The following is a 57671-nucleotide window of genomic DNA, read 5'->3' as shown; positions in this document are numbered from 1 at the left end:
GCTAAATATTGATATCGTTTTTGTTGATAGAGTGTAATCGACCTTCTAGTGATATCTTCCCATTATACAGTTCTGACTTTATTTTATATAAGGCTCCAATAAGTTCATCCTTATTTTTAGAGTACTTTATTTGATTATAAACATATTGAGAATATTCTCTAGTATGTCCAGTTTTATGTAAAGTCCCTTTAAATATGCTATTCTTATCAGTCGGTAAAAAAATTCCATTCACCGGACTATTTATATCAATGCTAAATTTTTTAAGAATAGCTCTTGATTGCTTTGCTAAAGGATCGGTTCCTTCAACTATATGATGAGCTGCTTTTCCTCCGAAAGCATTAACTATATTACTAACTTCAGGACTCATACTCTTTATCATATTTTTTTCAAGGATAGTTCCACTCGCTGATTCTCCGAGTATTAAATCTTTAGAGGAAAGATTTTTTAAATTATCTATAGTGGGAAACTGCATATATGGAGATATTGATTTCCTTCGTTCAATCAATATTTTAGCATTGATTTCTTGGCTATATTTTAAAGCATTTTCACCTAAATTATTAAATTCAGGAATCCATTTATTTGGTGAAATTTCTATTGTCTTTAGAGAAGCTCCTCCTGATGGATAGAATCCTGCCTTTTTAATCGTTTTTTTTAATAACTCTTTACCAACCATTTTCTCAGAAGATTCTGATAATACCTGTTTTGTAGTCCGCTTGCCAATATATTCGGAGCCCTCTTTTACTATTTCTTTTGCTCCTTTTTGACAACTAGTATTTGATAAAATCAAAAGTGATAGAATTATCTTTAATATTTTCATTTTAATTATTTGAGAAAAAATAGATACACAATATAAGCTACAACATTAATACTATTAGCAACAGAAATCAAAATTGTATCTTTTCCATTAGCTTCCTTTATTCTCACATAAATGAAATATATAAATGAGATAAAAATAGTAGCGATCGTTATCTTATTGAGAATATTTTGATCAACAAAAAAATAAAATAACATATTAACGACTATAGGGATTCCCATATTTAAAAATACACTATTCCAATCTTCTTTCTTTTTGTGACCCATACTCATTCAATATAATTGTTTAATATTTCCAACACATATAAATTTTGTGTGTTCATATAATCTGAATAATTGTTATAAATAATATTTTCCATTATAAGATTATCATCTAAGCTCTTATAATCAAAAAAATAAAAGCAGATAATAAATACAATAATGGATATAGGTATTGTTACAATTTTGGGAGCCTTATTTTTATCTGTCCTTCTCAGCCCCCTTAAAAGATTCATAAAAAAGAATATTAATAAAGAGAAAACACCTGATACTATTATATCAGCAGTAAATGAAGCTATTTCTTTTTTATTTCTAGCTTTAAATCTTTCCACAAAGATAGGATCATCTATAAGAATTTGATTATAGTTATCCAACTTAATTAAATCATTTTTCATTAGAGGTAGCGTGTCTTCCAAGATTTGATGCTGAAGGGATAGCATTTCACTCCATGCTTCAATTCTTGAATTAATTATATTTTCTACTTCCTTTATCTGAATATTGTTATTTATTGAATTTTCAAAGTTCAATAATACTTCTTTATCTGTCGAAGTAAAATGAAACCAAATATTTTGTGGAATATTCAATAAAGAATATTTTTGGGAGAAAGAACTTTCAACCCCTTTGATTATATATTCACTCGTTATATTATAAATTGTATTTTGAAATTGCTCATTTAATATTCTCTCTTGATCCTGTAGCTCATTTACATTAATACTATAAGTTGATTTTTTCCCTAATCTATAGATTATATCTGACTTTTGTTCTGAAATATGTTTTTTCCCTGTATTGTAATTACTAGAAAACACATTAAGAACTTCATTTAATGTTTTCGTTAATTCAGGAGATACGGACTCATTCTTTATTTTCTCTTCAATCAAAGATCTGGAAGACAATCCAGTATATGCTGAGATTTCATCTAAAGATGTATAGTTCATTACTAACTTTTCAAGACAGCTATTATAATCTAGCTGATCATGTTCAGTATTACAACAACTCGTGTAAAAAACAGTAAAAAGTAATAATTTGTATATTTTACAGATCATTTCATTTTTTTCTGCAAAATTACTGATAAGAATTGACAAACTATGACAGATTTTTTTTATTACATTAATATATTATGAGTCTGATAATATATCTCCATTTATCTCCCAATACAATTTCTATTACTTTTGTTTAGACGACCTCTCTATAATAGCACCAATAATAAATATATAACTTGGATAGGGTGTTTATTTTAGAGAACACGATAATTACTAATCTTTGTATGTCTAAAATTGTAAAATATTATTTATATGAAAAAAAAGAAAATTCCTTCAAAAAAGGAATCTGTATTATTCGCTTTTCGGGAAATCGTCGAAAATAAAAAGATGAGTAGTCGATATCACACGGTTGCGAACTATGTGAGCTTTATCAATAAATTAAGTCTGTATCTTGGAGAACAAAGAGAATCCTTTTCTCTGTATGAGTTAAATAAAGAGTGGGTTGGAGGATATATTGAATGGTTACATGAAAGACATCCGGATAAACCCCAAACTGTAGATTTCTATTTTAGAGGACTCCGCTCCTTATTTAACGCTACAATTAAGACCAAAGAATATGCCGATCTTAATATTATAAATCCATTTATTGGATTGTATGTGAAGAAAGGATTAACGCCTAAAAGAGCACTTTCCGTAAAAATGTTGTCGAAACTGCTAAATCCGGAATTAGGTTCATCTCTAACCGATAGTCAAAGAGAATCCTTAGATATATTATTAGTGAGTCTATATTGCCGGGGGATGGTCTTTCATGACATATATAACCTCAGCTGGGATATGATTAACGATTTCTGGCAAATTGAATACCGCCGAAGTAAAACCGGACAGTCTATTCGTTTGACTGTTCCAAAAGAGGCACAAGAAATTATGTTACGATATAAAAAAAACAATAATTTGTATATCTTTCCTTTTCTTAGAGAAAAAAATAATAAAACTGTATTATGTGAGAAATCGGCATTAAGACGAATCAATCGGCATGCTTTAATTATTGGTCAAATGCTTCATCTCCCGGGTAAATTAACTACTTATGTTATGCGGCATAGTTGGGCCACATTAATGCTGGAAGCCGGAAAATCGGTTGAGATTATTAGCCAATGCATGGGGCATACATCAATAAGAACAACACAAATATATTTATCGTCTATTTCAACGACAAAAGTAGATCGGGAAGTAAATGATATGTTGAATCGTTTTGTTCGATTGGGTAAGAAAAGAAAAGGAAAATATCAAAAAGACTTTTGCACTTCGGTAGTCCCATAAGACTCTTTCTTTGTGGGAAAGAGTTTTCCAACTGTGTCTTAAATATTTGCAGCAAAGATAATTATATTTTTTTAAGATTCAATAATTATTGTCGATATTTATTAAATATCAATTATTTCTATATTGGATTGTAGTATATGAAACTATATTTTGATCATAGCTTACATTTTTCCACACTCAATTTTGCCTGACAATAAGGTAATAAAATAATATAACACATTCTTAGACAAATTTATAAGTTTTATATTCTCTGAATGTAAAACTTCACTATAAACAGAATACACAATTAAGATTAAGAAGTCTCTTTCCCACAAAGAAAGAGACTTCTTGCTGTAAAACACTTTAACAATTGAACTTAAAGATGAATTTCAGCAATCAATTAAACAAGGTCTACATAGTCTACATAGTCATCTTAATCTTTATATATATCTATTAGCAAATCAAGAGGTTGTAATAAAAAATAAGTAAACTATTTATCAAACGATAGGACATGAGTTTCTTTCGTCTGAAGCATAAAAGAGCAAAAGACATGTAAAAAAATTAAATATTGTAGATCTATAAACTAGATCTAGTTTTTTATAAAATAACACGAAGAATAATAAAGGTAGCAGCAGTGTCTAAATTAAAATATTTGATATGAAAAGCAAAAAGCAATATTTTATTACATTATTAATTTATAGAAAAACTATTATGAAAAAGAGTTTTATTAACATTTGTGTTATAATTCTACTTTCGGTAATGTTCAGTTGCGAAAATTCATTAGAGATGATACTTCCGCAAGGGCCGAAAGGAGATAAAGGAGATCCAGGTAAGTCTGCATTCGAACTTTGGTTGGAATATTATGGAAAAGATCCGGGAACTTCCATTGAAGAATTCTTTAATTCTTTAAGAGGTAAAGATGGAAAAGACGGAGATGTGCCTATTATCGGTACTAATGGTAACTGGTGGATCAGTGGTGTAGATACTGGCATTCCGGCACAGGGTAAAGACGGTAAGAATGGCATTACACCTGAGATTGGGGATAATGGAAATTGGTATATCGGAGGAGAAGATACCGGGGTCCCTGCCAGAGGAAAAGATGGTTTCTCTCCTTATATTAAAGATGGTTTCTGGTGGATTGGAGAAATCAATACTCTTGTCCCGGCAACAGGAAAAGATGGAAAAGACGGTAATACACCTACTGTAGAAATTGGCCCGGGTCCGAATTTCTATTGGATTGTTAATGGAACTACGACGAATATTTCAGCAAAAGGCGTTGATGGGAGAGACGGAACTGATGGTAAAGATGGGTATACTCCAGTTATTGGAGACAATGGTAATTGGTGGATCGATGGTAAAGATACAGGTAAGCCATCTGTCGTAATACCTGTTGTCGGAGACAATGGTAATTGGTGGATCGATGGTAAAGATACAGGTAAACCTTCACGTGGAGATAAAGGTGATAATGGAGACAATGGTGTAGATGGAAAATCAGCCTATGAATTATGGAAAGAAGCTGTTGATAAATGTGACGGAACAGTCAAAAACAAAGATGGCTCGAATTACGACTGTTCTAAAAACTCGTGGGAAGACTTCCTTATCTGGCTACAAGGTGGCGATGTCTCTGTATTACACAAATACTGGACAACACTCCCTGGTAATGAAGGTAAAACTATTCAACAGTTTATAGACGAATTATTCGATTGTCATTGTGATGGAATTACAGTAAGTGTAATAGCACAAGACGAATGTGTAGAATTAAACGCTGACGGAACACTCAAAAAAGCTTATAATGCCAAACTAAGTGTAGGTGGAAAGAAAGGAACTTCTGTTGTGGTGACAGGAACCGGTGTGAATCTGACTGGAAACATAACAGACGATCAAACACCAGTTACATGGAATATTCCACGTAGTGATGCAAGCATCCAATTAACTATTGTTTGTACCGAAAGTGGTAATGCTGTGACAAAGAATGCATTTATCCCTGCTCTGAAATATGTAAAGCTAGACGGTGCAGCAACTGTAACACAGGTACCAGATGAACAAAAAGACATGGTTGTAATAAGCTTTTTGTCAGCTCCTGAAGAATTGATTATTGATGGAGAATCGGTTTATACTAAGACAGGAGGCATAAAAAGTGGTTCGGGATGGGCTGTTGCCAATGAAAAAGTATTTGCTCGATCTTATGAAAGAGGGGCGACAGCACAACAACCTACTGTTGTAGCGAAAGGTGCTAACGGAGAATGTAGTACTATAACCGGAGCGTTTACAATTCCTACATTGGCTCCGGTTACTATTGGGACTCCACAACTTGCCATAGTGGACAATTGTGATTTAAGCCTGTCTGTTACAGGATCATCCGGCATGACAGTAAAGGCTTCTTATGGGTCATCTCCAGTTACAACTATTGAATTAACAGAAAGTCCATCTGGAACATACAAGGCAATCGTTCCGAGAGCATATACTGCTTATAATATAAGCGTAGTATCTGAAAAAGCAGGTGCCGGTACGGTAACGAAAACAATAACTGTAAACGGAAGTAATTTGTTAGAGGTTCTAACCCCACTTCAACTTAATACAGTATCGGGATATAATGACAATGCTGCTATTGCAACAATAAAGAGAGAGTTAAAGAATAATACATCTGCTCCACTCAAAGTTACTATTACCAGGGGTAATAATAATACATCAGGTTCACTAAGACGTACGCCTCCTGAGTTCCCGTACGAGGTTACAATACCTGCTAGTGCTTCGGTAACGATGGATTTTCAAAGAGATTATACTATAGCATATGGTAGCGGCTCTTATGTATTGACGTTTACAACTGAAAACGAATGTGGATTGACAAAAACAACAACATTGTCTGTTTCCAATCAAACCAACTATACCTCAAAATTCACAAAACCTGATGGTTTCGGCGGAGACGGTCAGCCTGGAGGTCCGGGATGGGATTATGATACAGATGGGGATCCGAATGTGACATTTATTGTAGATGTGTATGATGCTATACCGAATTCTTATGTTGAGTTCCAGTTATATAAAGGGGTAGGGTATTCCGCAATCTTCCGAGTGGAAGCAAATGCGAATGGACGCATTTCTCAAACTATAACGATGAAAGCATCAGAATTAGAAGCTGCTCTTAATAACGGCTATGGGTTCTTTAAATTCTTTAGTGACAGCGGATATACAGCACCATACAATATTGGAGCAACTAAAGAAAAGATACCTTTTGCATTTTAATAAACTATGAAAAAAAGAGTAATATGAAAAAAAATTATTTAATATATATTCTTTTGTTCGGTTTATTGTCTCCCTTATGTCCTGCTGTAGCGCAGGACATAAGTTCCGGAGTTATAAACCCAGAAGAAAAGACAAAGAAAGCTTGGGAAGTAGGTGTAGGTGCATCAATATTCAATTTTAGTCGTATTGATTTTACCAATTTCCAAAAAGCAACGGATAACTACAAGTTAGGCATGCATTTGCGTCATAGTATTATAGGGCCTCATCTATACATAGCTCGTGAACTGAATACACATTTCTATCTGGATGTACAAGGAAATCTTAGTTTCACAGAACAATATGTGGATGGCAAGGATAAGTTGAAAACAGCTTTCATGGTAGGCCCTGGTTTACAATGGCGTTTAGGTGAGTATTTTGGCTCTAAATATGTAGATCCGTTTTTCCGCGTAGGGGTAAATTATATGAAGAAAAATTTCGATATGAAATATACCGGATCGGAAGGTACGTTACCTGAAGAAATGTCGTGGGTACTCGAAAACCTATATAACAAAGATGGTATCGATCGTAACGAAATGTTTCCGGTTGCATTTGGGGTAGGTTTAAATGCATGGTTGAACGATCGTTTTGGTATTGCATTACAAGGTGACTGGTTAATGATGCCTCACAAAAATGTAGCGAATTCTACTCAGGGTACAGTGCGTTTGATGTGGCGCCTTGGTGGAAAATCCAAGAAAGCTCAACCATTAGTACAATATGTAGATGTTGAGAAAATTATCCAGTCTCCTCCTCAGATTATTGAGAAAATTGTGGAAATACCTGCTACAGTAGTAGAAACACCATCTACTGAACTTTGTGAGTTATTCAACAATATTTACTTCGAGTTTGACAAATCAGATATTCGTCCGGAGAGTAATGAAACGTTGGATAAAATAGCTAATATCCTCAATAATAATACTGCTAAAAAATACTTGATAACAGGATATACTGATGCAAGAGGTAGCGCTGAATATAATATCGGCTTATCTAGAAGACGTGCAGCATCTGTTATAAAAGCTTTGGAAGACAGAGGTGTTCCTACCGATATACTAAAATCGCGTGGTGTGGGTAAGAAGATATCTTACGCTCCTGTTAGCGAATCGCATATCGTGCGTGAAGGAGACCGCAAGGTTACTGTAGAGATAATAACTAATATCGACTATTGGAACTTTATGCCAAAAAGAGATTACTAAGTATTTTGTCTTAAAACATTGTTAATAGCTACAAAACAAATATAAGTAGAAGTAGCTTGCTAGCATTCTTTTTCTATTGTAAAATAGAAAAATGGCGAAAATAAAAAATGCTACCGATCAGATATCGGAAGCAGTGTAGTTTTGTAAAAGTTTTTGTTAAACCGTGTGAGATGCGATATTTCGCGCGGTTTTTTAAAGAAAAAACAGTTAAGTAAAATTAAAATATGCTACCGATTGAGATCGGCAGTTATGTAGTTTTGTAAAGTTTGTGTTAAGGATGATCCGCGTGAGATGTGATATTTCGCGCGGTTTATAAATTATACCGATAAAATGAACATAAGGTGTAATGAATAATTTCTAACCATATGTTTGTAATATATGATCTTAGAGTAAAGTTTTTAAGAGAATGGAATAAGAAGAAATAATGAAAAAATAACTTAAATGATTAAAAGGTTTTTCAAAAGATATGATTGGGTAAAAATTGCAGGCATATTTTGACAATAATAAGTATAGATATCCTTATTATTCTATTTATTTCTTCTTTGTTTTCTACCTGCACAGGAAATTGAATGTACAGATAAGTAAAGGATATATAAAGGAGTATACAATATAAAAATTAAACATATCTAATACATGGAACGATACGCTAAGCGGATAATAAGAAACTTACAGAACCAGATAATTAAAGGGACTTATAACCCTAAAGAAGGTTTAGTTTACGGATTAAGTGATTCCCCTTTTGGGGATATTTATTGTATATATCGACTGGAGAAAGATATACTGACATGTTTTACACTTTTCGAACCTGAAGTACCCGACAAAGCAGAGAGAGAGGTCCTAGCCTATCTCGAAGGATTAAATAAAGAACCCGGAGGTGGATGTTTTTATATAGACAATATTTTATCCCGGATTATTTTTGCTGTGGATTATGAGATCTCCAGGGAAACTGATACTCCTTCATTTGACAGTTTCTGCACGTTGGGCTTCTATCGCTTTAAGAAGGACAGACAGATATTATACTGGATGCTGACAGGAAAAATGGCCAAGAATCCGGATGTAAAATTGCGTAGATACTAATATATATAGCTGAGAGAAAAAATATAGATAATATCAGGAATTGATCATGGACTTTTTCTCAACGGATACGATCTTATCGATTCTATTTCTATCGGACGTTATCAGTCTGCAAATATTTAAGACTTTTCTTTTTCTAAAAATAAAAACATGAAAATAAGCGAATTAATAACAGATTTACAGAAACAGCAGGATTTATGCGGAGACCATGAAATTAAAGTCCGGACCCATCACTCCGGAGTAAGATATAGTATTGATTATATAACGTATTGGACAAAAGAAAAGGAATATCATATTGGTATTGAAAGAAATGTGGAGCCAAGCCGCTCCTATAAATAAACGATAAAAAGAGATGTACTAATATCCTTTTCTTAACAGGCTGATACTTGTCTCAGAGTATCTGGCTTGACCAGTCAAATGAAATTTTGGAAGTTAAATATTATATCTATATAGAGTCAAGAATTTCTCTTATTTCAATCAATACGACAAATAGGGAATTACATATTATCTAGAGAATATTATTGATGACACACATTATTAAAATAGAGAGACCTAAAATATGAGTAAGATAAAGATGTATGCAGTCATATCTCTTGATGGCTATATAGCTCAAGTAAACGGGGATATAGATTTCTCGGAAAAGTACATAAAGCAATATGATTATGGATTCAAAGATTTTCTTCGAACAATTGATTGTGTTCTTTTCAGTCATCGCCATTATACGATGATTCAATGTTATAATTATCGTTGGAAATACGAAAATCTTCCTTGCTATGTTATATCCAGGCATTTTTTTGAAGCCCCACCGAAAAGGGATATCCGTATTATCCTTGATAACAGGAAATCATCCAGATCCTATATGAACCAGGTACAGGAGATCATTTCCTATGGAGGCGGTGATATCTGGCTTGCAGGAGATCATGAATTAATTGCCGAATTTTCAGAACAGGAATTGATAGATGAATTTACCCTTATAATAATTCCGGTAACTCTGGGGCATGGTTTTCCCTTGTCCATGGGAAATGCGAAAGAAAACTATTGGGAGTTATCATCACAACAAGCTTACCCGAATGGTGTAATACGTCTTAAGTATCAGAGGAACATTAAATAATGTAGAATATGAGATAAATATCGAACTTCCTTGGGATATACAAAATACTCTAAAATTATTCATAGGCCAATATTTTATAAAGTATACAAGATAATAGCTGTTACATATGATTATTTATGCTATTATCTCTTTATAAAACTTTGGACATAATAAGTCTATATGATAGTGATTGAAAACGGTTAGCCTAAAAAATAAGCAGGTTTATAGCATGATATAGCACTTATAATTTTCAGAGAAAGAAAGCTATCGTCGAATAAGAAACAGAAAGCTGAGTAAATATGGTATTGCCACCTGTTTGCTTTTAATAATAATCTAAAAAAAAGAGTGATATGAAAAGATTAATAAACACACAGTTATTATGCCTGCTGAAGAAAATGGATGGAACATTCAATCTTGGCAAATATGATATTGAATCAGCGTATGAAGACTTCGTACATAAAGTCACGACTCTTTGTACCTCAGAGAAAGAAAGTATTCCTGCTTATTTTACAATACATTATACCCGCTTAGAATTGGAAGGATTCCAGATGTCATTAAGCGATAAGGGGGCGGGAAAAAAAATGCTCCAATTCTAAGTTGCATAGCCCATAGTTTATCCTTCCTTAATGCTGCTTTGCAATGGATAGAGTATAATCCAAAACCTGTTTCTTCCGATACAAATAACACAACAGAGCCTTCTTCCTCCGGCTATTATATCTGGGGAGGGACAATCACAGATCTAATAGAACTGGCAATAGCGATTTATAATATTAAACTGATTCGTAAAGCATCCGGTAAACTAATCAGTTTTTCTGAAATCATACAAGGCCTGAAGCTTATTTTCAATGTCAAGATTCCAAAAAATATTTACAGCCGCAAAACTCGCACAATGGAACGTAAAAAAAATCCTTCCTCTATGTTAGAGCGACTGCTTGCCGTTTATAAGAATGAAGTAGACAAATTCTATAAGTAAAACACTAAGTTTAATAATCAATATGTTACAAACTAAATGGTGGTATCTGCGGTGGTAGATACCACTTTTATTGTTTTCGTTTCCGCTAAACTTGCAGAAGAAATTAAAACAAGCAAGTAGATGAACGACGATAACAACCTAAAAGATTTTATGCAGGCGTGGTTCGAACAATTTATGGGACGTTTCGACCGATTGGATAAATTTATGGATATAATGAGCGGACGACATAACGTACTGAACGGCGAACGGCTTTTAGACAATCAAGACCTGTGCCAAATGCTGAACGTAAGCAAACGGACATTACAGCGTTACCGTTCGGCTGGGGAACTGACCTATATAACCATCCATCACAAGATATTTTACACAGAGAAAAACGTAGAGAAATTTATTCGTGATCATTTTAGAGACAATATAGATGAGGATATGGTAGAAAAAGAATAAACAAAAAGACCGCAGAATTATTCTTCTACGGTCATCTTCATTTAGAGCTTCATGCCTCTTTTTTCTTCTTTTGGTGGCGGACTACTACCCACCGATCCAATTACGAACCTATCCGCCATAACTTCTTTTACTCCTTGCAAAGTATTCGGCATAGAGGCATCTTGAATCGCTGTTGATTTTGGGCTATTCTGAGATTGAACCTGATTCTTTTCAGAAACATTTTCTTGTCCCTCGCTTTGCTCGATGGGCTTCAATGATAACTCTATCTTACGCTCCAATGCAGTAAGTTCCGTTTTTAAATCTTTCAATTCGTTCTCTTTCGACCAAATACCTTCCACGACTTGCTTCAGAACAGGTACATCCTGCATCCGCTTATCGGTGTCCGTTTGATACTTCTCCAATAGTTTAGGCATACTGTCAAGTGCATTCAGAAAGTTAAGCGAGGCGGTTTTTGGATCTGCCGCCAAACTTCCATAATTATAGTTATAAAGTATCTGCCCCTCGCCACGTATGAAAAATCGGTTTTGTATCAAGTCAAAACCATCTTTATTCGTAGTTTCGGATTTTACCAATAGATCAAAACCATACAACGAGCCGATTTTCTCGTGTGCCCCGTGTGTACGTGCCTTATCCGATATCTCGTTCAATTTCTTGCCGATAGCAACCGGATCGGCAGCTTGAAACCCATCCAATTTTACAGGATTGAGCCGTGTGCCATCGGGAGCAACCTGCACCCTACTATTAAAGGCTTCCACATCTTTGGAGATGCGATCAATATATCCTTTATTGGATTCAACCGTCTGCATGATATTCTCCAACTTGTATCGGCTCACTGATTTGCCACGAGTGAAAGCCTGCTTTTCACTGTCCAAAGCAGCAATCTTCTTTTCAATCCTTGCTTTCTCCAGCAATTCGGTGTTCCCCGATAAGATAGCCACATATTCAGAAAAGTTCATGCCACTTTTCTCATCCATACTGCCCTCGTCAATGGTGCGAGTACCCAAATTATTGTTTTTAAGCTGTTTGATAAATAGCTGCTTATTGTGGAGCAAGCCAAACTTATAGGCATCGAGTGATTTTTCTACGGCATATATTTTTATATCTACCTTATTATCAGCATACAGTTTGGCAATTTCGTTGCCTTTGCGTATTGCTCGCCCGTCGCGTTGCTCCAGATCTGACGGACGCCACGGTGCGTCCAAATGATGAATAGCTACCGCCCTCTTTTGGGCGTTCACGCCTGTGCCCAACATCTCGGTAGAGCCGAACATTACACGGATTTTACCCTCGTTCATATCCTTTATCATGGCTTTTCGTGCCCTCTCGCTGGTGGCTTCCTGAATAAATCTGACCTCGGATGCAGGGATGCCGTAATCTTCCACCAACTTACGTTTGATTTCGGTATAGGGACTCCATTGCCCCGGTTTGTAGGTTCCCAAATCCGAGAAAACGAACTGTGTTCCTTTCTGGGCATTGTACTTTTGATAATAGTCCGCTATCGAAGCGGCACAATGGCTGGCTTTGTTATCTATATGATCGCCATACTTATCGGGATCTATCATCCGCATATCAAGAGACATCTTTCGGGCATAGTCGGTTGCTATCAGCATCTTTGCTTTTTCTTCCCGTTCCGATAATGGTGCACGTCCCAAAAGAGTGGCATTGCCCGTTTTGGCGAACTCCATCAGCTTACCGATAAATTCCTGCTGGTCGGGTGTGGGTGGTATATTGTGCAGAATTTCGTTCTTTTCGGGACGATTAATACCAATATCCTGTGCGGTACGGTAATCGGTAATTTCGGAATAGAAAGAAGCCAGTTCCGGCACTTTGATAAAATAGCGGAAACGTTCTTTCTGCACGATCTGGTTGGTAACCGAAAACTCGTAATCTTTGGTTTTCTTGGCAAAGATAGCTGCCCAAGCATCGAAGGTATTGATGCCTTGTCTTTCCAATTCCCTGGGACGCAAATATTTGAATAACAGATATAATTCGGTCAATGAATTGGAGATCGTTGTTCCCGACGAATAAGTAGCCCCTAAATCCTTGCCTGTACGTTCCTGTATGGTACGCAAGGCAAAAAGCATATTGAGTGCCCTTTGTGAACCTTCGGTATTCCCCAAGCCTGCCACACGGTCATGACGGGTGGTAAAAGTCAGATTTTTAAATTTGTGAGATTCATCTACAAACAAGTGGTCTATACCGATCATCCGAAAATCAGACATATTATCCTTGCGATTCTCGATCTGGTGGGCTACCCCTTCCAATTTAGCTTCAAGATTGCTTTTGCGTTTCTCACAACCTTTGAGCATCCCTCTTGATACCTCTTTACCCTGTGAACGCAATACTTCAAGATTTTCCTCCACGCTATCGAGTTCTGCCTGCAAGATGTCCCGCTGTATCTCCGGGGATTGTGGTATCATCCCGAACTGTTCGTGTGTTAAAATAACAGCATCCCAATTGTTGTTTTTCATTTCATTAAAAATACGATTGCGGTTCTGCGGTGTAAAATCCTCCTTGCCTGGATAAAGTACCTTTGCATCAGGGTATGCCGTACAAAAGGTCTGGGCGATTTCATGGACATTGGCTTTCAGTCCTGTGATAAGGGGTTTATTCACTAATCCGAGCCGTTTCATCTCCATTGCTCCACAACACATAATCAGCGTTTTGCCACCTCCCACTTCATGGTCGATTATACCACCACCGTTCAATTTAAGCATCCAGATGGCATCTTTCTGGCTCTTGTATAAGTCGGGAATACCCAAGCCTTTTAGATCGAGTCCGGGAAAAGTCTGATGTGAACCGTCATATTCGGGACGTACAAAACAATTGAACTTACGGTTATAAAGGTCGGTAAGTCGGTCTTTAAATTCGGGAGTCTGCTCTCTGAGCCATTCCGAAAAGCCGTTACGCATCTCATCTATTTTGGTATTGGCAAGCTGAATCGCTTCTCCGTCCCGTACCTTTGTCTCCTTGCCATTGACTCTGACCGTTTTGGTAATATCGGGAGTCGTGTCGTGCAAGGCATGACGCATCAGGGCAATACCATCAAAGGTGCGACTTTCTCCTTTGACAGCATACTGATCACTGATCTTAGCATTTTTAGTATTGGAATTTATGCTAAACTCATCTCGGCTCTGTGCATAATGGATATTGACGTCCGTTTCAAAGAGGTGTAAAGCAAAAGCGGCATAGATACCCGTAGGTATCCAGCGTTCACCGAAATTGAAATCCAGATCGTCGAAGGCTATCGGTTTGGGTATGGCTTCCTGTAAAACAGTCAGAGATTCTTTGACTGTTTTATGTTCGGGATTGCGGTCAATAAAATTCTGTACCTCATCTGCTTTTGAGATAACATTGCCCGATATAAACTTATCTGCTACCTCATAGTCACCAACAAGAGGATTGAAATAGATTTTACCTTTTAGTTCGTCAAGTATTCCCTCTTGCGTATTATTGGTTAGAGAGACCATGTAGTCCAAATTGACTGCACCGTATTTATTGAGACTGGAAACCAATGCTTCGTATGCATTATCTACTTTGGAAATCTCATTGGGATTGAAAGCTACGGGATGTTCAAAGATATCAGCCTTCATCGCTTTGCCCTCTCGGTAACGTTCCAACGAAAGTATTTCCCGTCCTGCGACATCCATCTTGATAAGTTCGAGGTTTCTCGCATCGTTCAGGTTTCCGAATTTTTGTGTAAAATCATCATACAAGCGATTGAGCATCTGCCGTAATGCGGGATTCTCTTTCAGTGTATCGGCTTCGTTGTTGTACAGATGGTTGTAAGTATCGCGTATCTCGATATAAAGTGATGCCTGTTTTTGTTGATTCGGTGGCAATTCCAACGGATGAAACATAGGTTGATGTCCGTCCATATCCCGCAGGTAGCCGATGCGATTATCTGCATCAGTGACTAATGAGCCATCCTTATAATGTTTTGGCAATCCGGTTTCGGGTATTGGCATCGGAATAGGCTTTAATCGTTCTGCCTTTTCCTTTTCCAAACGTCCCGCACGTTGTTCGGGTGTTTCTGTTGGTGTACTTGCTGTCGGACTTTTAGCTTGTACCTCCTTTTGCTGGCTGGCTTTAGGCTGTGGTATGGGCATACGGCGACGGGAACGCTTGGGCTGTTTAATCTGTGAACGTTCTTCGGCTGAAAATCCAAACAAGTCGTACAAGGTAACAATCGGCTGTTGCTGCATATCAGGCGGCGGTACTTCCTTTTGTTCTATTACTTCTCCAGTATTCGTATTTACAAACAATCCGCTGGCTTCATCCTTGATGATTGTATCTTTTTTTTCTATTGTTGGTATAGCCTTCGTCTTTTCCTTTGGTGTGGCAATGCGTGGTTCTACAACTGCTTTTCTCCCCTGTTCGGACAGTTCCGCCCATGCTTTGCGGTTTCTGGCTTCTCCAAAAGGATGGAAAAGGACTAAATCTTCTTCAATAGGTTCGTAAGCCGATTTGGGACTTAATTCCACCATATCCGAAACGGATATTTCCTGTATGCCTTTTGGCTCTTGAATTTGTTTTGTTGTTTCGGATTGTTGTACTGTCGACTGTGTCAGAAAATCCTCCACTTCTTGCCAAAATGGACTAAGGTCATCGGGAAGGCGAGTTTCATCTAAATTGGGTGTTTGTCTTATTTCCGCAGTGGGAGCTACCTGTAATTGCAATTGTTCTACTGTACTCTGTGCATGGCTTTGATAATGCTGTACATCTAAATGTTGAGTAAAATCTTCATTCAGCATCCGATACAATGTGGCGGCAATGGCTTCCGCTCCTCCCGAATGAGTAAATTCCATTGCAGGTTTTCCGTAAGGGTCAGTACCTACTTTTACATCGGTCTGTATCACCCTGTCGAAGTCTTTGAACAGATTATTTACAGATATACCGTTCGATAATTTGCGAGATTCGATAAAATCCTGCTGCCTTTGGGTCGGCAGGATATTATCATTCTTACGTTGCAGGATAATCAGATCGCTTCCGACTTCTGTTCCTGCTTCCTCTGTAAACAAGTTATTGGGTAATCGGATGGCGGAAACGACATTGCAACTATTCATCAGGTGTTCACGAATCGGTTTATTCTGCTCCGAATTAAGAACTCCCTGTGAAGTGATAAAAGCTATCAATCCTCCCTCACGGGCAGCCATCACACTTTTAGTGAAAAAATAATTATGGATTGCCTTTGTAGATTGGCTCACTGCGGGTATCTCATGTTTGGATAGTAAAGGATCAAATACAGCAACATCGCCGAAAGGAATGTTCGAAGCGATTACATCATAATGCTGCGAGTATCGTCCTTCCATTTTTTCGTAACCTTCAATCCGTATTTTATCCTCTGGGTGGAGGTGTGAGAGAATCTTGCCTGTCAGCAGATCTTTTTCAAATCCTGTTACTTCTGCATCAGGAACAGTTTCTTTGAACGAGGATATAAACGCTCCGGTTCCCGCACTCGGTTCAAGAAAACGTTGAGGTTTGATGCCACTGTTATTCAGAGCGAGTGTCAAAGCATCAATAACGGGCTTGGGTGTATAGAAAGCGGTCAGCACCGAATTTTTAAGGGAGCTTACAGAGCGTTTGTATTCGGCATCATCTTTCGCTCCTTCCCGTAACACTTGATGTAATTCGGTTACAAGTGGGAACAAATCATGCTCCGAGGCTTTCCAATATTGTATATCTTCCTGTTTGGCGGCGGGATTCAACACGGCTTTTATCCCTCCAAAACCGGAATAGGCTGCCAATTTTATTTTTTCATCATCGGTAGCCTGCCTTTTCTCTTTATCGAGAGCAAAAGCAATGCGTATTGCCTCGATGTTATCCCGAAGATGGGCTTTTTTATTATAAGCCATTTTCGAGAAGTATTTGTATTTCACCAGTCAGTTCCGTGTAAAACTGATTGTACTCAGGTGTATCGGCGAAATCATCAGACAAGCTGTATTTCTGAATTGTACCCGTAAGGCAGGGTAATAGCTCCATTGCTATGCCTTCGGCTTGTGAGGGAGGTATTTCTTCGGAAAATTCTTCCCAAAGGATAGTTACAAGGGTTCGGTAGGTGGAGAAATATAAGCCTTCGTATAAGACCTTTGAAGAGGCTTCTTCTGCATAGTCATGGGTATGACCTGCTTTTATAGCTTGGCTATACGTCTCTGCTGCGGCATCACCACGTACAGCAATAAAGTTGTGGTCAGTTGCTTTGTCGGGATGTGTATCACGTAGATAAGATAATAGGGATAGTCGGAAATAAGACAGTTCTATAACTGTTGTTTTAGTTTTTGTCGCCATATCATTAATTTTTTAGTGGGGTCGAAGACCCTTTTGTTATTGCTTTTGTGAGTGTAGATATATCAATAGCCTTAGACCTAATGATATACCATAAAGCATTTTCTTTAGCTTATAGTTTGGGAAAGAAAAAGGCATCCGGAGCTTAGCCCCGGATGCCACCACTAAAAAATCAATGTTAAACGACTATTCCGAATCGTAGAACAAAGACCTTTCAGTGGCAAATATAGTGAAATTATTATTTCAATGGTCGCTTCTTTCTTGGTGTCATTGCGTATCCAATCACTTATATTTAAATTTGTCTGATTAATTGAATCGTAATATCAATAAGCAATTGTCATGTCTTTACCTGATGTCCGAATAGATAAATTGAAAGAATCTGAATACGAAGAGGTCGCTACTATTTTAGTAGATGCTTTTGAATCGAATCTAGCTTATGCTTCAATCTTCGTAAATAAGGATAAATTGCGAGACGGATTGTTCTGGTTATTTAAGACCAATCTATTCCTGATAAACAGAAGACAAGCTGTGACAAAAGTCGTTCGAATAAAAAATTCAATGGAAATAATAGGAGTATTTAGCTTATTACCTCCCAATGGAGTAAAATCTGAATTTCGCGATTATTTCAAGATCGGATTACCCCGATTTATTATGAATTTTGGATTCTCTGCTTTACGCACAATGCTTAAGATGGATTCTCTCAATAAACAGCTTCTAACAAATGCCATCGGAACCAATGACTATTATTATTTGTCGATGGTTGCCATAAAAGCCAACTATCAGGGCTCTGGGATTGGTTCTTATATGATTGACGATTGCTTACAAAAATTGAAATCTATAAATCGAATATGCCATATTGTTGGTTTAACAACCCAACTTCCGGAAAACGTCACTTTTTATACCCGATTAGGATTCCAAAAATTGGATGAAGGTGAAATTCAACTGAAGAAGGGCTGTTATTACAATTATAATATGAAATTGAATCTATAACTTTACTTAAGAACGTTTCTTTTTGCTGTCACCTTTACGTGGCGGGAACTCAAATACAGTTTTGTAGTCCGCATCAAATTTTACGATGGCATCAAAGGTGCTTCCGGTCTTGCCGCTCACAAAACCTTTAATTAAAGCAGTCTTTCCGTTCATCAAAAGATCGGTCAACTGTCCATCTGTCAACTCTTTTTTGGCAATGGTTCTAAATACAGTTAATCCACAACTTTCATCTTTACATTTTACTACTTTGGGGTAAAATACCATCTGTTCGTTTTTACACTTAGGACAAGGACAAGTATTGCGACTATCTGTACGTTCAATCGTAGTAGAAAGTAGCTCCATAGTAATTTGTGAGGTGTAGATTTCTATTCCTTTATGGAATGCAGCCGCATCCATTTCTCCCGAAGCTATTTTGTTTAAGGCTTCCTCCCATTGACCTGTCATGGCTACATCGGCTATCTTCTTGTCTTTTACAGCCAGATAGACCACCAATCCTTTATTGGTTGGAACAAGAGATTTTTTCTCTCTCACAATATACTCACGAGAAAACAACGTTTCGATAATGGATGCACGGGTAGCAGGTGTTCCGATACCGCACTCTTTCATTGCTTCTCGCTGCTGTTCATCTTCTACCTCTTTGCCTGCGGATTCCATCGAACTAAGCAAACTTGCCTCCGTATGCAATGGACGAGGTTTGGTTTGCTTTTCTTGAATCTCGCAATCACGAACAGAAAGATTATCTCCCTCCAGAAGAACAGGTAAAGCGATAGAATCCTCTTCATCATTTGGCTCGTCTTTAGCATCAAATACCGCCTTCCAGCCGGGGACGAGCGTAACGCTCCCTTTGCAGGAAAAGTGTACGCCATCGGCATCGAGTGATACGGTGGTGTTCTCTTTGATGCAAGGTTCGCCAAAGGCTTCAAGCATACGCCCGGCAATCATATCGTAGATAAGTTGTTCATCTTTGGATAATCCCGAAGCGGGATCTTCCGTGATAATCAGTGCATGGTGGTCGGTCACTTTCTTATCGTCCACCGAACGGGTATTGAGTTTGGTATCAAATCGACTATCAATATAAGTCCTAAAAAGAGAGTGCGAACGAAGTGTAGCGATCAGGTGCGGTATTTCCTCCAACACATCCTCGGAAATATAGCGACTTCCGGTTCGGGGATAGGAAATTTTCTTCGCCTCATATAGACTTTGTGCTATTGTCAACGTTTTATCTGCCGAAAAACCGTGCTTACTGTTGGCTTCCTTTTGAAGCGTAGTAAGATCATACAGCAAGGGTGGTTCTTGTTTGACTACCTTGCGTTCTACTGCTGTAACGAGTAACTTTCCCGTAGCTTTGACCTTCGTTGCAATCTCTTCAGCCTGACTTTTGGTATCAAATTTATCTACTGAATGAACAGCAAAAGTGATAGGTTCTTTTTCTGTCTGCAATTTCAAACGAAAATAGGTCTGTGGCTTGAAGTCTTTATTTTCCAGATAACGACTACAAATAATCGCCAGTGTTGGGGTTTGTACTCTGCCAAGTGACCAAACGCCATAGCCTGCGGAGATCGAAAGAGCCTGACTGCTATTGATGCCTACGAGCCAGTCAGCGGTACTGCGGGCTTTGGCTGAAGCATACAGATTGTCGTAATCTGCTCCGGGGCGAAGGGTCTTAAAGCCGTCTTTGATAGCTCTGTCAGTAAGCGAACTGATCCAAAGTCTTTTGAACGGAAGGGTGCATCCTATATATTCGTATATATAGCGGAATATGAGTTCCCCTTCTCGTCCGGCATCGGTTGCCACAACAATAGATTCTCCACGATGGAATAACTCGCGGATAACTTTTAATTGCCTCATCACACCGGGATCGTTTCTGTACTGCTTACCCTCTTTGACTTGTCGGGGCAAGAGTTTAAATTCTTGGGGGAGTATCGGCAGGTTCTTTTTCTGAAAGCCTGTGATACCATAATGCTCCGGCATGGCGAGTCCGACCAAATGCCCGAAAGCCCACGTAACGGCATATCCGTTACCTTCCATATAGCCCTCTTTTTTATTATTTGCTCCGACTATGGCTGCTATACTTTTTGCCACAGAGGGTTTTTCTGCTATTATTATTTTCATTGTAACATTGATTTTTTAGTGGTTGGGGTCGCAGACCCTTTTATTATTTTATATTCTTATATTTTCCGCCCCTTGCTCTTTTTAGGAGCGGCAGGAGATTGTTTTTGTTCTTGTTGCTGCTCCTTCTTTTCAACTTGCTTGGCGGTGGGCTGTGTCTGTCCTTGTTTTAGCGGCTCTTTGGTATATTTGGTTGCCTCGTTGGTCTTGCCTTCATTATTGACAGCCACTTGTGTTTTACTCTCAGCAGCAGGAGTCACTTTCTGAGAATCCTTGGCAGCTTGCTTCGCTTCGATTGCTCGCACCTGATCGGGATGCTTAGAGGTATGGCGAACTTTATCTCGGTTTTCGTCCACCCATACCCATGCATTGTACTTCTGTCCTTTCTGATCGGTAGCTTCCACTTTCTGTGCTCCCGAAGCATCAGCTTGTTGTTGTTTGGGACGGGATTGCATGCCCTCAACAAAGATTGGTTCTTTGTTACACAGCTTGGTAAATTCTTCTTTACTAAGCTGTACGCCACCTTGCTTAGAATAAATCCATACCTCATCAACTTTACGGGCTTTTGGTAATGGCTTTTCCTGTGCTTTTCCTTCACTCTGTTTTTCTTGTCGCTGTTCCTTATGTTGTAGCCGTTGCTCGTCGCTGAACTTGAAGTCGAAGTTTTTATTGACAGCATTGAACTGTACAAAGCGATCTATTTTCTGAGGTTCTTCACCCAGTTTGACCTTTTTATCCATGCCCTTAACCCATACAGCTTTACCTTCTTTCAATCCTTGTTGCTGTTCGAGAGAGAGCGGAGCATTCTTCAAGGTTTGAGGAATATTGATTTCGGAGAGAGGTACGGCTTCAAGCCGATTCGTCATTTTGTCGAGAGATACAAGCGAAGGAATTTTATCACCTCCGGCTATGGGTTCAAGTTCATAGACTCGTGCCCCGTGTCCTGTCTTTTGAAGTTGTTCTTTGTCCTGCTCAGAAAAGGCTATTCCCATAAATGGTTTGTCAAAATCGGGCTGTTCTTGCTTGGGATGGGTTACCAATTTGATACTTCCATCCGCCTGCGGTTCTAATGATAAACGAGCCTGCATCGGGAACTCATTGCCGTCAATAGTCGGTTTAATATCAACCAATCCAGGAGATTTATGGCCGTAAACCATCGCTTTGAGGGCATCTTGCAACTTGTCTCCTGAAAGCCCCAACTTCTCAGTCTCTTTCCAATTGAGTTTGTTGAGGTCTAAAGGCTGAAACTTACCTGTTAGCTCAATATGTATCTTTACCTTACCATCAAATTTGAGGCGATACGGATCGAGGGCTTTGTCGCTGTGGTCAATACGGATAAGTTTGTCAAGAAAAGCCGCTATTTTATCTACGGCTGACATCCCGACGGCATAAACACCTGTATGTGACGGGTGATTGAACTGTGCCGACATCTTCTTGAAGAAATTTTCCAGAAAGTTGCTGTTGGTATCGACCTTCAAAAATTGGTCGGCATTCGCTTTGGTGGGTTCAACAGTTTTGAGTTTACCGTCCTGCTCCCCTGTGATGACTTTTAACTTGCCATCTTCGCCTTGAGTCAGTAGGACTTTCGGCTCTTCGGATTTTACTTTGTTTTGATCCATAATAAATGATGTTTTTATTCTGCATTACTATTAATGCAAAGCGAAAATACATCTTACTAATGGACTGATTGCAAGGTTTTAAAGAGGTGGATGCTTGTGTCTGTGGTTGTCTATGGATGGTTTGGAAATCAGGGATTTTTTTGTTTTCGATTTTGCTATTCAGAGTGAAAAATGCAGATGTCATTTCGTATGATGATTTGTGTCGATATCGATATTGATATATTTTATTTCAAGAGAAAATGCCAGCTACATTTTGTACCTTTGCTTAAATTTATTAATCATGGAAACAATTTATTCTTATGTACTTAGAACAGATGATGGAGCAGCACCTAACCCATTATGGGGCATTTGTACGTTGACAATATGCAAACCGGTTATAAGAAGAACGGCTAAAGTTGGTGATTGGGTAATTGGTGTTGGTTCAGCAAACGTAGAGGTGAGTAAAAGAAAATTCAAGTCATATTCTAATAAATTGGTTTATGCTATGAGAATTACCGATATAAAGCCTCTTGCAGAATATGATGCTTATTGCCGTGAACACATCCCCAATAAAATACCTCAATGGGATAAAGGTGATTGGCAATCCAGAGTTGGCGATTGTATATATGATTTCTCCAATGGGGATAATCCTACATTAAGGAAAGGCGTGCATAATGAAGATTGTAGAGGTACTGATTTGAGAGGGTGTAATGCTTTACTATCCGATTGCTTTTATTACTTTGGAAAAGAATCAAAAGAAATACCATCACATTTGCACGAGATAATAAAAAAAAATAGAGGACATAAAAAGATAATGAACCCTAAAATTATCTCTGATTTTGAAGCATGGATAAATCAATTTGAACAAAATAGACTTTATGATGACCCTCTTAATGCTTGGTCCTATATGGGAGAGGTATCAGATGAAGATATTGCTAGATGTTCAAAAATATGTGCCAATGATGATATAGCTGAGGATGAAGAAATAATCAATTAAACAATGCTATAGAGATATGAAATTCCATACAGAGGAACAATTAGACGAACAAAATAAACGCCTTCTATCAGAGATTAGAAATAAAATATCTGTAAAGTTCGAGGTATTTAATAAGCCTTATTTTGAAAATTACTCGATCAACGACAGTGTTATAATTTACGTCAATCCAAAGATATTTAAGAACTCATCAGTTGCACATGAGTTACTTCACGCTTGGTTTAGAGGCTTGGGTTTGCATGGATCGAATATGATTTACTTGTCGGCGAGAGAAAAGCCTAAATTTAGTGTTGTTTTTGATAAGAAACTATGCGACCATATCGGCAACTGCATGGATCATTATAAAATCTATCCTAAATTCTTAGAGATGGGGTATGCCCCCGAAGATTTTTTATCTTCAAAAGGTATGCAATGTGATATTAACAGCATCAGAAAGTTACGTGTTCAAAATAATGGTGTTTATTCAGCAAAGCATCTGAATAACTATATCGGATATTTGATTTCAATATATGCAGATCATTTACCTAATGATTACTCTCAGCATTTAGCCCAAATGCAAAGTGTAGAACCGGAGTTATTCGATATAGTTACCGAATTTTGGAAGGCTTGGAAGAATGTAGATATTGAAAATCCCGATCCTATAACACGTATGGACTTTGAAGCTATAAATGACTTCATTATGAATATGGAGAATTGGATGGAAAGTAGGTCTATTTACTAAGATTAGTTGTATTAAATGCAGTATGTTAATAAAGGGAAATGTGTGTTTTGTTTAAAAAAACAACCAGAAGTTAATTTCTCAGAGAAACCACACACAATGCCCCGCAGTTTAGGAAGTGAAAGTATTGGTTTTGATATTTGCAATGATTGCAATCATTATTTTGGGCAACCTGATAAGTTATCTGTTCCACAATTATGTATTGAGGTATGTGTTAAAGAAGTATTTGGCATGATTAAGCATCTTCTAAATACCTCAAGAAGTGAAGAATATGGAAGAAACAATCGGATGCGTTCAATATTCTTCGAATACAGGCATTCTGAATCGAAGATTAAGATAAAATCAAGTTTTCAGTATAATCATAAATTTTTGCATGCCTTTACTAATCAATTTAAAAGAGGACTTTATGAGATGTTTCTACAAGAATACCATAAAGTAACTCAGAATGGATTAGATACAAAATTTAATGAGATACGAGAATATGCCAGATTTAATCAAGGGAATATACCCGTATATTATATGCAGAATAATGGAGTATTTCTATTGGAGGACGATATAAGTAATCCGCGATTTAACTTTTCAGAAAGTCAATTTCAGACGATTGATAATTATGGATTTTATACATTGATGCTTTGGGGACAGATATTTTTTTTAGAGGTAACACCTAGAGCAAGACTATGTAGGAATGTTTATTTAAGAAATGAGGCTTCTAAACTTATTGGAACAGGATTTATCTTCAAAGGGCTGATAGAACTTCAAAGAATTACGGATATTGATTTTACACTGAGAAGTTTGCTGGGTAAAAAGTTATAAAGTGAAGCCACTTTGATTAGAGATTAGCTATATATTCCTACTCATATATACACATGTCATTATTACATAATTTCACGTTCCCAATATTTGTCTCCAAGTTGTATGCTAATTCACATTTTGGACATTGATATATAATGCCATCTTCCCCACAGTTTAAGCACAAACCCTTCATTTCATTTTGATTCAAATGAATATTTAAGTTGTCATAAATTACACATCTCTTTTCCTTGCAGTAATCACAATCAATCATATTATAATCCTCTCCGAGGAAATTACAACAATAGCAATAATCTTCATCTTGACTATATGTTCTATTATTACAAACAATGCAATCAAACACTCTTCTTGAATTTTCCGTGGCTAATCTTTGCATTGCATATACATATGGGGTATAATGAATCAGTTTTTTATGTAACTCATCTCCCAGAGTGTACTCCAAAAACTCTGATGGTCTCTCGTCTTGATGTCTTTTGGATTGTAATACTTTGAATATGATTCGTATCATATAGTATATTAAATCATACTTCAAATCAAATAAGTCACCCTCATAGAACTTGTATGAAAAATGTACTATTCTGTTCCTGTAAGTTTGAAATTCATCAATTGTCTTGAAGTCATCTTTAGTTAAATCACCTATGAAGTTTTTTGATTTTACAAAGTTTTTCTGAACATCAAAGTCAAGAGTTTTCAACTCGTTGTCTTTGAATAGTTTTTCAATTTCACTATCAGTCAAGTTTTGTTGCTTCTTAGTGACAACTTGTCTTATTCCACTACGCTCAATTATTAGTGATTTAATTGCTAATTCTAAAGATATTTGAAATGATGTGCAAGTTAGGGTCAACAGATTACGCTCAATATAATCATCTTCCCCATTGTCTTTATTTACTAATCTTTCAATCCCATCTTTCAAAAAAAGGACAGAATTGTTATATAATTGCTTATATGCTTCTTTTTCAAATTTCGTGTTCATTTTTATGTTAAATTTATGGCATTGGGAATATCAATCTCCAATTTTCATCAGGATTATATTTTTCGATATCATCTTTTTCTTCATCTTCATAATCACACCATGCGCCAAAAAAATCTTCTACCATACCTTCTGTTAAAGTGAAGTATAGATTCACTGGAAACGGCTGTTTGCGAGAAATAAAATCTAATCTATACCAGTCTTCTTTGTCTAAAAAATTATATTTTTCACCTTGATATAAAAATGCTTTCTCCAACACAGTTCTATTCAGTTTAGTTTCAATTTCTGTCTTTTTGAAATTTTTATTTTCCAGTATCTCGCTTTGTAATTGGGCTATCTCTGATAAAAAACGACAAATGCTTATAGATTCATCATATGATACAGAAAAATCCCCAATTCCATTTGCGGGAAATTTATAAGAGAATAGCTCTCTATAATCTCTTGCTCGCTCAAGCGTTTCTTTAATGTTATCTCCTGCGTCTTTATTGAATTGATTAATAGCATCTCCAACTATATTTAATATTTTGGAATGAGTTGCTTCTATGACTGCACCTTCTTTCCATTCAACAGTAGGTGAAGTGAATAAAACTGCTCTACAAACATTTAATAAGGAATAATAAATCAAATATGGCTCAGTCACCCTAATATTTTTTGATTTACCATAGGATAATGAAGTCAGCATAATTGTTGAAGACATTATCATTTTAACTGCTAAATAATTTCTAACTACCCATTCGGAGTTTTTGGTAGAATCCCATTCCTTAATAACTTTAGAGAAATTATTACTTAGTTTTGATTTACCTTTTTCTACATCTTCTTCTGTAAGATATGTACCAATCTCTTTATATGGGAATGTTATCCCTAAAGCTTTTCTAACTAAAAACTGATTCATTTTTTTTCTTGCAAAGATAATATATTCTATGGGCTAAGTTTGTGATTTCTTTTTTATTATCCATTATCCCTATTGGAATAAGGGAGAGGTTTAAAATGTATCCGAATACAAAATAAATGACTTATTAAATATTTGCCTCAACAATAATATAACGAATTAGAGCCACATTAGGGCGGCTCTAACTGTTTCTATTCCTCCTTCGGTAGCAAATGCCGCAGATTCTCATCATTACGAATGCGATCCAACTCATCGGTAACAATCTGTTTAGTTTCGGCTTTGATGCGATCATAGTTTTCCTTTATCATTTCCTTCATGCGGTCTACACCATTCTCATCTACAAAGTTGGTGATAACAGGTATCTTCTTGTATTCCTTTGTTTCGGCTGAAACCCGCTCGTTATCTACCACAATTTCGCAGTGAAAAATCTTTTGCTCTATCCGCTCGTCGAAGTTGTCGGCAATTGCCCCGACAAACATACCCTGTGTAAGATTGGATATTTTGGACGGTGGTATCAAACTATCCATTTGGGTAGAAATGGAGGTAGATTTATCGTTGCGGTTGATGGTCATAGACTGGCGTTTCTGCAACACTTTACCGAAACGGTCAGACAAGGTTTTCGCTGTGTCTCCGACTACCTGCCCCGAAAATATATTACCTACCGTGTTCATCACGACGGCAGCCTCTTTGTCTCCATAATCACGCTTTAGCTGTGAAAAGTCTTGAAAACCAAGCAACACGGCAACCTTGTTGCTTCGGGCAGTGGCTATCAAGTTATCTAATCCCTTGAAATAAATAGTTGGCAACTCATCAATAATAACACTACTTTTGAGTTGCCCCTTCTTATTTATCAGCTTCACAATACGGCTGTTATATAATCCGAGTGCTGCTCCGTAAATATTTTGTCGGTCAGGATTGTTACCTACTGCCAATATTTTAGGATCATCCGGATTGTTTATATCTAATGTAAATTCATCACCCGACATCACCCAATATAATTGCGGACTGATCATACGGGAAAGTGGTATCTTAGCACTTGCAATCTGCCCTTGGAGCTGATCGGCGGCTCCAGATTTCCATGCATCCATAAAGGGAGAAAGGTAGTTTTCGAGGTCTGGGTACGAAGTCAGAATCGGAAAAATATCTTCATAGCTCTTGTTCAAAAATTCTATGGCATGAGGAAAAGTGCAGTATTTACCATCCTTGTAGATTCGCAAATACCATATAATAGCTGCGAAAAGAATAATCGGAGATTCCACAAAGAAGTCACCTTGCTTCTGCACCCACGTCCGATTCAAATTTAACATTATCGTATATGCACTCTCATAGGCATCCGAGATGTCATCCATGAAAGAGGGATTAATCGGATTGCAACGATGCGAACGACTTGGATCGTCAAAATTTATCACATAAAAGGTCGGTACTTTCTTATAACCTTCTCTATTGTTTAACAGATGATTATAGGCAATAGTCGAAAGGTCTGGAAACTTGAAATCGTAAATATAGCCTGTATAACCTTTCTCGATCTGCTGTTTGATAAATTGGTTTACAACGGCATAAGACTTACCCGAGCCGGGAGTACCCAATACGATAGCCGCACGAAAAGGATTTACTACATTAATCCATCCTTCCCATTGCTTCTTTTTGTACCAGAACTTTGTAGGCAGGTTTATCGAATAATCGTTTATCATCAACTTGGTTTCCTGCATAAACGATTCATTTTCGTTATTAAACGGATCGTCCATTAGGTTGTTTTTGAGTAAGCGACTCATCCACGTACCCGCCATCAAAAGCAATATATATCCTACTGCAATGGTAAAAATATAAAAACCTGCATTGGTTATTCTGGAAAGAGGCAGATAAAGAAGCCACCAGTTCAGAAAGAAAAACACAAAACCAAAAATAAGACATACATAGATATGATTCCATGTAATCTTTTCCTCCTTCACTCCCTTTGTTCCCAAGCAGGACAAGGCAAGAAAGACTACAGAAAAGATTTTCGTCCACAATATTGAATTGAACAAACCTGCGGTACGGTTAAAATTCATCAGAATTTTATCTACTACCCCGATATTGATTCCCCACTCGTATATTGCTTGATAGCAGAACCAATAAATATTCATCAGCACGAACAAAATACTAATCGCCCTCATAAACTCCATGACTTTGGCAAGTCCTCTTAAATCATCTTCTTGTTGCATAATCGTTGAATTTAGATCGTTTCTAATTTGTTAAAAATGCGAATGTAAGTAGATGATTGTGATATAAAGCAAGTCGTATAGAGGGTGGTAGCTTGTGGCTAGGAATGGCTATTATCTTTTTGAAAATAAACAAATAGTAGAATTATATTTTATCTTTATGGAGAAAAAAATACACTTAAATTGAAATCTATAATGTCCACAACTCATTCTCTTGAAAACTTAAAACATTATCATAACGAAGCAATACAATTCTTTGGAGCAGAACTAATTCTTTTACAAGAAGCAATAGCAAAGATTACGGATGAACGTATAGCAAAAACAGCTACACTTTTAATTAGTGGCAAGCAAACAGGAGCTGCACTTATTCAATTAGCTACTCAAGTGGAATGCTTTTCGAGTGAAGTTACTATGCTTGCCCGATCGTTTATGGAAACTGTCACAAACTTTTGTTACGCCAGTGTATGTGATGCAAAAGAGTATCGTGCATTTATTCTACATCCCATCTACAAATACTATTTCAAAGTAGGCACTAGCTTAAAAGAAGGAATAGATAACTATGAAACATATAGAGAACATGCTGATGCAATAAAGAAAAAAAGAGAAAAATTAAAAGAAATTCCAATTGTGCAAGAAGCATTAACAATATTCTCAGAAACAAAGCCCAATTTAAGTTGGAGTAAAAAAAGCCTAAATGAAAGAATCAAAGTTTTAGAAGAATGGGGTAAATTCCTTAATGTGTTTTTTAGTTTGAATAAAATAGAATATTATTCGGATGCCTCGGAAGCCCTTCATGGGTCCTTATATGGTTGTACTTACGATATAGGAGCGTTCGATCCTGATTTTGATCATACCAATAAAGAGGAATTATATAAAAAACTATATAAAGATGAGGCCTGTATGATATTATACCTCGGAACACTTATACATGAATCCCTAACACTTATTAAATACTCAAATGACATATCTGACATCTGGGATTATTCATATAAAAATCGAGGATTAGCATTAAATCTTTTATCTCATATTCAAGAAATAAATCCTACAGAAGTCTTAGATACATATTTTCAAGCTAAAGTTAGCAAATAATAACTACATCTGCCTTCCATACCTACGTTTCTTCTTTTTCTTACGCTTCAGGCTTGGCTGCTTGTTGTCTGTCCCTTCGACTTCGGGAGTAAAGACAGAAAACAAACTACCTACTGCATCATCCGGTGTAGAATATACAAATTGTGCTTGTGGCTGTTTATCAATAGTAGGTTTTGTATTGAGGTTCGGAGCAACGGCTGGTTTCTGTGTTTGTAAATTCTCGCGAGCTGAATTATCTACAAAACGTTCGTTAAGAACATTTGCCGAAAACTCTTTACCCAGACGAGAACCGTTAAGAACCGCCCTCTGATTATGGTCAATAAATGTAGCCCCATAGATGCGTCCTTCATCGTTGCGTCGTAGCACAAGGTCGATACCTTTCTCCCGCAAAGCCGCTCGGAACTCTCTTTCTGTGCGGGTGCTTGCAAAGGACGCAGAAACAATAGCACGGGTTTGTTTGGCTATGCCATTTGACTTGATTGTTTCTTTTGACTTCTCAAATCGCTTCTCCAACCTATCCAAACCGTGTTCCTTACCAAACCGAGAGGATTTTAAAGGTGTACCGACACGATTGCCATCATCGTCCAATACCGAATAGACCAATCCCCGATACGCTTTACCCTTATTTTCTCCTTTGATTTCCTCTACTCCTATATTATATAAGGAAAGTAAAGCACGATATTCGCCCAAAGTCTGAAAAGAATACATTTCAGAGAGCGGTTTTATGACGTTAGCCACCTGTTTTTTTAAGTTCCCCTGGCTAACGTCTATTGGAGCAAGTTGCCATGCCTCGCCCTGATTCTTTTCTTTTGAGTGCAGACCGTACTTTTGTTCTAAAGAATCGGTGATTTTTCTGCTGCGTTCGTAATTTTTGCTGTCGCTGATGATTGAGCCATCCGTGCGTACACGTGTCGAAACAATGTGTATATGCTCCCTGCCAATGTCCTCATGTTTGAAAATCATATAGGGTTGTCCGCCATACCCGAACTGCTCCATATACTCACGACCAATGTCGACAAGTTGCTGATCGGTCAGTTTATCGTCCGGATGTGGATTGAGTGAGATATGGATAATAGGCTTCGATGTGCGAATATGCGAGGGCATAAATCGCTCGAAATCTTCCATACAAGAGGTAACATTGAACACACCATCATTAGGTTCAATGACCAGATTGGTAGCCAGAACTTTTCCTAAACCCTCATTTACTTTCTCTTGATTGTAGGAAAGTGCACCATACAAACTGCTTCCGTGACTAAATTTAGCAACCATTTTTAGAGATGTTTAGCCTTAAATTGTTCGCATAATTGCATCACTTCCCGTCCAATTCCTGCCAATTCGATGGTTGCATTTTCCAATTTATAAAGCAATGCCAATGCTTTTTTCTCTCCAAAATTGGAATGTAATTTCTTTACAACTTGATTGTAATTGATTCCGATACTTCGTATTTGTCCGTGTAAAGCAGTGAGTTTTGCAATAAATTCTACTGCTGAAGCGTCCGTTTTTACGACACGAAACTCATCACCAAAGATGCGAGCTGCGATAAAACCGGATAAGGATTGCACCCCTGACTGTTCATACAAGACTAAAAAATCAACGTGTTGCTGATCGTTCAGATTCACAGTCAGTCGATGCTTTGCCGGATCGTTCTTCGGGGGTCTGCCCCCTTTTCCCCTATTGTGGGGATTTCTTTTTTCTTCGTTCATAACATTATCTTTTTAGTGCGGTCACAGACCGTTTTATTATTTAATTTCTGCACACGATGAACTGTTGTGCGGATTATGTTTTCCCGACTTCGGAGAGGAAAATACCCCTCTGGAAGAGCAAGGGTTGTGTGCTGCAAAATTCATTTTGCGATGCACTCAACATACCTTGCTATTTGCCCAAATGCAAATACTTTTTGCCCGTAAAGGGCAATCTCCCTATCCCGAATTTTTCGGGATATAAGCCTGATCTCTGTCAGGCATTTTTTGAATGTCGGAACAAACTTAAAACCGATATGAATCCTCTTTCACGTTTCATGCAGCAAAGTTATATTCTAAAACAATTAATTGAAAATCAATAGGTATAGACAACCTTGGACACAAGCTGCCACCCCTCAAAAACATAGTGTAAGTATGAAAAATATGGGTTTTATTTGCCGGACAATTGATTGTATGACGAGATATAAAGACCTACAATCAGTCGTACCAAAGGAGGAATCTATGTGCGATTATACAGAGGTAAAAACGTACAATAAGAGGTTGGTCGAATAGTCCATTTTCAGATACATAAGTTGTGCGTATAGTATGAAAAATCAAACCAACCAATTTACGAACCAACTAACCTAAGAACGTAAGTCTGTTGCAACGTACCGCTATAGAAATAGTACAATATATGGCTGGTTGTATGTACCGCTATACAATGGTTGGTTGCTAAAAATAAATGTACCACTGTACAATGATTGAGACCTAAAATATATGTATCCCCTTGGGTACGGCTATACGAAAAAGCGATTGTACCATTAAAAAATTAATTGAAATGAAAAAGAAACCTATTTATGTGGCATTCTCAACCCAAAAGGGTGGAGCCGGAAAAACAACTCTTACCGTATTGGCAGCTTCCTATTTGCACTATGTAAAAGGAAGAAATATCGCAGTAATTGATTGTGATTATCCTCAGTATTCCATTGCAGACATGCGGGAGAGAGATTTTAAGATGTGCGAAAATGACGAATATTACAAGGGGATGCTGTACGAACAGTTTACCCGTTTAGAAAACAAAAAAGCCTATCCTATTATTGAGAGCAATACCAAAGAGGCTATCGCTGATGCCGAACATCTGACTCCGCAAGGTGATTTTGATTTTATCTTTTTCGATCTGCCGGGGACACTCAACAATGTAGATTTAATCCATACGCTTGCACGAATGGATTATATTATTGCTCCCATTGCGGCTGACCGTGTAGTGATGGAGAGTACGCTTGATTACATGGTGACTGTACGTGATGATATTATGGGCAGTGGTAAATCTGATATTAAAGAAATTTATATGCTTTGGAATCTGGTGGATGGACGGGAAAAATCCGAACTCTACGAAGTCTATGAGGCGGTGATTAATGAGCTGGAGTTTACAACTCTAAATACGTTTATCCCCAATAGCCTGCGATTCCGACGTGAACAATCTGTCAGCCATAAAGCCCTATTTCGATCTACACTGTTTCCTGTCGATAAGTCTCTTGTAAAAGGTAGTAATATAGACACTCTTTCTGATGAATTGCTCGAAATTCTAAAGTAATGCACTATGAAAGAAAAGAAAACTGATACGAAGTTGAATGCTCAGGACATCATCGCACGTACAGGCAGACGAGAACGCAAGTTACAGGCTTATTCTCCCGAACCTGCTTCGATAGAAGGAGCAACTAATCAAGAGGAGCAAGTCGAAGAACAAGTACAGCTACCTGTAACCGAAACCATAAAAGAACTGCCACGCGAGGAACCACGTAAGCGAAAATCAAAAGCACAGGTAGAGGCGGATTATCAAAGCCTTTTTATACATGAGTCGGCAATAGCTGCACGAAGCGGAAAAACGGTTTATATCTGTAAAGAGCATCACGAGAGAATCATTAAGATACTCCACGTCATAGCTAAGAATGATGTTTCTTTATTCAGTTACATCTACAATGTTTTGGAACATCATTTCACTACTTATCAGGAAGATATAACCGAACTGTATGATAATAATATCGAAAAAGTATTTTAATCCAAAAATAAAAAACATGAAAAAGAGAAAGAAAATTAATAAAAGAACAACTCCTTGTGAGACATCAAATGTAGTTCTTACAACAACGGTTCAACAATATGAAACTTGTTTCTTCAGAAAAGCCAAAAGTACAACCCGAAATGGGAAAGTCGTTTATATCCGAAAAGAGTTCCACGAACGTATTATGAAGATTGTACAAGTTATCGGCGAAAACGATTACACCTTGTTCGATTATCTTGATAACATACTGGAACTCCATTTTGATACTTATCAAAACGAGATTACCGAACTGTATCGCAAAAAGAACACGGATATATTTTAGTCATGAAACAATACATTATTTCAGCCATCATCCTGTACGCACTGTTTGTCGTCCTTTACCTGCTTCGAGAGCGGATACAAAAACGCAAAAGGGATGCAGCTAAAAAATCGGTATTTAACCCATTTCGCTCTGCTCCTAAAGAAGATATTATCGGCAAAAGTAAATTTGATATCAGACAATCCCGGACAGAAGCTACCACTCTGATTAATAATAAAAAAGAGACCGAAAATGCTTCTATATTTGTCGAGAAAGAAGAAAAAAAGACCTCGGCAGCAATCCCTTTGGATAAACTCGATGAAGTCTTTTCAACAGACAACAGGATGGAAGAAAACTCGGATGAAATCAATTTCGAGATTGAGAACACTCCCCCCGAATTTGAGCCGGACTATGACGACGACAGCGATTTAGACGAAGAGGAAACAGAAGATGCAGATACCGAAGGGAGAGCCGGGGTTTCAATGGCGTTGGGACTTGACTTCAATAATTTGGCGAGTATGGTACGAACAGTAGAGACCCCCGACAATGCAACATCCAAAGAAAAAGAAGAAGCCGGACGGGTATTGGTCGAGATACGCAAGACCGATATGTTTGAACAGGTTGTATCGGGTGAACCTAAAAAGGAAGTGGTCGTATCCTCATTGATGGATGACTATTTTGCAGCCTTCCATCGTAAACAACAAGAAGCGGGAGTACTGCATGAACCGACAGTCAAAGCACCTAAAGAATTTGATGTACGCAAATTTGCGTAAAGTAGATAACAATTAAAAAAAGACATGAAGCAAAAAGACTATGGTTAGCGTGAGCGTGCGTCAGCCAAACAAAAGGGTCTGTGACCCCCACTAAAAAATCAAAGTTAAACAGTATTATTCATTCAGTACAGGGGACTATTCCACCCCCTGTACTATTATCAAAAAATCGTATGACAAAGAAAAAATTTCTTCTGTCAGCAGCCTTTATCATGGTTGCTGTATCATCAGTATTCGCACAAGGTAACGGTATCGGAGGTATTACCGAAGCCACCAATATGGTGACTTCGTATTTCGATCCGGGCACAAAACTCATCTATGCCATCGGTGCAGTTGTGGGACTCATCGGAGGTATCAAAGTCTATAACAAGTTCTCTTCGGGTGATCCCGATACGAGCAAAACAGCCGCTTCGTGGTTCGGTGCGTGTATCTTCCTTATCGTGGCTGCTACCATCCTACGCTCTTTCTTCCTGTAAGGGTCTCAGACCCCTTTATTATTCATTAAATACGAATAAGAAAAATGGAACATAATATTAACAAGGGCATTGGCAAGAGCGTAGAATTTAAGGGTTTGAAAGCTCAATATCTTTTCATTTTCGCAGGTGGTCTACTGGCTGTATTCATCGTATTTGTAGTGATGTATATGGCCGGAGTAGATCAGTGGATATGCATCGGTTTCGGTGTTATCGCTGCGTCCACACTGGTATGGCTAACTTTCAACCTGAATGCGAAATATGGAGAACACGGGCTTATGAAGTTGCTCGCCAAACGGCAACATCCCCGTTTTCTGATCAATCGCAAAAATTCCCGTCGCTTGTTCCAATACCAAAAAAAGAAGGAGGTGAGCAATGCGTAATACACTCAAAGCAGCTACCATCGAAAGTAAATTTCCCTTGCTTTCAGTTGAACATGACTGCATTATCAGTAAAGATGCGGATATAACTATAGCCTTCCGTGTCGATCTGCCGGAACTGTTCACTGTTACGGGTAGTGAATACGAAGCCATACACTCAGCTTGGACGAAAGCTATTAAGGTGTTACCCGATTATTCGGTTATCCACAAGCAGGACTGGTTTGTCAAAGAGAACTACAAGCCTGCTACCGATAAGGAGAACATGAGTTTTCTATCCCGTTCATTTGAACGTCACTTCAATGAACGTCCTTTTCTGAATCATACATGCTTTTTATTTTTGACCAAAACCACAAAGGATCGGATGCGAATGCAAAGCAACTTCTCATCGCTTTGTAGGGGAAACATTATTCCTAAAGAAGTCAATAAAGAAACAGCGTTGCGTTTCATGGAGGCAGTCGGACAGTTCGAACGTATCCTAAACGATTCGGGATTTATCATGCTGACACGACTTACCTCAGACGAAATAACGGGAACGGAAAAAGAAGCGGGGCTGATTGAAAAATACTTTGCCCTCTCATTGGAAGATACCACTTGTCTGGAGGATCTGGAGTTGGGAGCAGATGGCTTACGCATTGGAGATAAAACAGTATGCCTGCATACCATTTCCGATGTGGAAGATTTGCCGGGAACAATCGGAACAGATATGCGATACGAAAAGCTATCTACGGATCGGAGTGATTGCCGTTTGTCCTTTGCATCGCCTGTGGGTTTGTTACTCTCTTGTGACCATGTATATAACCAATACATTTTTCTGGACGATGCGGCAGAGAACCTGCGGCAATTTGAAAAATCTGCCCGTAATATGCAATCGCTATCGAAGTACAGTCGTAGCAACCAAATCAATCGCGAGTGGATCGACAAGTACCTGAACGAAGCCCATAGTTTTGGGCTAACTTCTGTCAGGGCACACTTCAATGTGATGGCATGGTCTGACGATGCAGAAGAACTCAAAAATATCCGTAACGATGTCGGCTCACAATTGGCTCTCATGGAGTGTAAACCCCGCCATAACACGGTGGATGCAGCTACACTCTATTGGGCAGGGATGCCGGGTAATGCGGGTGATTTTCCGAGTGAAGAAAGTTTCTACACATTCATTGAACCTGCCTTGTGTTTTTTTGCAGAGGAAACCAACTACAAAAGTTCTCCCTCGCCTTTTGGGATCAAGATGGCAGACCGAGTAAGTGGAAAACCTATTCATGTGGATATTTCCGACCTGCCCATGAAGCAAGGGATTATCACGAACCGCAACAAGTTTATCTTGGGGCCTTCGGGTAGTGGTAAGTCCTTTTTTACCAATCACATGTGTCGCCAATACTGGGAACAAGGTACTCATATCGTGCTTGTGGATACGGGAAACTCGTATCAGGGGCTTTGTAATTTCATCAATCGTCGCACCAATGGAGAAGATGGGGTGTATTTTACATATACTGAAAAAAATCCCATCTCATTTAATCCATTTTATACTGATGATGGGGTCTTTGATATCGAGAAAAGAGAAAGTGTCAAAACCCTGATAATGACTTTGTGGAAGCGGGATAATGAGCCACCTACGCGCTCGGAAGAAGTTGCTTTGTCCAATGCCGTGAGCTTGTATATAGAACGTATAACGATTGATGAATCGGTTATACCCTCATTCAACTCATTCTACGAATTTGTCAAACTGGACTATGCTGCTATCCTCGATGCCAAGAAAGTACGGGAGAAAGATTTCGACCTTGCCAACTTTCTCAATGTGCTCGAACCCTATTACAAGGGTGGCGAATATGACTTCTTGCTGAACTCTGAAAAACAACTCGATTTACTATCTAAACGATTCATAGTCTTTGAAATAGATGCGATTAAGGATCACAAAATTTTATTCCCGATTGTCACGATCATCATTATGGAAGTTTTTATCAATAAGATGCGTCGTTTACAAGGAATCAGAAAGATGATATTAATCGAGGAAGCGTGGAAAGCGATTGCTAAAGAAGGTATGGCAGAGTATATTAAGTACCTTTTTAAGACTGTTAGAAAATTCTTCGGCGAGGCAATTGTCGTCACTCAGGAGGTGGACGATATTATCGCATCACCCATTGTAAAGGAATCCATCATCAACAACTCCGATTGTAAGATTCTCTTAGACCAGCGTAAATACATGAACAAGTTCGATAGCATCCAAGCTCTCTTGGGACTGACCGAAAAAGAAAAAAGTCAGGTGCTATCCATCAATATGTCCAACAATCCGAACCGAAAATACAAAGAAGTCTGGTTCGGGTTGGGCGGTGTTCAGTCGGCTGTATATGCCACAGAAGTGAGTTTGGAAGAGTATTTTACGTTCACGACAGAGGAAACCGAGAAACTTGAAGTAATGCGGAAAACCGAAGAGTTGGATGGTAATATTGAGTTGGCTATAAAACAAATAGCAGAGAGTAAACGCAAGTAAAAAACGAAAAGCCATGTTCAGCAAATTTAATATAACCGATTCTTGTTCCACTTCTACAGACTTTTCCATGCGGGAGATTACGGGGCGTTGGGTAAGTAGAGAAGGTGCACCTGCGATAAGAATATACCGCAACATCTCCCGAAAGAAAGGAGGCATCCGACTCAGTCTTACTTACAACAACCCGCTGGAGGTCTGTGATTGTACGGTCTACAACGTATTCGGTCTGCATTACATTGAGCTGTACGAGCGTATCGAGATTACTTATGACCGGGAGCAGGAAGTCTTGCATCTTTCCGCTTTCGGAGAATATGTCCGTCAGGAGGATTAGTCCCCTCAAGGGCTACCTCCAACTTCGGACGGTAAACGGGTAATAACAATTAAAAATAACGAATATGAAGAAAATACTTTTCTGCCTTATGGCATTCATGGGGCTATGCACCTATCAGGCAAAAGCACAATGGACAGTAATTGATCCCTCCAATCTGGCACAAAATATATTGACTGTTTCTAAAACAGCTACAACAGCCAGTAATGTGATTAACTCTTTCAAGGAGATGCAAAAAATCTACGATCAGGGAAAACAGTATTACGACAAATTAGAATCAGTACATAGTTTGATAAAAGATGCCCGCAAAGTGAAAGAAACAGTAGAACTGGTCAGCGAAATATCGCAGATCTATTCTACCAACTTCAATAAAATGCTATCCGATAGGAATTTTAGCGTTAATGAGTTGGAAGCCATATCGAACGGATATGCCAAGCTATTGAATGAAAGTGGTAACCTACTTGCGGATATAAAGAATGTCGTTTCCCTCTCCAACGGACTCTCGATGACCGATGCCGAGCGTATGTCAATTATAGATGATATACACGCTAAGATGCTTGAACATCGCAACCTTGTCCGCTACTTCTCCAAGAAAAGCATTTCCGTGTCTTTTATTCGCAGTCAGGAAAAAGGAGATATGGAGCGAGTTAAAAGTTTGTATGGCAATCCATCCGATAGATATTGGTAATCATGACACTGCTAGCAATAGATTTTGATAACCTGCATCAGCTTCTGAGGAATCTGCATCAGGATATGATGCCCCTTTGTGGCGATATGGTCGGTGTTGCTAAAGGAATAGCCGGACTCGGTGCACTCTTTTATGTAGCTTCCCGTGTATGGCAAGCCTTGGCACGGGCAGAACCGATAGATGTATATCCCTTACTCAGACCTTTTGTTATCGGACTCTGCATTATGTTCTTTCCGACTTTTGTACTTGGTACGATCAATGCGGTTATGTCTCCTGTGGTAAAAGGGACACATACCATATTGGAAACACAAATGACGGATGTGCATTCTTTGCAAGCCGAGAAAGAGCGATTGGAATACGATGCACGGCTGCGTGAAGGAAAAGCATGGCTGGTCGATGACGAGGTGTACGACCAAAAGATGAAAGATCTTGGAATTACTGATGCTGCCGAAATGATCTCCATGTGGGGAGAACGCACCTGGTATGATATGAAAGTGTGGTTTCGCCAACTGATCCGGGATTTCTTCGAACTGCTGTTCAATGCCGCAGCCCTTACCATTGATACCCTGCGAACGTTTTTTCTGGTGGTCTTGTCAATCTTAGGACCTCTGGCATTTGCCCTCTCTGTCTATGACGGATTCCAATCGACTCTGACCAATTGGATTTCCCGCTACATCTCAGTCTATCTCTGGTTACCTATTGCCGACTTGTTCTCGGCAGTGCTTTCTAAGATTCAGGCACTCATGCTGCAAATGGATATAGATATGTTGAGAGATCCGTCCTATGTGCCGGATGCCAGTAACGGTGTATATATTATTTTCTTCATCATCGGCATTATAGGATATTTTTCTATACCGAGCGTGGCAGGTTGGGTTATTCAGGCAGGTGGCGGTAGTGCTACCCGTGGAGTAAACACAATGGCGAGTAAAGGGGCTGCAATGGCAGGAGGTGTTGCCGGAGCTGCGGCAGGTAATGTCGCTGGTCGCCTGATGGGTAAGAAATAATCAGATATACTGTATTGATTTATTAATTCAAAATAAAACGAACAAATGGAGTTCAAAAGTTTAAGAAATATAGAAACATCCTTCAAACAGATACGCTTGTTCGGTATTGTCTTTGTCTGTATGTGTGCCGCCATTACGGGCTACTCCGTATGGTCGTCGTACAACTTTGCCGAAGCACAACGCCAGCGTATTTATGTGTTGGACGGTGGCAAGTCCTTAATGCTTGCCTTGTCCCAAGATATGACACAAAACAGACCAGTGGAAGCACGCGAACACGTCAAGCGTTTCCACGAACTGTTTTTCACTCTCTCACCCGATAAAAAAGCCATCGAAAGCAACGTAAACCGGGCATTGTTCCTTGTCGATAAATCGGCTTTCAAATACTATCAGGATATGGCAGAAAAAGGGTATTACAACCGTATCGTGTCGGGGAATATCAATCAAATAGTACAGGTCGATAGCATTGCCTGTGATTTCGATAGCTACCCCTACAAAGCAGTAACCTATGCCAAACAGATGATTATCCGGGAGAGTAATGTCACAGAACGTAGTCTGGTTACCCGTTGCAATCTGATCAACTCGGTACGCTCGGACAATAACCCTCACGGTTTCACAATGGAGAAATTCGAGATTGTGGAAAATCGGGATATTCGGATATCGGAAAGGTAGGCAAAGTTATGATACAAAAAATAATGAATCGCATCAATGAATGGTTGGAGGATGGTCTGCGAGGAATACTCGGCAGGCTTACCCCCGACAGACGGATTATCCTTGTGATAACGATGTTCTTCGTTTTTGGTGGTCTTTCCATCTACATGACCTTTTCTTCTATTTACAATTTCGGTAAGGACAAGGCGAAAAAGATGCAGATAGAGCAGATCGAATCGCTGAAACTACAACTGAAGCAACAGCGAGACAGTATTAACAATCTAAACAATAATTACGAATATGGACGAACAAATCAATAACAAAGCGAATCAGGAGGAAGAACCTGTTCTCGAAATCAAGAATGAGGTTAAAAAAGAACCTCCGAAACCACCAAAGCAAGAACTCTCAATGGCGGAGAGACAAAAACGAAAAAAAATGTTGATTATGCCGCTATTCTTCTTACTCTTCGGTGGTGCGATGTGGCTGATCTTTGGTCCGTCGGATGATGGGAAAGAACAGGCGGTAGGACTGACAGGCTTCAATGCCGAACTGCCCGTGCCAAAAGACGAGGGCATTGTGGGAGACAAACGGGATGCCTATGAGCGGGAAGCCATGCGACAAAAGGAGCAGGAGAAAATGAAATCTTTGCAGGATTTTTCCTCCATGTTCAACGATACCGAGCAGAACGAGTATGAACAAAAGGACAATGCCTACAATACTTCGTTGCAAGCAGAACAGCCCCGAAGTTCTACTCCCCATGCTGTACAATCCTCGGCAACTGCCTATCAGGACATCAACAAACAATTGGGTGACTGGTACGAAAAGCCCGCTGAAACGGACAGACAATCACAGTCTGAGATGGAACAGCGGATACTGGAATTGGAACGAAAACAGGAAGAAGCCCAAGCTAAAAGTGCTGAAGAGGACGAACAGACAGCCTTGCTTGAAAAGTCTTACCAGATGGCAGCACGCTATATGCCTGCTCAGCAGGGAGAAAAACCTGCAGTAGAAACGAGTGTGACACCTACAGGAGATAAGATCAAAGTACAACCCATTAAACAAGTACATCAGAATGTTGTATCTCTACTATCTGCTCCGATGTCCAATGATAAATTTATCACCTCGTACAGTAAGCCACGAAATAGGGGATTTTTAACTGCCGCAGGTAATGAAGAAATAAAGGATAAAAACAGTATCCGTGCTTGTGTAAACCAAACTGTAACCCTGACCAATGGTAAAGAGGTACAACTTCGTCTTTTAGAACCAATGAGAGCTGGCAATATCTTGATTCCTGCCAATACATTAGTAACAGGAGCTTGCCGTATCGGTGGGGAACGTCTGGAGGTAATGATCAATTCCATTCAGTATGCAGGAAACATTATTCCGGTTGAACTGCAAGTCTACGATATGGATGGTCAATCAGGGATTTCTGTTCCCAACAATGACGAGGTAAAAGCAGCCAAAGAAGTAGCTTCTACATTGGCATCATCAGCAGGAACAGGCATTATGATTTCCGATAATGCAGGCTCACAATTGGCAGCCGATATGGGTAAGGGTTTGATACAAGGGGCTTCACAATATATAAGCAAAAAGATGAGTGTGGTGAAAGTTATCATCAAAGCAAATTACAAACTCTTATTGCTACCCAAAGAAAATTAATAGAACCACTAAAAAATCAAGTATAAACGATTAAAAAATCAAAAGTATGAAACGATTCTTTTTTATATTAACACTTGCTGTAAGTGTATTTACAGCCCATGCACAAGAAGTATCCCAAGATACTATTGTAGTACAGACTAAACCAACCACGGGAGACTACTACGAGAGTTTTACCCGTCCGCTGACCTTCGATAGAATGATACCACCCTATGCGCTGGAGGTTACATTTTCCAAAACTGTACATGTTATTTTCCCTGCTCCTATACGTTATGTCGATTTAGGTTCGACAGATCTTCTCGCTGCAAAAGCGGATGGCACGGACAATGTATTGAGAGTGAAAGCAGCTTTGCGGGATTTCAGTCGGGAGAGCAATTTATCTGTCATTACTGAAGATGGAGCATATTATAGTTTCAACGTAAAATATGCAGATGAACCGATAAAACTGTCTGTTGAAATGACCGATTTCCTGCACGATGGAGAAGCGGTGAACCGTCCGAATAATGCTTTGGCAGTCTATATGCAGGAGTTGGGGCAGGAGTCTCCCTTACTTGTCAAGCTGATTATGCAGTCTATACACAAAAACAATGACCGGGAGATAAAGCACATCGGCTCAAAACGCTTTGGAATACAACACACGCTGAAAGGTATTTATACTCATAACGGACTACTGTATTTTCATCTCCAACTAAAGAACTCATCCAACGTGCCGTTCAATGTAGATTTTATCACCTTTAAGATTGTAGATAAAAAAGTAGCCAAACGTACCGCTATTCAAGAGCAAGTGATTTGGCCGCTTCGTGCCTACAATAATTTGATGCTGATAGGCGGACAGCAGACAGAACGTATGATTTTCACTTTGGCCAAATTTACGATTCCCGATGACAAAATGTTGGTGGTAGAGCTCAATGAACAGGAAGGTGGACGCCATCAGCGGTTTACACTAGATAATGCGGATTTGGTTCGGGCAAAGGTTATCAACGAACTAAAAGTGAAATAATATGAAACAGTTATATCTTATATTAACGATTGTGCTGTGCCTGGTCTTTACAGACCAAGCACATGCACAACGTTCACTGCCGGGTATGCGAGGCATACAATTCACGGGTGGGATGGTGGATGGAATTTATTCGTCTAAGAGCGATAATGAAGCTGGATGTTATTTTGGTGTGGCAATGGCGACCTATGCCAAGAACGGAAATAAATGGGTATTTGGTGCAGAATATTTGGAACGCTATTACCCGTATCGGGAAAAACGATTACCGATAGCTCAATTCACGGCTGAGGGAGGTTATTACTACAATTTTCTGACTGATCCGTCTAAAACAGTTTTCCTCTCGTTGGGTGGTTCTGCCCTTGCAGGCTATGAAACATCGAATTGGGGCGAAAAGACTTTATACGATGGCTCTACACTTCAACATAAAGATGCTTTTATCTATGGCGGGGCTATCACACTGGAGATTGAAACGTACCTGACAGATCGTGTTGTATTACTTGTTACAGGGAGAGAACGCATCCTCTGGGGCAACTCTACGGGGCATTTTCACGGGCAGTTCGGTGTAGGACTCAAATTTATAATCAATTAGGAAACAAAATACAATGATGAAAAGAATAAAGACTTTTTTCGGGATAACAGCATGGCTGGCAGCGATAATGCTGCTGGCCTTAGCCTGTAGTAACGATATGGATATTAATAAGGTTTACGCATTTGATCTGGTTTGTATGCCAGTTCAGAAAAAAATCGTTCAGGGAGAGGTGGCGGAAATCCGTGCACAGATTGTAAAGGAAGGAAGCTATGAAGATACCAAGTTCTACATTCGGTATTTTCAAGTAGATGGTAAAGGGCAATTAAAACTCGATAACGGAACTATACTTCTACCAAACGATTTATATCTTTTGGAAAAGGAAACGTTTCGGATGTATTACACATCTCATAGCACAGACCAACAAGTGGTAGACGTGTATATCGAAGATAGTCACGGACAGGTAGTGCAAAAGACATTTTCTTTCCAAAATGACCGAGGGGAGGAAGATTTACCAATAGAAGCGGAATAGCCATGATGACGATGATGGTAATCTCATACATAGTTACTTGGGTAAATATGATCTATGCTTATGTAACTGCTCCAACAGACATTGAGCTATGGGGTGAAGAAATTGAATAGTGAACAATCAGACAAACGCTCGAAGATTCTTTGAGCGTTTGTCCTATATAAGACTTGACTATGAAATATATAACAATCCTATTGATAGGTTTACTTCATTTACCAGTGTCGGGACAGCAGAGCAATTCTTTGAATAGGAAATTACAAATTGAAAAATATACGAAGCCAATTTATACAATCCTAGAGTTTCATCTGCTAGCTGATTCTTTACAAATGACTATTGATGAATTATCGGACTATCCTGTAATATTTCCGATAAAGAATCCACAACGTATCTCATCAGGTTTCGGGATGCGAAAGCACCCATGTTACAAAAGACAAAAATTTCATACGGGAATTGATATTTCACAAGCGAAAGGCACTCCAGTGTATGCGGCAGGTAATGGAACAGTGACAGCCATAGGTTACGATTCGGGGTATGGAAATTATGTGGAAATTCAACACACTGGTGGTTTCCGCTCATTCTATGCACATTTAAGCTGGATATTGGTAAATGTGGGGGAAAGGGTAAGTATTACTCAACAAATCGCTTGTGTGGGTAGTACGGGAGTCACAACAGGGAGTCACTTGCATTATGAAATAAGGAAAGGAAGACGTTATTTAAACCCGATAGGTTGGTGTTACCTGCTGTTTAAATACTTCAATGATGATTTCTTATAGAAAAAACTAAAATTACAGATGAAATATTACTTGCCGAATATCAAAAATTAACAAAAACAACTAACTTTGAAATAAATCATTAGTCTATGAATTACATACAGAAAAATCTACTATCCGGGGAAGAAATAAAATATGTTACAAGACTACATTTTTTCCTTTTCGTTCAACCGATTATATTACTGCTTATCGGTGCTTTTTTAGCATCAAGTCCTAAAGAAATATCAGCCATGACTCACTATGCGGGCTTATTAATTTTGTTCTTCGGGATTGTATCACTGCTGTCAAGAATACTAATAAAAGTAGGTTCGTCTTATGCCGTAACTAACAAACGGGTGATACTGAAAACAGGTGTTATCAGTCGCAAAGCAGTAGATTTGGTATTGGCGAAATGTGAAGGTCTTCATATAAAACAAAGTATCTTAGGTCGGATATTTAATTTCGGAACAATTACTGTTACTACAGGAGGTGTTTCAAGTTCCTATCCGTATATCGCCGATCCGTTGGTTTTTAGGAAAGAGATAAATACGCAGATAGGATAACAAATGGATGATAGGGTAAAAATCATCGTCGATATTGATACACTCGTAAAGCTCCGATTCGATTATATTTCAACGGAGAGAGAATTGAGCACCGAAGACAAATCTAAATTGATACCTAAGCTACGAGAATATTTCAAAGAATATGTAACACAAGAGAATTTCACGGCTTATGTCATGGAGATTGATGGAGAGATTGTTTCTGCTGCTTTCTTAATCATCAATGAAAGACCTCCGGGGCCTAATAACCAGAATGGAAGATATGGAACGATAATGAATGTTTTTACCTATCCCGAACATAGGGGAAAGGGTTATGCAACCTCTCTGATGAACTCTCTGATTATCGATGCCGATAATATCTTTGTTTCTGTTCTTGACCTTTATTCTACTAAAGCTGGAAAACGACTTTATGAAAAACTTGGTTTTAAAGAGGTCGAATACTCTGCTATGAGGTATTACACAAATGAATAAACCGACTTTGGGTTACTCTTCGAAAAACATACGATAAACAATTTCCTATAGTATTTTTATAGGTGTTTTTGTAAAAAATATAATTATGAGTTTAGAAAAAAAATCAAAGGAATTAAAGAATCTTGTGTCAGCCTATCCGACAGACTGGTTCTTAGGAAATCTGTGCCAATTAATGAATCTTATAGCAAATGGTATGGCACAAGATCAATTAGGAAACTTATCTTCCCCCTTACGGCAATTATATTTTTTGGCTGGACTCCATATTACGTCTTCGCCGCAAGAAGTTAAAACTCAATATACAGAAGAAGAATGGGAAAAGTTTGTCAATCTGCTCAATGATATTGAAAATGAGTATAGTAAATTGTTTTTTACTGAGCCAGACGAAGTAATTGATGAGGAATGGAAGAAAGTTAGAAGTGTTGCAATGCCTTCTTTCCTTTCTTATTTTAATCAGGGGCCTCTGAATTATGAAGAACAAACTATAAATTGGATAAAAGATTTATTTTCCCATTTAGATGCTACAATACAAAAAGAAACTGGCTTAACAACAGATGACTTCCTTACTTTCTATGATAATTTAGACAAATTAGTTCAAAAAAATTTCGAAAGCCATTCTTTAGGTTCTGCCCCTTTAAGAAAAGATTGGGATAAATATACAAAATTGAAGATGGCTATTCCAGAAGAAGTTCCCGAAGAAATCAGAAATATCGGTAAAGAAAAAGAAGCTTTATATATCTCTGTTGCGGATCATGGAATTATGAATAGATTTTATGCAGAGGAACTGGTTTCTGATAATTTAACGATAGACCAAGTGAATAAAGTATTGTCTTTGTTGTCATGTAAAAGAGACGAAACGGATTATTTATATTATACTTCCACTAAGCCAGGAAATCCTTTGTACGAAAGACCTATTATTTCTTTAGATGAGAATATGTTTCAAGTCTTTGAAATAAAACAAGTAATACATTCTATTGAATACTTATTAGAATCAATATGTAGTAAAGAAGAAAAGTCTAAAACAGCATATATTGAGAGAAAAGGGAAACTGTTGGAAACGAAAATTGTTGATTTATTTAAACTTTTCTTTAAAGATTGTGAAGTTTATACGGGTTATTATGTAGATGGATGTGAACAAGATATTCTTATTCTATGGAAAGAATATGCATTTATAATTGAAGCAAAAGGATACAAATTGAGAGAGCCACTTCGTGATCCTGACAAAGCCTTTGTTAGAATCAAAGATGATTTTAAGGGTTGTATCGAATATGCCTATACACAAACAAAAAGAGTTGAAGAAAAATTTGTAAATCAAGAACCCTTAAAAATATGTGATAAAGACGGTAATTTAATAAAGGAAATTGATACTCAAAAATATGAAAATAACGATTTTTCAATTATTGTAAATCTTAAATCATTCGGTCAGATTCAAAATGATTTATCCACTCTATTACCGGTTGACAAGGAATGTAGTGCTTATCCATGGGCTGTAAAATTAGATGACCTTGAAACATTTCTTTTAATGCTAATTGCAAAGAAAAAAGATCCAATGTCTTTTATTAATTATCTCATAATGAGAGAAGAAATTCATGGCAAATTGATTTGCTCCGATGAATTAGAGATTTGTGGTGGGTTTATTTCAGGCAAAATCAATGATAAGGTTGTCGAGAAAAATGACAAAATAGTAACAATGCCTGATTTAGCTAACATTTTTGATGAACAATACAAAAAAGGACTTGGATTTAAAAACGAAAAACATTGGAATGAGAAGAAAGAAGGCAAAACATTGTTTCTATAATAGACTATTTGACATTTTTATTATATAAATCAAATAAAATTATAAAATATGAATCTCCCCAGGTACACTCAATCCAAGAAAAAAGGTAGGGATGGATTAAACATTGTTACAAAAATCGTAGAAAAAGAGTTTGATTGGATTGTCCGCCCAAATCATCAAGAAGATGATTATGGCATAGATGCTTATATTGATATTACTATTGATGGATATGTTACTGGTAAATCTATTGCTATCCAAATAAAATCGGGAGAAAGTTATTTGAAGGAGCTAAATAATGATTTTTGGAATTTCATAGGAGAAAAGAAACATTTAAACTATTATCTAAATCATGATATCCCTGTATTAATCGTGTTAGTAGATTTAGATAAAGAGATCGCATATTGGGAAGTTTGTAAAATTGAATATATAAGTCTAAATGAAACAAGTTGGTCAATGCCAGTACCTAAGAATCAACAAATAAATATTCATCAAAAGACCGAGCTTCTAAAATATATATCTAAAAATGTTGACTATGTATCTCAATTAGGGCAATATTGGAATGATAATAAATCATTATCAGAATATGCTCGGATTTGCATTTTTGCAGGGAAAGAGGATATTGAACAAATGAACTATCAACCACTAATTGATCTCATAACACGAGTTTGTGCGAACAAACTTCATCTTTCTCGTTATAAAATGAATCTTGAAATAGGAATACATGGCTATGATTACGATGAAAGAGAGTTATATAAGATAGATGAAGTAAAAAAATGGGCAATAAATATATTTAAAAATGTTCCCGGTTTATCTTACTTCTTAGTCAATGATTCGAACGCCCAATTTCTAAAATTATTTGTATTTTCGATGATTACAATAGTCAAATCAAATAGTCAGCCGGAAAATAGGAGATTTTACCTTGAGTATGAATCGAAAGAGTTAGAAAAAGTTTTCAATATCTTATTTGCAGACTTAAATGACTTTACAGAAGCATTTAAGATAGATCAAGAGATTAATAAGCAAATATCATTCTCCATCGCTGAATGTATAACAGGGGAAAAAATTCCTTTTAAATGATTTCATATCAGCTTGTCATTTCTTTTTTCGCATGAAGCCCTGCTTATAGCTCATGAAAATGAAGTAGCACATAATCAGGTGTTTTAATTAAAGTTTTTTTATACTACAATACAATGGATCGTATTTATCCTCCCGAAATAAAAAGATATGGTACAGTAGATGAATTTAAAAAGGTCTTTCAGAAATTTTTTAATTCAATTTGTATCCAACAAAACAATCCTCTTTTTAAACCGTTATTTGCTCAGATCGAAAAACTGGTCAGCTTAAATATTCCCTCTAAACTATATAAATACAGAGGGGTTAATGAGTATACAGTTAATGACCTGAAAAACAATAAAATTGTCTGCAGTAAACCTATTGATTTTAATGACCCTTTCGATTCATTACTATACTTCGACATAGAAAGGATTGAACAATATATCGAAGATGGAAGCCGAGATCATAACGGCATTTTGAATCAATGGAAATTGTTAAAGACGAGAGTTTTAGAGGCAAACATCCCTCTTGAAAGTTTAGACTCTCAAACCCGTAAAATAGTTTTGTCATCAGAAGATGAAATAAAAAAATATTTCTATTCTGCGGAATTTGAGCAAAATTTACAAGACTTGAAAAAAGATTGTCGAGGTGCACTTTCTTCAATGGTTACATCACTTCAGCAGCACTCTTATATTGGATGTTTTACCGAAATTAATGATTGTCCGTTGATGTGGGGACATTATGCAGATTCTCATAAGGGATTCTGTTTGGAATATGACTTATCAAGCAATCCTTTCTATCATGAAAATTTTAACTCTAATGCCGATTGTCATAAACAATTATATCCCGTTTTATATTCAAAGGAGAGATATTGTGCAGAAGAGTTTGCACTGCAACATGTAAATAGAATTATGGGAGGAAATCTGCCATTGTCTGATGTTCTTTTCTGGTTCAAGGCATATACAAACAAAGCTATAAATTGGGGGTATGAAAAAGAATGGAGGGTAATTATTATTCCTCAAGACATAGAAAATACAACTGAGGAAAGATTCTTTCTACCACTAAAGCCTACGGCAATTTATTATGGATTACGGTTTGCGGAACAACCTGAAGATGTCAGATCGACTATCTGCGAATTGGCCAAAAGCAAAGGTTTACGTCAATATAAAATGGAACTAAAAGAGGATGATCGCTCTTATGTGATAACTCCAACTCGAATAGATTAAATCAATTTCTTTTCCCTTCACCCGAAAGGGCTGTTTCATATACTCTTTAAAGTATATGAATCAATACTTAGGCTAAAAGTTAGTTCGCAATCTTGCGAATTAAAATTCTATTCGTATATTTGCGAACAATAAATATATAGTTTATGTCGAAGAAAGAATTAACAGCCGATCAGGAGCAATTAGCACGCTTTGCTAAAGCATTAGGACATCCTATCCGTATCGCCATACTTGAAATGCTTGCCAATCAATCATGCTGCTATCATGGCGATATGTCAGAAGTGTTACCTATCGCTAAAAGTACGCTGTCTCAGCATTTGAACGAACTGAAAGATGCAGGATTGATTCAGGGAACAATAACATTACCCACCGTGAAATATTGTATCAACAGCGAGAACTGGAATAAAGCCAAAGAACTCTTTGGTGGCTTTTTTACCCAATTACAGAATACAGACGAGATTTGCTGATATGATGAACATCAGGTTTACAACCCCAAAAGATATCCCTGCTATTAAAGAGTTGTTCCGTTCAACTATTCTTTCAGTCAATCTGAAAGACTATACGCCCGAACAGGTCGGATGCTGGGCTGCAAGGGGAGAAGACGTGAGTGTATGGGAGGAACGGATAAATGAGCAATACTTTATACTTGCTGAGGAAAACAATACAATATTAGGGTTTGCAGCCTTAAAATTATCAGGGTATTTAAACTCTATGTTTGTTCATAGAGTTTATCAGGGAAAGGGTGTTGCATCACTCTTACTTAAAAAGATTGAAGAATATGCACGAATGAAGGATATTTCAGAAATAACTGCTGATGTCAGTATTACAGCCCAACCTTTCTTCTCAAAAAAAGGCTATGTTATTTTGGAACAACAGACCGTTTGCATTGGTATTTCCATGACAAACTATAAAATGTCAAAAGTTTTATCCTGATATTTTTTTAAGATAAGTATTCGTTATTCGACGAAATAGGAACTGTTAGTATAAACACGAAATTATAAACAATATGAGAATTTTAATTCTGTGTACAGGAAATAGTTGCCGTAGCCAGATGGCACACGGATTTTTACAATCCTTCGATCCTTCATTGTCTGTTTATTCCGCAGGGACAAAAGCAAGCGGAAAAGTAAACTCAAAGACAATAGAAGTCATGCAGGATGCAGGTGTAGATATTTCGCACCATACATCCGATAGTGTAGAGCAATATATGAATGATGAGTTGGACTATGTGATTACTGTTTGCGGGGGTGCAAATGAAAGCTGTCCTGCATTCTCAGGAAAAGTAAAGAACCGTCTGCATATTGGTTTTGATGATCCATCCGAAGCTACGGGAACACCCGAATTTATTCAATCCGAGTATATCAGGGTAAGGGATGAAATCAAAAAAACATTTTACGAATTATATACCGATAAGATAAAAGGTGATGAGTAAAAAGAAGATGAGTTTTTTGGATAAGAACTTAACACTTTGGATATTCCTTGCAATGGCTATAGGAGTAGGTTTAGGCTACTTCATTCCATCTTTCAGCAGTTACATTGATTCCATGTCGAGCGGGACCACAAATATTCCTCTGGCAATCGGTCTTATCCTGATGATGTATCCGCCATTGGCAAAAGTGGATTACAAACAACTGCCTAAAGTATTTTCAAACGTAAAAATATTATCTATTTCTCTAATCCTGAATTGGATTATCGGGCCGATATTAATGTTTCTGCTTGCAATTACCTTTTTGCATAACTATCCCGAATACATGGTAGGGGTTATCCTGATAGGTCTTGCACGGTGTCTTGCAATGGTGCTTGTTTGGAACGATTTGGCAGAAGGCAATACCGAATACGGTGCGGGATTAGTAGCCCTGAATAGTATTTTTCAGGTATTTTTTTACAGTTTCTATGCGTGGATATTTGTAACAAAACTTCCACCCCTGTTCGGCTTTGAAGGGGCAATCGTGGATATATCCATCGGTACAATAGCCGAAACAGTCGCTATTTATCTGGGAATACCTTTCCTGATAGGTATTCTTAGCCGTTTGATATTGGTTAAAATCAAAGGTGAACAATGGTATAAAGATAAGTTTATTCCTGCAATTTCACCAATTACTTTAATCGCCTTACTATTTACCATTGTATTAATGTTTAGTCTCAAAGGTGAACTGATCGTACAAATACCATTGGATGTAGTGCGTATAGCAATACCATTATTAATCTATTTTGTAGTGATGTTCTTCCTCAGCTTCTTTGCAGGAAAATTAATGGGTGCATCTTACGATAAAAATGCTTCGATAGCTTTTACAGCCACAGGCAATAACTTTGAGCTGGCTATTGCAGTAGCAATAGGTGTCTTCGGATTGCATAGTGGACAGGCCTTTGCAGGGGTAGTAGGCCCATTGGTTGAAGTGCCTGTACTTATACTTTTGGTGAACATAGCCTTTTGGCTAAGAAAGAAATATTATAAATAAAATAATTACAATACTTTTAATTATGAACACAAACGAAGAAAAGAAAGCTTTGGTAAAGCAAAGATATAGTGAATTGGCTCTGAATAGTGATGCGTTAAAGTCCGATTGCTGTTGTGGAACGAATCCTGCGACACCTTCAAAAAAGGTCTTTACGATCATGAGCGAAGATTACAGCGGGCTTAAAGGGTACGAAGCCGATGCCGATTTAGGTGTAGGCTGCGGATTGCCTACTGAGTATGCAGGTATTAGAGAAGGTAATACAGTCTTAGACTTAGGCTCAGGTGCGGGTAACGACTGTTTTATAGCCAGATCGGAAGTCGGAGAAACAGGAAAAGTAATCGGCATTGACTTTTCTCCGCAGATGATAGAAAAAGCACGAAAGAACGCAACAAAGCGAGGTTATACCAATGTCGAATTTATCGAAGGAGATATTGAAAATATGCCTTTACCCGATAGTTCCATAGATGTGGTAGTCAGTAATTGTGTTTTAAATCTGTTACCCGAAAAAGATAAAATCTTTAAAGAGATATATCGGGTATTGAAAAAAGAAGGTCATTTTTGTATCTCTGATGTTGTGCTGAATGGCGTATTCCCTAAAGAGTTTACAGATAATGCTTCCTTGTATGCCGGTTGTATTGCCAGTGCGATACAAAAGGACGATTATTTAGGAGAGATCAAAAAGGCTAATTTTACTGATATAAAGATTGAACGAACAAAAACAGTTGTCATTCCTGATGATGTTTTACAAGAGCATTTGGATGAATCAACGATAGCCAAATACAAAGTGGGAAATGTAGGAATCTATTCTATTACTGTGACAGGCTATAGAAATAATTCATAAACTCCTGACTCTTTTTTAGTATGAATTTCTTTATATTTGTAATATGAAATATTTATCTTTTATATTAGCAATAAGTGTATTACTATTATCGGTAATACCTTGCTGTTTTGAGGATAAATGTTTTTCCATACATACTGAGACGCAGAATACAGGAGATGATACAAGCAACGCTTGTGATGACTGCTCTGATAACAACTACAGTTGTTGCTCTCCATTTCTCCACTGTAATACCTGTACCGGCTTTCCTGAAGCCCGTTTCTATCATCCCATAACAATCGCATTAGGGTTAGTATCTAATTGTAACTCTGATTATGTATTTAAAGGAGACGTCCCCGGTTTTATATCTTCAATCTGGCAACCGCCACAAGCATAAACGAACTTATTTTTTACAGGCCATACTAAATATGACCTGCAATTTTTACGGTAATGCAATTTTTGTAATATCGTAGCTTTCATGCTATTTCTAATTGAAGATTTAAAACATTTATCATAATGAAAATGAAATTTATGCTGATGCTATTCTTAGCCTTCAGTTTTCCCAATATTTTCGCACAAAATACGCTTAAAGTCAAGTTGATTGATTGCGAAACGAAAGAACCTCTGATCGGTGCAAGTATCGTTCTTCAGAACACAACGAACGGCACATCTTCCGACACTGAAGGATTAGCAGTACTCTCAAATATACCGGACGGTAAACAGAAATTCGAAATCACTTATATGGGATATGAAAAGACCATACAAGAATTTATCTTTCCGCTTACTTCGGACGAACTTATTATTATCAAAATTGAACCTGATGAAGAAACATTACAGGAAGTAGTTGTTTCTTCCACAAGAGGAACACGTACTTTTAAAGATATTCCTACTCGTATTGAGTTTATAAATGGAGAAGAGTTAGGAGAAAAAGGAGTCATGAAGCCCGGAGATATCCGTATGCTACTGAATGAAAGTACGGGTATTATGACACAGCAAACATCAGCCATATCGGGGAATTCATCCATTCGTATTCAAGGATTGGATGGTAGATATACCCAGATACTGAAAGATGGTTTTCCTGTATTTTCGGGTGCAGCAAGCGGTTTAGGCTTGTTACAGACACCACCTCTCGATTTAAAGCAGGTTGAAATAATCAAAGGTTCTTCTTCTACTTTATACGGTGGTGGTGCAATTGCGGGATTAGTAAATCTCATATCAAAGACTCCTGAAGAGAAAAAAGATTTTTCAATCCACCTGAATGGAACAACAGGCAAAGGGCTTGATGTAAATAGCTTTTTCGGGCAAAAATTCAATAAGGTAGGTACTACCGTATTTGCATCGTATAACCGTAACCGGGCTTATAATCCGTCAGATGTAGGTTTTACTGCAATACCCAAGTTTGACAGGTTTGTACTGAATCCAAGATTATTCTTATACCTGTCTGAAAATACAGATTTTAATTTCGGTATAAACTCTACGATAGAAAACCGTCTGGGTGGCGATATGAAATATGTAGATGGGAAAGGAGATGAAGAACATTCTTATTTTGAAAGGAATAAAACACAAAGACACTCAAGCCAACTTACATTTGAACACCGTTTTGACAAACAAAACCGATTGAATATAAAAAACAGTGTCACTTATTTTAGCCGCAAGCTAGAGATTCCTGATTTTAAATTTGATGGTGAGCAATTGTCTTCTTTTTCGGAAGTTTCTTATATACATACCAAAGAAAAAACGGAATGGGTAGCAGGTGCAAATATTTGGACTGATAAGTTTACTGAAAAGAAACTGACAGATTTTCCTTTGCGGGATTACAACATGACTACTGTAGGTTTATTTGTACAAAATAATACGAAGATAACGGACTGGATGAACCTAGAAACCGGATTGCGAACAGATTACGTTACAGATTATGGATTTGCTGTATTACCCCGTATCTCGTCTCTTTTCAAGATCAATGAAAAGTTCTCATCCCGTGTGGGTGGTGGATTTGGATATAAAGCACCTAACATCTTTTCAGAAGATAGCGAACGTATACAGTTCCAAAATGTCTTACCGATAGATGATGATAAGAACAAGTTGGAAAAAAGCTACGGGGCAAATGTGGATTTTACTTATAAAACAGGCTTATTTGACGATCAAGTATTTTTAAGTATAAATCAGCTATTCTTTTATACCTACCTTAAAAATCCGCTTGAACTGCAAGCTGCGGAAAACAGCCGATGGCAGTTTAATAACATAGACGGTCATATGGATAGTAAAGGTGCTGAAACCAATATGAAAATAACGTACAAGGATTTCGGTCTATTCCTTGGATATACCTATACCGATGCGAATGTTAAGGAAGATGGCAGAAGCTATCGGAAAACTCTTACACCAAAACATAAAATTAATTCTGTTTTAATGTATGAAGTAGAGGACAAATGGAAAATCGGTCTGGAAGCCTATTATACAGGAAAGCAAAAACTGAATGACGGAAAAACAGGGCAGGATTACCTTATTTGCGGATTAATGATGCAACGTATTTGGGAAAAGTTTTCTGTATATGCTAATTTTGAGAACTTTACCGACAGACGGCAAACAAGGTTCGATACTATTTATACGGGGTCGATGACTAAACCCGAGTTTCGGGATATTTATGCACCATTGGACGGCTTTGTCCTGAATGCAGGTATTATCATTAAACTGTGAGATAGGAAATGTAATCTAAAATGATCTGTAAATTATTTGGATAGATATATTTGAATAATTTGCAGATCTCATAATATCTACGAATTGTAAACTATCCGAAAGAAGATGTTCTATTTCAATATGAAGACAGGGACATTAGATTCGGCTTTTTTGCTTCTTTTTCTCCGCATAAAGTTTTGCTAACAGTTCATGGAAAAAGAAGCGGCGGAGAGAAATTTCCGCCGTCAAGTTTTAGATTTTCGTTTTAGTTCATCGAGTTGTGAAAGCATAAACGTATGATTTTCCCCAACGGTATGCCCCGAATCCATTAGAAAGGGACTATTTCTACACAATTTGCATTGTTTGATAGCTTTGTTTAGGTGGGTTATTTCGATCAATTGACCTGTTATATCTTTAATTTTCATTGCCTTTAATTTCTGATTTAAATACATACCAACTATCTCTATAATGCTCACCAATGAGATTGAAAGCTCCTGCCAAATTGCTACTTTGAGCAAATTTCTTGGCTTCCAAAATAGAATTGAACTCTCCCAACTTTCGGAAGCCAACAAATAAGGTATAAATATTTTCTTTTATCATGCTGCTAATCTATTTTCTATCAGTGATATATTTTGCTCTACAAGTTGAATGATTCTATCGTGGTGCTTGGTATTCTTATTACACACCCCACGGCTTTGAATAACCTTTAATTGCGAAATTGATACCTCAATTGTTTCAATGCGTTTGCCATCAATACAAGCCGATAGTATTAGCGAATCGGCTTTTGTGTGGTAGCCAGCCACACAATGATGCTTATGCATCACTTTACATAAGCATCATTATGCTCAGTATACAGTTATGTGTAGTGTTTGGAAAAAAATACTGTTTCCTAATCAGATAGCGATAAAACACTAAACATAACATTTTGATTTAGCTATATTTTCCGTATAATGAATTGTATTTAAAATTCAATTAAAATGGAAAAAATCAAACCAAAAGAATTAGTAAGCCTTTTGAATAAAGAGCTTACTAGAATGCAGTACAAAAACTCATCATTGATTCAACACCGAAGGAATTGGGCGAAATTAGTTGTGTTTTTTGAAGAGATACAGGAAGAATATTTTTCGATGAAAACAGCGATGAAGTATCTTGATGACACATGCGATTTTTTTGCTAAGGAAAAGGCTAACGAACTCACTTCAGGTAACACATGGCTTTACCGTTCTATCAAGATGTTATGTGATTTCTATCAACATGGGACACTCTTGCGTCGTCATACACGAACGAATTTTACTGTAAACAAGGCATTTCATCAGGAACTTCTGACG

Annotated in this window: 54 protein-coding genes and 2 pseudogenes; 43 read left to right on the top strand and 13 right to left on the bottom strand. The window is 37.7% G+C overall.

What is annotated here, in order from left to right:
* Window position 1: 1 nt before the first annotated feature.
* Together HMPREF9456_RS14100 and HMPREF9456_RS14090 are read right to left on the bottom strand one after the other, a co-directional pair.
* Window positions 2-817, bottom strand: a complete 816-nt coding sequence (locus tag HMPREF9456_RS14100) for an AHH domain-containing protein (protein WP_006844222.1) — start codon at window positions 815-817, stop codon at window positions 2-4.
* 265 nt (window positions 818-1082) lie between these two features.
* Window positions 1083-2006: a hypothetical protein gene (locus HMPREF9456_RS14090; protein WP_018075095.1), complete on the bottom strand. Its 924-nt coding sequence runs from the start codon at window positions 2004-2006 to the stop codon at window positions 1083-1085.
* A gap of 357 nt (window positions 2007-2363) precedes the next feature.
* Here HMPREF9456_RS14090 and HMPREF9456_RS14085 point away from each other — a divergent pair, with 357 nt between their 5' ends.
* From HMPREF9456_RS14085 to HMPREF9456_RS14050, 8 genes are all read left to right on the top strand, one after another.
* Window positions 2364-3368 (top strand): tyrosine-type recombinase/integrase, encoded by a 1005-nt coding sequence (locus HMPREF9456_RS14085; RefSeq protein WP_006844219.1) that lies wholly within the window; start codon window positions 2364-2366, stop codon window positions 3366-3368.
* 690 nt (window positions 3369-4058) lie between these two features.
* Entirely contained in the window at window positions 4059-6587 is a 2529-nt protein-coding gene (locus tag HMPREF9456_RS14080) for a collagen-like domain-containing protein (RefSeq protein WP_006844218.1), read from the top strand.
* Between the two features lie 23 nt (window positions 6588-6610).
* Window positions 6611-7816 (top strand): OmpA family protein, encoded by a 1206-nt coding sequence (locus tag HMPREF9456_RS14075; protein ID WP_006844217.1) that lies wholly within the window; start codon window positions 6611-6613, stop codon window positions 7814-7816.
* A gap of 633 nt (window positions 7817-8449) precedes the next feature.
* The gene (locus HMPREF9456_RS14070) at window positions 8450-8893 is read left to right on the top strand and encodes a hypothetical protein (protein ID WP_006844216.1); all 444 of its coding nucleotides are present in this window, start codon (window positions 8450-8452) and stop codon (window positions 8891-8893) included.
* A 556-nt stretch (window positions 8894-9449) separates the two neighbouring features.
* The gene (locus HMPREF9456_RS14065; protein WP_006844214.1) at window positions 9450-10001 is read left to right on the top strand and encodes a dihydrofolate reductase family protein; all 552 of its coding nucleotides are present in this window, start codon (window positions 9450-9452) and stop codon (window positions 9999-10001) included.
* Window positions 10002-10330: 329 nt separating this feature from the next.
* A complete protein-coding gene (locus HMPREF9456_RS14060) occupies window positions 10331-10576 on the top strand; it encodes a hypothetical protein (RefSeq protein ID WP_006798315.1) in 246 nt (81 codons plus the stop codon).
* A gap of 38 nt (window positions 10577-10614) precedes the next feature.
* Window positions 10615-10953 (top strand): RteC domain-containing protein, encoded by a 339-nt coding sequence (locus HMPREF9456_RS14055; RefSeq protein WP_006844213.1) that lies wholly within the window; start codon window positions 10615-10617, stop codon window positions 10951-10953.
* 120 nt (window positions 10954-11073) lie between these two features.
* The gene (locus HMPREF9456_RS14050; protein WP_006844212.1) at window positions 11074-11394 is read left to right on the top strand and encodes a helix-turn-helix domain-containing protein; all 321 of its coding nucleotides are present in this window, start codon (window positions 11074-11076) and stop codon (window positions 11392-11394) included.
* Window positions 11395-11435: 41 nt separating this feature from the next.
* Here the strand turns inward: HMPREF9456_RS14050 and HMPREF9456_RS14045 are convergent, their stop codons facing one another.
* Together HMPREF9456_RS14045 and HMPREF9456_RS14040 are read right to left on the bottom strand one after the other, a co-directional pair.
* The gene (locus HMPREF9456_RS14045) at window positions 11436-17249 is read right to left on the bottom strand and encodes an N-6 DNA methylase (RefSeq protein ID WP_006844211.1); all 5814 of its coding nucleotides are present in this window, start codon (window positions 17247-17249) and stop codon (window positions 11436-11438) included.
* A complete protein-coding gene (locus HMPREF9456_RS14040; RefSeq protein ID WP_006844210.1) occupies window positions 17239-17682 on the bottom strand; it encodes a DUF1896 family protein in 444 nt (147 codons plus the stop codon). The genes HMPREF9456_RS14045 and HMPREF9456_RS14040 overlap by 11 nt, the downstream gene beginning before the upstream one ends.
* Window positions 17683-18018: 336 nt before the next feature.
* On the opposite strand from HMPREF9456_RS14040, the gene HMPREF9456_RS14035 reads away from it, so the two are divergent.
* A complete protein-coding gene (locus HMPREF9456_RS14035) occupies window positions 18019-18669 on the top strand; it encodes a GNAT family N-acetyltransferase (protein ID WP_006844209.1) in 651 nt (216 codons plus the stop codon).
* Window positions 18670-18675: 6 nt separating this feature from the next.
* Here HMPREF9456_RS14035 and HMPREF9456_RS14030 read toward each other — a convergent pair whose 3' ends face one another.
* Together HMPREF9456_RS14030 and HMPREF9456_RS14025 are read right to left on the bottom strand one after the other, a co-directional pair.
* Window positions 18676-20781 (bottom strand): type IA DNA topoisomerase, encoded by a 2106-nt coding sequence (locus tag HMPREF9456_RS14030; protein WP_006844208.1) that lies wholly within the window; start codon window positions 20779-20781, stop codon window positions 18676-18678.
* A gap of 56 nt (window positions 20782-20837) precedes the next feature.
* Complete coding sequence (locus HMPREF9456_RS14025; protein ID WP_006844207.1) at window positions 20838-22397, bottom strand: DUF3945 domain-containing protein; 1560 nt, start codon at window positions 22395-22397, stop codon at window positions 20838-20840.
* A gap of 280 nt (window positions 22398-22677) precedes the next feature.
* On the opposite strand from HMPREF9456_RS14025, the gene HMPREF9456_RS14020 reads away from it, so the two are divergent.
* The 3 genes from HMPREF9456_RS14020 (at window position 22678) to HMPREF9456_RS14010 (ending at window position 24901) form a co-directional block, all read left to right on the top strand.
* Window positions 22678-23373: an Nmad2 family putative nucleotide modification protein gene (locus HMPREF9456_RS14020; protein ID WP_006844206.1), complete on the top strand. Its 696-nt coding sequence runs from the start codon at window positions 22678-22680 to the stop codon at window positions 23371-23373.
* Between the two features lie 16 nt (window positions 23374-23389).
* The gene (locus HMPREF9456_RS14015; protein ID WP_006844205.1) at window positions 23390-24091 is read left to right on the top strand and encodes a hypothetical protein; all 702 of its coding nucleotides are present in this window, start codon (window positions 23390-23392) and stop codon (window positions 24089-24091) included.
* A 96-nt stretch (window positions 24092-24187) separates the two neighbouring features.
* Window positions 24188-24901 carry a hypothetical protein gene (locus tag HMPREF9456_RS14010; protein WP_245531033.1) on the top strand — a complete coding sequence of 238 codons (714 nt, stop codon included), beginning with the start codon at window positions 24188-24190 and terminating at the stop codon, window positions 24899-24901.
* Between the two features lie 37 nt (window positions 24902-24938).
* Here the strand turns inward: HMPREF9456_RS14010 and HMPREF9456_RS14005 are convergent, their stop codons facing one another.
* From HMPREF9456_RS14005 to mobC, 3 genes are all read right to left on the bottom strand, one after another.
* Window positions 24939-25871: a hypothetical protein gene (locus tag HMPREF9456_RS14005; RefSeq protein ID WP_006844203.1), complete on the bottom strand. Its 933-nt coding sequence runs from the start codon at window positions 25869-25871 to the stop codon at window positions 24939-24941.
* 13 nt (window positions 25872-25884) lie between these two features.
* Complete coding sequence (locus HMPREF9456_RS14000) at window positions 25885-26760, bottom strand: hypothetical protein (protein WP_006844202.1); 876 nt, start codon at window positions 26758-26760, stop codon at window positions 25885-25887.
* 188 nt (window positions 26761-26948) lie between these two features.
* On the bottom strand, window positions 26949-28958 hold the full coding sequence (gene mobC, locus HMPREF9456_RS13995; RefSeq protein WP_006844201.1) for a conjugal transfer protein MobC: 2010 nt from the start codon (window positions 28956-28958) through the stop codon (window positions 26949-26951).
* 192 nt (window positions 28959-29150) lie between these two features.
* On the opposite strand from mobC, the gene HMPREF9456_RS13990 reads away from it, so the two are divergent.
* Window positions 29151-30044: a DUF5677 domain-containing protein gene (locus HMPREF9456_RS13990; protein ID WP_006844200.1), complete on the top strand. Its 894-nt coding sequence runs from the start codon at window positions 29151-29153 to the stop codon at window positions 30042-30044.
* A 3-nt stretch (window positions 30045-30047) separates the two neighbouring features.
* Here HMPREF9456_RS13990 and mobB read toward each other — a convergent pair whose 3' ends face one another.
* The gene (mobB, locus tag HMPREF9456_RS13985) at window positions 30048-31313 is read right to left on the bottom strand and encodes a conjugal transfer protein MobB (protein ID WP_006844199.1); all 1266 of its coding nucleotides are present in this window, start codon (window positions 31311-31313) and stop codon (window positions 30048-30050) included.
* Between the two features lie 2 nt (window positions 31314-31315).
* A complete protein-coding gene (gene mobA, locus HMPREF9456_RS13980; protein ID WP_006844198.1) occupies window positions 31316-31747 on the bottom strand; it encodes a conjugal transfer protein MobA in 432 nt (143 codons plus the stop codon).
* A gap of 814 nt (window positions 31748-32561) precedes the next feature.
* Between mobA and HMPREF9456_RS13970 the strand changes: the two genes are divergently transcribed.
* The 29 genes from HMPREF9456_RS13970 (at window position 32562) to HMPREF9456_RS13840 (ending at window position 56364) form a co-directional block, all read left to right on the top strand.
* Window positions 32562-33317, top strand: coding sequence for a ParA family protein (locus HMPREF9456_RS13970; RefSeq protein ID WP_006844197.1), 756 nt, complete (start codon window positions 32562-32564; stop codon window positions 33315-33317).
* Window positions 33318-33323: 6 nt separating this feature from the next.
* Complete coding sequence (locus HMPREF9456_RS13965) at window positions 33324-33782, top strand: DUF3408 domain-containing protein (protein WP_006844196.1); 459 nt, start codon at window positions 33324-33326, stop codon at window positions 33780-33782.
* A 16-nt stretch (window positions 33783-33798) separates the two neighbouring features.
* Window positions 33799-34104, top strand: coding sequence for a DUF3408 domain-containing protein (locus HMPREF9456_RS13960; protein WP_006844195.1), 306 nt, complete (start codon window positions 33799-33801; stop codon window positions 34102-34104).
* A 2-nt stretch (window positions 34105-34106) separates the two neighbouring features.
* Window positions 34107-34853 (top strand): hypothetical protein, encoded by a 747-nt coding sequence (locus tag HMPREF9456_RS13955; RefSeq protein ID WP_006844194.1) that lies wholly within the window; start codon window positions 34107-34109, stop codon window positions 34851-34853.
* Between the two features lie 170 nt (window positions 34854-35023).
* On the top strand, window positions 35024-35326 hold the full coding sequence (locus HMPREF9456_RS13950; RefSeq protein ID WP_006844193.1) for a DUF4134 domain-containing protein: 303 nt from the start codon (window positions 35024-35026) through the stop codon (window positions 35324-35326).
* 44 nt (window positions 35327-35370) lie between these two features.
* Complete coding sequence (locus HMPREF9456_RS13945) at window positions 35371-35706, top strand: DUF4133 domain-containing protein (protein WP_006844192.1); 336 nt, start codon at window positions 35371-35373, stop codon at window positions 35704-35706.
* Window positions 35699-38191, top strand: a complete 2493-nt coding sequence (locus HMPREF9456_RS13940; RefSeq protein ID WP_006844191.1) for a TraG family conjugative transposon ATPase — start codon at window positions 35699-35701, stop codon at window positions 38189-38191. The genes HMPREF9456_RS13945 and HMPREF9456_RS13940 overlap by 8 nt, the downstream gene beginning before the upstream one ends.
* 13 nt (window positions 38192-38204) lie before the next feature.
* The gene (locus HMPREF9456_RS17100) at window positions 38205-38519 is read left to right on the top strand and encodes a DUF3876 domain-containing protein (protein WP_006844190.1); all 315 of its coding nucleotides are present in this window, start codon (window positions 38205-38207) and stop codon (window positions 38517-38519) included.
* A gap of 64 nt (window positions 38520-38583) precedes the next feature.
* A complete protein-coding gene (locus tag HMPREF9456_RS13935) occupies window positions 38584-39204 on the top strand; it encodes a DUF4141 domain-containing protein (protein ID WP_006844189.1) in 621 nt (206 codons plus the stop codon).
* Between the two features lie 2 nt (window positions 39205-39206).
* Complete coding sequence (gene traJ, locus HMPREF9456_RS13930) at window positions 39207-40208, top strand: conjugative transposon protein TraJ (protein ID WP_006844188.1); 1002 nt, start codon at window positions 39207-39209, stop codon at window positions 40206-40208.
* Window positions 40209-40253: 45 nt separating this feature from the next.
* Complete coding sequence (gene traK / locus HMPREF9456_RS13925) at window positions 40254-40877, top strand: conjugative transposon protein TraK (RefSeq protein WP_006844187.1); 624 nt, start codon at window positions 40254-40256, stop codon at window positions 40875-40877.
* Window positions 40878-40885: 8 nt separating this feature from the next.
* Window positions 40886-41176 carry a TraL conjugative transposon family protein gene (locus tag HMPREF9456_RS13920; RefSeq protein ID WP_006844186.1) on the top strand — a complete coding sequence of 97 codons (291 nt, stop codon included), beginning with the start codon at window positions 40886-40888 and terminating at the stop codon, window positions 41174-41176.
* On the top strand, window positions 41157-42515 hold the full coding sequence (gene traM / locus HMPREF9456_RS13915; RefSeq protein ID WP_006844185.1) for a conjugative transposon protein TraM: 1359 nt from the start codon (window positions 41157-41159) through the stop codon (window positions 42513-42515). Before HMPREF9456_RS13920 ends, traM begins: the two co-directional genes overlap by 20 nt.
* Before the next feature lie 46 nt (window positions 42516-42561).
* Complete coding sequence (gene traN / locus HMPREF9456_RS13910; protein ID WP_006844184.1) at window positions 42562-43512, top strand: conjugative transposon protein TraN; 951 nt, start codon at window positions 42562-42564, stop codon at window positions 43510-43512.
* A gap of 1 nt (window position 43513) precedes the next feature.
* The gene (locus HMPREF9456_RS13905; protein WP_006844183.1) at window positions 43514-44098 is read left to right on the top strand and encodes a conjugal transfer protein TraO; all 585 of its coding nucleotides are present in this window, start codon (window positions 43514-43516) and stop codon (window positions 44096-44098) included.
* A 16-nt stretch (window positions 44099-44114) separates the two neighbouring features.
* Window positions 44115-44567 carry a DUF3872 domain-containing protein gene (locus tag HMPREF9456_RS13900; RefSeq protein ID WP_006844182.1) on the top strand — a complete coding sequence of 151 codons (453 nt, stop codon included), beginning with the start codon at window positions 44115-44117 and terminating at the stop codon, window positions 44565-44567.
* A gap of 170 nt (window positions 44568-44737) precedes the next feature.
* Complete coding sequence (locus HMPREF9456_RS13895) at window positions 44738-45337, top strand: M23 family metallopeptidase (RefSeq protein WP_006844181.1); 600 nt, start codon at window positions 44738-44740, stop codon at window positions 45335-45337.
* An 86-nt stretch (window positions 45338-45423) separates the two neighbouring features.
* Window positions 45424-45876 (top strand): PH domain-containing protein, encoded by a 453-nt coding sequence (locus HMPREF9456_RS13890; protein WP_006844180.1) that lies wholly within the window; start codon window positions 45424-45426, stop codon window positions 45874-45876.
* Window positions 45877-45879: 3 nt separating this feature from the next.
* Complete coding sequence (locus HMPREF9456_RS13885; RefSeq protein WP_006844179.1) at window positions 45880-46344, top strand: GNAT family N-acetyltransferase; 465 nt, start codon at window positions 45880-45882, stop codon at window positions 46342-46344.
* A gap of 85 nt (window positions 46345-46429) precedes the next feature.
* Window positions 46430-48139 carry a hypothetical protein gene (locus HMPREF9456_RS13880; RefSeq protein WP_006844178.1) on the top strand — a complete coding sequence of 570 codons (1710 nt, stop codon included), beginning with the start codon at window positions 46430-46432 and terminating at the stop codon, window positions 48137-48139.
* Between the two features lie 48 nt (window positions 48140-48187).
* On the top strand, window positions 48188-49195 hold the full coding sequence (locus tag HMPREF9456_RS13875) for a DUF4365 domain-containing protein (RefSeq protein WP_006844177.1): 1008 nt from the start codon (window positions 48188-48190) through the stop codon (window positions 49193-49195).
* Window positions 49196-49308: 113 nt separating this feature from the next.
* The gene (locus tag HMPREF9456_RS13870; RefSeq protein WP_006844176.1) at window positions 49309-50397 is read left to right on the top strand and encodes a DUF2971 domain-containing protein; all 1089 of its coding nucleotides are present in this window, start codon (window positions 49309-49311) and stop codon (window positions 50395-50397) included.
* Between the two features lie 143 nt (window positions 50398-50540).
* The gene (locus HMPREF9456_RS13865; RefSeq protein ID WP_006844175.1) at window positions 50541-50861 is read left to right on the top strand and encodes an ArsR/SmtB family transcription factor; all 321 of its coding nucleotides are present in this window, start codon (window positions 50541-50543) and stop codon (window positions 50859-50861) included.
* A gap of 1 nt (window position 50862) precedes the next feature.
* The gene (locus HMPREF9456_RS13860) at window positions 50863-51327 is read left to right on the top strand and encodes a GNAT family N-acetyltransferase (RefSeq protein WP_006844174.1); all 465 of its coding nucleotides are present in this window, start codon (window positions 50863-50865) and stop codon (window positions 51325-51327) included.
* A 73-nt stretch (window positions 51328-51400) separates the two neighbouring features.
* On the top strand, window positions 51401-51826 hold the full coding sequence (locus tag HMPREF9456_RS13855) for an arsenate reductase ArsC (RefSeq protein WP_006844173.1): 426 nt from the start codon (window positions 51401-51403) through the stop codon (window positions 51824-51826).
* The gene (gene arsB, locus HMPREF9456_RS13850) at window positions 51819-52853 is read left to right on the top strand and encodes an ACR3 family arsenite efflux transporter (protein ID WP_006844172.1); all 1035 of its coding nucleotides are present in this window, start codon (window positions 51819-51821) and stop codon (window positions 52851-52853) included. Before HMPREF9456_RS13855 ends, arsB begins: the two co-directional genes overlap by 8 nt.
* A gap of 22 nt (window positions 52854-52875) precedes the next feature.
* Complete coding sequence (gene arsM / locus HMPREF9456_RS13845; RefSeq protein ID WP_006844171.1) at window positions 52876-53694, top strand: arsenite methyltransferase; 819 nt, start codon at window positions 52876-52878, stop codon at window positions 53692-53694.
* A 43-nt stretch (window positions 53695-53737) separates the two neighbouring features.
* Window positions 53738-54067: a hypothetical protein gene (locus HMPREF9456_RS17170; RefSeq protein WP_087880106.1), complete on the top strand. Its 330-nt coding sequence runs from the start codon at window positions 53738-53740 to the stop codon at window positions 54065-54067.
* Window positions 54068-54186: 119 nt separating this feature from the next.
* The gene (locus HMPREF9456_RS13840) at window positions 54187-56364 is read left to right on the top strand and encodes a TonB-dependent receptor (protein ID WP_006844170.1); all 2178 of its coding nucleotides are present in this window, start codon (window positions 54187-54189) and stop codon (window positions 56362-56364) included.
* A gap of 393 nt (window positions 56365-56757) precedes the next feature.
* On the opposite strand, the gene HMPREF9456_RS13830 is transcribed toward HMPREF9456_RS13840, so the two are convergent.
* Both HMPREF9456_RS13830 and HMPREF9456_RS17095 read right to left on the bottom strand, forming a co-directional pair.
* Entirely contained in the window at window positions 56758-56943 is a 186-nt protein-coding gene (locus HMPREF9456_RS13830; RefSeq protein WP_006844168.1) for a hypothetical protein, read from the bottom strand.
* Window positions 56940-57155: pseudogene (locus HMPREF9456_RS17095) on the bottom strand (PcfJ domain-containing protein); the annotation flags it as partial. The pseudogene HMPREF9456_RS17095 and the gene HMPREF9456_RS13830, both read right to left, overlap by 4 nt.
* Window positions 57156-57377: 222 nt before the next feature.
* On the opposite strand from HMPREF9456_RS17095, the pseudogene HMPREF9456_RS13825 reads away from it, so the two are divergent.
* Window positions 57378-57671, top strand: a pseudogene (locus tag HMPREF9456_RS13825) (site-specific integrase); the annotation flags it as partial.

Source organism: Dysgonomonas mossii DSM 22836 (genome assembly GCF_000213575.1).
GTDB lineage: Bacteria > Bacteroidota > Bacteroidia > Bacteroidales > Dysgonomonadaceae > Dysgonomonas > Dysgonomonas mossii.
This window is presented reverse-complemented; position numbering and strand designations above follow the sequence as displayed.

What these genes read in the sequence shown, in the direction of transcription:
- HMPREF9456_RS14100 (WP_006844222.1), bottom strand. Translation starts at nt 817, where the DNA reads ATGAAAATATTAAAGATAATTCTATCACTTTTGATTTTATCAAATACT.
- HMPREF9456_RS14090 (WP_018075095.1), bottom strand. Translation starts at nt 2,006, where the DNA reads ATGAACTATACATCTTTAGATGAAATCTCAGCATATACTGGATTGTCT.
- HMPREF9456_RS14085 (WP_006844219.1), top strand. Translation starts at nt 2,364, where the DNA reads ATGAAAAAAAAGAAAATTCCTTCAAAAAAGGAATCTGTATTATTCGCT.
- HMPREF9456_RS14080 (WP_006844218.1), top strand. Translation starts at nt 4,059, where the DNA reads ATGAAAAAGAGTTTTATTAACATTTGTGTTATAATTCTACTTTCGGTA.
- HMPREF9456_RS14075 (WP_006844217.1), top strand. Translation starts at nt 6,611, where the DNA reads ATGAAAAAAAATTATTTAATATATATTCTTTTGTTCGGTTTATTGTCT.
- HMPREF9456_RS14070 (WP_006844216.1), top strand. Translation starts at nt 8,450, where the DNA reads ATGGAACGATACGCTAAGCGGATAATAAGAAACTTACAGAACCAGATA.
- HMPREF9456_RS14065 (WP_006844214.1), top strand. Translation starts at nt 9,450, where the DNA reads ATGAGTAAGATAAAGATGTATGCAGTCATATCTCTTGATGGCTATATA.
- HMPREF9456_RS14060 (WP_006798315.1), top strand. Translation starts at nt 10,331, where the DNA reads ATGAAAAGATTAATAAACACACAGTTATTATGCCTGCTGAAGAAAATG.
- HMPREF9456_RS14050 (WP_006844212.1), top strand. Translation starts at nt 11,074, where the DNA reads ATGAACGACGATAACAACCTAAAAGATTTTATGCAGGCGTGGTTCGAA.
- HMPREF9456_RS14045 (WP_006844211.1), bottom strand. Translation starts at nt 17,249, where the DNA reads ATGGCTTATAATAAAAAAGCCCATCTTCGGGATAACATCGAGGCAATA.
- HMPREF9456_RS14040 (WP_006844210.1), bottom strand. Translation starts at nt 17,682, where the DNA reads ATGGCGACAAAAACTAAAACAACAGTTATAGAACTGTCTTATTTCCGA.
- HMPREF9456_RS14035 (WP_006844209.1), top strand. Translation starts at nt 18,019, where the DNA reads ATGTCTTTACCTGATGTCCGAATAGATAAATTGAAAGAATCTGAATAC.
- HMPREF9456_RS14030 (WP_006844208.1), bottom strand. Translation starts at nt 20,781, where the DNA reads ATGAAAATAATAATAGCAGAAAAACCCTCTGTGGCAAAAAGTATAGCA.
- HMPREF9456_RS14025 (WP_006844207.1), bottom strand. Translation starts at nt 22,397, where the DNA reads ATGGATCAAAACAAAGTAAAATCCGAAGAGCCGAAAGTCCTACTGACT.
- HMPREF9456_RS14020 (WP_006844206.1), top strand. Translation starts at nt 22,678, where the DNA reads ATGGAAACAATTTATTCTTATGTACTTAGAACAGATGATGGAGCAGCA.
- HMPREF9456_RS14015 (WP_006844205.1), top strand. Translation starts at nt 23,390, where the DNA reads ATGAAATTCCATACAGAGGAACAATTAGACGAACAAAATAAACGCCTT.
- HMPREF9456_RS14010 (WP_245531033.1), top strand. Translation starts at nt 24,188, where the DNA reads ATGCCCCGCAGTTTAGGAAGTGAAAGTATTGGTTTTGATATTTGCAAT.
- HMPREF9456_RS14005 (WP_006844203.1), bottom strand. Translation starts at nt 25,871, where the DNA reads ATGAACACGAAATTTGAAAAAGAAGCATATAAGCAATTATATAACAAT.
- HMPREF9456_RS14000 (WP_006844202.1), bottom strand. Translation starts at nt 26,760, where the DNA reads ATGAATCAGTTTTTAGTTAGAAAAGCTTTAGGGATAACATTCCCATAT.
- mobC (WP_006844201.1), bottom strand. Translation starts at nt 28,958, where the DNA reads ATGCAACAAGAAGATGATTTAAGAGGACTTGCCAAAGTCATGGAGTTT.
- HMPREF9456_RS13990 (WP_006844200.1), top strand. Translation starts at nt 29,151, where the DNA reads ATGTCCACAACTCATTCTCTTGAAAACTTAAAACATTATCATAACGAA.
- mobB (WP_006844199.1), bottom strand. Translation starts at nt 31,313, where the DNA reads ATGGTTGCTAAATTTAGTCACGGAAGCAGTTTGTATGGTGCACTTTCC.
- mobA (WP_006844198.1), bottom strand. Translation starts at nt 31,747, where the DNA reads ATGAACGAAGAAAAAAGAAATCCCCACAATAGGGGAAAAGGGGGCAGA.
- HMPREF9456_RS13970 (WP_006844197.1), top strand. Translation starts at nt 32,562, where the DNA reads ATGAAAAAGAAACCTATTTATGTGGCATTCTCAACCCAAAAGGGTGGA.
- HMPREF9456_RS13965 (WP_006844196.1), top strand. Translation starts at nt 33,324, where the DNA reads ATGAAAGAAAAGAAAACTGATACGAAGTTGAATGCTCAGGACATCATC.
- HMPREF9456_RS13960 (WP_006844195.1), top strand. Translation starts at nt 33,799, where the DNA reads ATGAAAAAGAGAAAGAAAATTAATAAAAGAACAACTCCTTGTGAGACA.
- HMPREF9456_RS13955 (WP_006844194.1), top strand. Translation starts at nt 34,107, where the DNA reads ATGAAACAATACATTATTTCAGCCATCATCCTGTACGCACTGTTTGTC.
- HMPREF9456_RS13950 (WP_006844193.1), top strand. Translation starts at nt 35,024, where the DNA reads ATGACAAAGAAAAAATTTCTTCTGTCAGCAGCCTTTATCATGGTTGCT.
- HMPREF9456_RS13945 (WP_006844192.1), top strand. Translation starts at nt 35,371, where the DNA reads ATGGAACATAATATTAACAAGGGCATTGGCAAGAGCGTAGAATTTAAG.
- HMPREF9456_RS13940 (WP_006844191.1), top strand. Translation starts at nt 35,699, where the DNA reads ATGCGTAATACACTCAAAGCAGCTACCATCGAAAGTAAATTTCCCTTG.
- HMPREF9456_RS17100 (WP_006844190.1), top strand. Translation starts at nt 38,205, where the DNA reads ATGTTCAGCAAATTTAATATAACCGATTCTTGTTCCACTTCTACAGAC.
- HMPREF9456_RS13935 (WP_006844189.1), top strand. Translation starts at nt 38,584, where the DNA reads ATGAAGAAAATACTTTTCTGCCTTATGGCATTCATGGGGCTATGCACC.
- traJ (WP_006844188.1), top strand. Translation starts at nt 39,207, where the DNA reads ATGACACTGCTAGCAATAGATTTTGATAACCTGCATCAGCTTCTGAGG.
- traK (WP_006844187.1), top strand. Translation starts at nt 40,254, where the DNA reads ATGGAGTTCAAAAGTTTAAGAAATATAGAAACATCCTTCAAACAGATA.
- HMPREF9456_RS13920 (WP_006844186.1), top strand. Translation starts at nt 40,886, where the DNA reads ATGATACAAAAAATAATGAATCGCATCAATGAATGGTTGGAGGATGGT.
- traM (WP_006844185.1), top strand. Translation starts at nt 41,157, where the DNA reads ATGGACGAACAAATCAATAACAAAGCGAATCAGGAGGAAGAACCTGTT.
- traN (WP_006844184.1), top strand. Translation starts at nt 42,562, where the DNA reads ATGAAACGATTCTTTTTTATATTAACACTTGCTGTAAGTGTATTTACA.
- HMPREF9456_RS13905 (WP_006844183.1), top strand. Translation starts at nt 43,514, where the DNA reads ATGAAACAGTTATATCTTATATTAACGATTGTGCTGTGCCTGGTCTTT.
- HMPREF9456_RS13900 (WP_006844182.1), top strand. Translation starts at nt 44,115, where the DNA reads ATGAAAAGAATAAAGACTTTTTTCGGGATAACAGCATGGCTGGCAGCG.
- HMPREF9456_RS13895 (WP_006844181.1), top strand. Translation starts at nt 44,738, where the DNA reads ATGAAATATATAACAATCCTATTGATAGGTTTACTTCATTTACCAGTG.
- HMPREF9456_RS13890 (WP_006844180.1), top strand. Translation starts at nt 45,424, where the DNA reads ATGAATTACATACAGAAAAATCTACTATCCGGGGAAGAAATAAAATAT.
- HMPREF9456_RS13885 (WP_006844179.1), top strand. Translation starts at nt 45,880, where the DNA reads ATGGATGATAGGGTAAAAATCATCGTCGATATTGATACACTCGTAAAG.
- HMPREF9456_RS13880 (WP_006844178.1), top strand. Translation starts at nt 46,430, where the DNA reads ATGAGTTTAGAAAAAAAATCAAAGGAATTAAAGAATCTTGTGTCAGCC.
- HMPREF9456_RS13875 (WP_006844177.1), top strand. Translation starts at nt 48,188, where the DNA reads ATGAATCTCCCCAGGTACACTCAATCCAAGAAAAAAGGTAGGGATGGA.
- HMPREF9456_RS13870 (WP_006844176.1), top strand. Translation starts at nt 49,309, where the DNA reads ATGGATCGTATTTATCCTCCCGAAATAAAAAGATATGGTACAGTAGAT.
- HMPREF9456_RS13865 (WP_006844175.1), top strand. Translation starts at nt 50,541, where the DNA reads ATGTCGAAGAAAGAATTAACAGCCGATCAGGAGCAATTAGCACGCTTT.
- HMPREF9456_RS13860 (WP_006844174.1), top strand. Translation starts at nt 50,863, where the DNA reads ATGATGAACATCAGGTTTACAACCCCAAAAGATATCCCTGCTATTAAA.
- HMPREF9456_RS13855 (WP_006844173.1), top strand. Translation starts at nt 51,401, where the DNA reads ATGAGAATTTTAATTCTGTGTACAGGAAATAGTTGCCGTAGCCAGATG.
- arsB (WP_006844172.1), top strand. Translation starts at nt 51,819, where the DNA reads ATGAGTAAAAAGAAGATGAGTTTTTTGGATAAGAACTTAACACTTTGG.
- arsM (WP_006844171.1), top strand. Translation starts at nt 52,876, where the DNA reads ATGAACACAAACGAAGAAAAGAAAGCTTTGGTAAAGCAAAGATATAGT.
- HMPREF9456_RS17170 (WP_087880106.1), top strand. Translation starts at nt 53,738, where the DNA reads ATGAAATATTTATCTTTTATATTAGCAATAAGTGTATTACTATTATCG.
- HMPREF9456_RS13840 (WP_006844170.1), top strand. Translation starts at nt 54,187, where the DNA reads ATGAAAATGAAATTTATGCTGATGCTATTCTTAGCCTTCAGTTTTCCC.
- HMPREF9456_RS13830 (WP_006844168.1), bottom strand. Translation starts at nt 56,943, where the DNA reads ATGATAAAAGAAAATATTTATACCTTATTTGTTGGCTTCCGAAAGTTG.